The organism is Jeongeupia naejangsanensis (assembly GCF_016865585.1).
In the GTDB taxonomy this organism is placed as follows: domain Bacteria; phylum Pseudomonadota; class Gammaproteobacteria; order Burkholderiales; family Chitinibacteraceae; genus Jeongeupia; species Jeongeupia naejangsanensis.
Window position 1 is genome coordinate 109,296 of sequence record NZ_JAESND010000009.1, and the last position, 55,338, is coordinate 164,633.

The following is a 55,338-nucleotide window of genomic DNA, read 5'->3' on the forward strand; positions in this document are numbered from 1 at the left end:
CGTCCTGCATGTCGGCGGCGAGGTCGTCGTCGGGGACTGCGGGCGGGTAGCGGTGGAACAGCGTGTTCGGCTCCAGCGTCAGATGGTAGGCGCTGACGTGGGTCGAGCCGGCGGCGATGGCCGTGTCGATGTCGGCCAGCGCCTCGGCCAGCGTCTGCTGCGGCAGCGCGTACATCAGGTCGAGGTTGAAGTTGTCGAAGTGGCGGTGGGCGATTTCGATCGCGCGATGCGCCGCGTCGCGGTCGTGGATGCGGCCGAGCGCCTTGAGCTTGGCGTCGTCGAAGCTCTGGATGCCGATCGACAGCCGGTTGATGCCGGCGTCGGCGAAGCCGGCGAACTTGTCGGCCTCGAACGTCCCCGGGTTGGCTTCGAGCGTGATTTCAGCGTCGGGCAACAGCTTGACCCGCGCGCGGATCGCCGCGAGCAGCCGGTCCATCGATTCGGCCGAGAACAGGCTCGGCGTGCCGCCGCCCATGAAGATCGACGTCACCGGCCGGCCCCAGACCAGCGGCAGACAGGATTCGAGATCGGCGATCAGCGCGTCGATGTACTGCGATTCGAGCGTTGCATCGAGCCGGCCGTCGTCGCCGCTGCCGCCACTTCCGCCAAACTTGAGGGCATGCGAATTGAAGTCGCAGTACGGGCACTTCTTCACGCACCACGGGAAATGGATGTACAGCGCCAGCGGCGGCAGCGCGGTCAGGCCCCAGTTGCTGCGGGTGGTCGGTAAAGCGATTTTCGTCATCGGGATGTCATTCGCGCCCGGCGTACGGGTTGCGCAGCGCATCGACCAGCTTGTGCAGCACGTCCTTCATCTGCGCTTCGGAGACTTCCATCAGGATGCCGTCCTCGAGCGCGTCCTGCAGCAGCTGGGCGATTTCGTCGAGATTCTCGTTCATAACCTTGACCTTTTCGGTGCACGATACGACAGAGCCGTCGTCGCGGTGCCAGATCGCGTAGCGGGCTTCGTTGCTGCACGCGCTCATAGCTGCGTTTCCCTGAGCTTGTCGACGAGCTGACGCAGTGCGCGGCCGCGGTGCGAGATCGCGGCCTTCTCGTCGGCGCTGATTTCGGCGACGGTGCGGTCGTATTGCGGCAGCAGGAACAGCGGGTCATAGCCGAAACCGCCGTCGCCGCGCGGCGCCTCGATGATCGTGCCGGCACAGGTGCCGTCGGCGATCAGCGGTTGCGGGTCGGCTTCGGAGCGCACCAGCACCAGCGCTGCGTAGTAATAGGCACTGCGATCGGTGTGGTTGGCGATTTCGGCCAGCAGTTTTTCATTGTTGCGCGCATCCGATTTCGGCTCGCCGGCGAAGCGCGCCGAGTACACGCCCGGTGCACCACCGAGTGCGTGGACGCAGATGCCCGAGTCGTCGGCCAGCGCCGGCAGGCCGGTGATGCGGCTGGCGTGGCGGGCTTTCCGTAGCGCGTTTTCGATGAAGGTGCCGAAGGGCTCATCGCATTCGGGGACGTTCAACTCGCCCTGCGGAATGATCTCGAGCCCGAGCGGGGCGAGCAGATGGCGGAATTCGCGGATCTTGCCGGCATTGTTGCTGGCGAGGACGATTTTTTGCATGGTCATGGCCGAATTCAATAGGTTTTCTTGGTCAGCGTGAGCAGGTCGTTGTCACGCTTCATCTGGAAGCGGTTCAGTGCGCTGTTGCCGAGCAGGGCGATATCGAGGGTGTCGCCGTTCTGTACCGATACATCGACGTCGTAGAGCATCACGTTGCCAATCTGTACCTGTGGCACCTTGGTGATCCAGACGCTGATCTTGCCGTTGGCGGTGCTGGCCATGCCTTCGCGGCCCTTGCGGTAGTCGATCTTCATTTTGTCGGCGACGCTGCTGCTCAGCGAGATGAAGCTCGCACCCGTGTCGACGACGGCTTTCTGCGCGATACCGTTGATGCGCAGGTCGGTATAGAAATGGCCCCCGCGATCGGCAGTCAACGTCAGGCTGCCGCCGCTGGTGTCGCGTCCGCCGCTGACCGTGTAGCCCTCGCCCAGGACGAGGCGCTTCTGTGCGCCGCCGGCGTCGATCGTCGCGGCATCGCTGTTCAGGGCCAGCAGTTTGATGCTGCCGATGCTCTGGCCGACCGAGACGGTGCGTTGTGCGCCGTCGATATTCAGGATGGCCTTGTTGCCGAGGACGGCCATCAGCGTGATGTTGGTCGCGAATGCGGCCGGGGCGAGCAGGGTAACGGCGAGGGCGGCGGCAAGCTTCATGCGGGCGAGGACTCCGGGGTTTGCATTTGCGCCAGTGCGGCTTCGATCAGTGGCCAGCTGGCATCTTTGAGCAGTTTGGCGTCAGAAAGCGTTCTGCGCCAGCCGCGCGCGCCGCGCTCGCCCTGGTACAGGCCGAGTACATGGCGGGTGACGAAGCGCAACGGCGTGCCGGCCTTGAGTTCGGCTTCGACGAAGGGGCGCAGCGCGTGCATCACCGCCTCGCGGCTTTGCGGCCGCCAGTCGCCGCCGTAGTAGCGTGCGTCGACGTCGGCAAGCATCCACGGGTTGTGATACGCCTCGCGGCCAACCATCACGCCGTCAACGTGCGCAAGGTGCGTGGCGATGTCGTCGTGGGTCGTGATGCCGCCGTTGATGAGGATTTCCAGTTGCGGGAAGTCGCGTTTCAGCCGGTAGACATAGTCGTACTTCAGCGGCGGAATGTCGCGGTTTTCCTTCGGGCTCAGGCCCTTGAGAATGGCGTTGCGGGCGTGGACGATGAAGGTGTTCACACCGGCGGCGGCGTGGACGTGGCCGACGAAGTCGCGAAGGAACTCGTAATCCTCGAGCGCATCGATGCCGATCCGGTGCTTGACGGTCACGTCGATCCCGCAGGCATCGCGCATTGCTTTCAGGCAGTCGGACACCAGCCGCGGTTCGAGCATCAGGCAGGCGCCGAAGCTGCCGGACTGCACCCGCTCGGACGGGCAGCCGACGTTGAGGTTGACCTCGTCATAGCCCCAGTCTTCGGCGATTTTCGCACATTTGGCCAGATCGGCCGGGTCCGAGCCGCCGAGCTGCAGCGCCAGCGGATTCTCGACGTCGTCGAAGCGCAGATGGCGCATCTTGTCGCCGTGCAGGATCGCGCCGGTATTGACCATCTCGGTGTACAGCCAGGCGTCGCGGCTCAGTTCGCGGGCGAAGCGGCGGTAGAAGCGGTCGGTCCAGTCGAGCATCGGTGCGATGGAAAAGCGCCGTGACGGCCGTTTCACTGCATCGTTCATGCTGCCAGCGCCGCCTTCTGGGCCGCGATCAGTTCGCGGATGCCGGCGTCGGCCAGATCGAGCAACGCATTCATTTCGTCGCGCGAGAACGGTACGCCTTCGGCGGTGCCCTGGACTTCGATGAACTGGCCGCTGTCGGTCATCACCACGTTCATGTCGGTTTCGCAGTCCGAATCTTCCGGATAGTCGAGGTCGAGCACCGGCGTGTCCTGATAGACGCCGACCGAGATGGCGGCAACGTGCTGGCGGATCGGGCTGATTTCGAGCTTGCCGGCCCTGATCAGGCCGTTGATGGCGTCGGTCAGCGCGACGAAGGCGCCGGTGATGCTGGCGGTGCGGGTGCCGCCGTCGGCCTGGATCACGTCACAGTCGATGACGATCTGGCGCTCGCCCAGCGCTGCCATGTCGACGACGGCGCGCAAGGACCGGCCGATCAGACGCTGGATTTCCTGGGTGCGTCCCGACTGTTTGCCGGCAGCGGCTTCGCGTTTCATCCGGCTGTTGGTCGAGCGCGGAAGCATGCCGTATTCGGCCGTCACCCAGCCCTGACCCTTGCCGCGCAGGAAGGGCGGCACGTTTTCTTCGACGCTGGCGGTGCAGAGCACCTTGGTATCGCCGAATTCGACCAGCACGCTGCCTTCGGCATGGCGGGTGTAGTTGCGGGTGAGACGGACAGGGCGCAGCTGCGCGGGGGTACGGCCGGACGGGCGCATGATCATCCTTGGTTCAATCGAATCAAGGGATTATACCGCCGGGGTGGCGGCCGGCCGCGCGAATATTGCCCGGCCGTTTTACTTCGAATACTTGGCGATGGCCGCCTGGATTTCGGCGATGGCGTTTTCGATGTCGTCGTCGGTGAAATCGCCGCCATCCTTGGCGGTCATCGGATCGACGTGGGTCGCGATCGTGTGCAGGTCGAGCTTTTGCGTCGAGACGAAGGCGTCGCCGCTGATTTCCTTCTCGTCGGCATCGTGCCAGTTGATCGCCAGCGCCGAGAGGTTGTCGCCGAACTTGCCGCCGCGCAGCTCGGCACGGTCCATCAGTTGCGGCACCGCGAACAGCACCGGGAAGGCGCCGAGGAAGTGGGCGAGTTCGTCGTCTTCAAGCGAGCCCCACAGCCCGTCCGAACACAGGAGCAGCGTGTCGCCGTCCGACAGCGCGATCTTGCCGCCTAGGTCGATCTCGGGCGGGTAGACGCCGCCGAGACAGGAGTAGATCTTGTTCTTTTCCGGATGGACGCGGGCTTCTTCTTCGGTGATCTTGCGCTCGTCGAGCAGGCGCCGCACCTTGGAGTGGTCGCGCGTTTGCGCCAGCACCTTGCTGCCGCGCAGCAGGTAGAGCCGCGAGTCGCCGACGTGCGCCCAGTAGGCGATGCCGTCCTGGACGATGCAGGCCACACAGGTGGTGCGCGGAATTTCGAGCATCTCCTTGCGTGCGGCGTAGTCGTAAATCGCTTCGTGGCAGCGCTGGAAACTGTCGGCAAGGAACTGCAGCGGATTGGCCAGCGCAGGCTGCGCCTTCTGCTCGAACTGGTCGGTGAGCAGCTCGACCGCCAGTTGCGCGGCGACCTCGCCGTGCAGGTGGCCGCCCATGCCGTCGGCGACGACCAGCAGCAGCGCATCGCGGCTGTACGAGTAGCCGACGCGGTCCTGGTTGTTCTTTCGCGCGCCGCAGCGCGAATCCTGGAATACGGTGAATTTCATTCGATCCCCCGGTCAGGCTTGATGGTCAGCTTGCGCCACGCGAGCTGGACGGTCCGGATCAGGCCGGGCTTGCGTGCCGGCGGTGATGCGGCTTCGATCAGCGCCTTCTGCAGCTGCGGCACGCTTTGCGGGCGTGCGGTCGGATCGAGCAGCAGGCACTGGTGAATCAGGTCGAGCAGTTCGGGCGAGTAGCGGTCGCCGTAGGCGGCGCGCAGGTCGACCAGCTTGTCGGCGCGCGACCGGGCGTCGGCCGGTTGCGGCGCGGTGCCGGCGAGGCAGGCGAACATCGATGCGCCGACGCCGTAGATGTCGGTCCACGGGCCGAGTTCGTTCTTCTTGTTGTACTGCTCCGGCGCGGCAAAGCCCGGCGTGTACATCGGCGTGAGCTTGGCGTGTTCCTGCGTCAGCGTCTGCCGTGCCGAGCCGAAGTCGAGCAGCACCGGCGATCCGTCCTTGCGGACGTAGATGTTCGCCGGCTTGATGTCGAGGTGCAGCAGCTTGTTCAGGTGGACTTCGCGCAGGCCGTTGAGCAGGTGGAAGAACACGTGGCGGATCAGCTTCTCGTCGACGCCTTCGCGTTCGTGCTTGAGCTGGATTTCCTTTTGCAAGGTGCGGCCGCGCTCGTACTCCATCACCATGTAGACGGTGTCGTTGGCGCGGAAGAAATTCAGCACCCGGACGATGTTCGGATGCTGGATGCGCGCCAGCGTCTTGCCTTCCTCGAAGAAGCACTTGAGGCCGTGACGGAACATCGCCAGATTCTCGTCGCTGGTGGCTTCGACGCGTTCACCCTCGCAGCGGAGCGCGAGTGAATTTGGCAGATACTCCTTGATCGCGACCGGATAATCGTTTTCGTCGTGCGCGAGGTAGACGATACTGAAGCCGCCAGCTGACAAGAGCTTGGCGATCGTATAGTTCTGCAGCTGGTAGCCGCGCGAGAGCGGCTGATTACTCGGTGTCGCCATCCGTGTTTTTATACTGGCATTGCCTGATCGGTCTGCGCCGATTCTGAGTGCCGCCCCGGTGAAAGTAAAGTTGCGTGGCTCACGCTGTTTCACCGGTGCACCCGCTTGACCACAAGGAGTTCCAATGATTTTCAGCATGACCGGTTATGCCAACGCCCAGCGAGAGCTGTTGCTGGGCACGCTCAGCGTCGAAGTACGCGCGGTCAACCACCGTTTTCTCGATCTGTCGCTGCGGCTCGGTGAAGACCTGCGCGCGTTCGAGGGCACGATTCGCGAACGCATCGGCGCCGCGCTGACCCGCGGCAAGGTCGAATGCCGTGCCTATTTCAATGCCCAGGCCGCCGGCTCGGCCAAGCTGCAGCTCAACCGGGCGTTGCTCGAAGAGTTGCTGCGCGTCAGCGCCGAAGCGGGCGAGGTGATCGGCAGCGGTGAAAAACTCAAGCTGGGCGAGCTGTTGCGCTGGCCCGGCGTGCTGGCGCAGGAGGCACCGCAGGACGATGCACTCGGCGAAACGCTGGCTGCGCTGCTCGACGCTGCGCTGGTCGATTTCAAGGCCAGCCGCGCGCGCGAAGGAGAAAAGCTCAAGGACCACCTGCTCGAGCGCATTACCGGTATGGAAGCGATCGTCGCCGACGTCAAACCGCGCATTCCGGCACTGGTCGCCGATTACGAGGCCCGGCTGACCGCGCGTTTCGTCGAGGCGATCGGTTCGGCCGACGATGACCGGATCCGCCAGGAAATCGTCGTGTTTGCGCAGAAGATCGACGTCGACGAAGAGCTGTCGCGCCTGACCGCGCACTTTTCGGAAATCCGCCGCATCCTGCAAAAAGGCGGGGCGGTCGGCAAGCGGCTCGACTTCCTGATGCAGGAACTGAACCGCGAAGCCAACACGCTGGGTTCGAAGTCGGTATCGGCCGAGACCAGCCGGGCGTCGATCGAGCTCAAGGTGCTGATCGAGCAGATGCGCGAGCAGATCCAGAACATCGAGTAAACCTGCCGCTTGCACAGTGTCGGCCGGCTGCGTGGTGGAGGCCGGCCCACGGCGGCGTTTTCGATGCCGCCCGCCTATGCTACGCTGCCTGTAATTTTCTTACGGAATTGATCCGCGATGACCCAAGGCAACATTCTCGTCGTCACCGCGCCGTCGGGCGCCGGCAAAACCACGCTGGTTGCCGCGCTGCTCGCCGCCGACGCCAATGTCCAGCTGTCGATCTCGTTCACCTCGCGCGCACCGCGCGCCGGCGAGGTCGATGGCAAGGACTACCGTTTTGTCGATCGTGCAACGTTCGAAGCCATGATCGCCGCAGGCGAGCTGCTCGAATACGCCGAGGTCTACGGCAACTACTACGGCACGTCGAAAGCGTGGATCAACGAAGCACGCCAGTCCGGTCGCGACATCCTGCTCGAGATCGACACACAGGGCGCCGCGCAGGTGCGCGAACTGTTTCCCGATGCGATCGGCCTCTTCGTGCTGCCGCCGTCGCTCGATGTGCTCGAACAGCGGCTGAAGAACCGCGGCAAGGACGCCGATGACGTGATCGCCCGCCGCATGGCCGAGGCGCGTGCCGAAATCGGCCACGCCGGCGAGTTCGATTACCTGATCGTCAACGAGTACATCGACGAGGCCGTGCGCGACATCGTCAGCATCGTGCGCGCCGAGCGTCTGCGCGAACCGCTGCAGACCGAACGTCACGCGCAACTGCTCGCCAGCCTCAAGGGCTGATCGTCACCCGGGGGCTCTGGTAGAATGGCCCCATCTATCGCCTGATCCGGCGATTTCACTGATTTGGAGTAAATGACATGGCCCGTGTGACCGTTGACGATTGCCTGCCGAACATCGAAAACCGCTTCGACCTGACACTGGCTGCCGCTTACCGTGCCCGCCAGATTGCCAATGGCTCGACCCCGCAGGTCGACAATCCGGGCAAGGACAAGCCGACCGTGCTGGCACTGCGCGAAGTCGCGTCCGGCCTCGTCGGTCGCGACATCCTCAACCGCAACCGCATCTGACCGGTTGTGGAGCCGGCCCGGCGTGTCCGGGCCGCGAACAACGATGAAACGACGGTGTCGCCACGCTGACGACCCGGCCTGCCCGCACCGGCAGGCAAAGGCGGGCACATGCCCGCGATAAGCCCGCACGAACTCCCCGAGCTGGCTACCCAGGCGCCGCATGTCCTCGATGCGGCCAACAGCTTCCTGTCCGACGACACCGGCTACCTGAAGCCGGAAGACCGCGAGTTCCTCGCCCGCGCGTTCAAGTTCTCCGAAATCGCCCACCGCGGCCAGTCGCGCCAGTCTGGCGAGCCGTACATCTCGCATCCGCTCGCCGTTGCAACGATCCTGACCGCGTGGCATCTCGATGCGCAGGCGCTCGCCGCCGCGCTGATGCACGACGTGGTCGAAGACACCGGCGTCTCCAAGCTCGAGATCACCGAGAAGTTCGGCCGACATGTCGCCGATCTGGTCGATGGCATGAGCAAGATCGAGAAGCTCGAGTTCCAGAGCAAGGAAGAGGCGCAGGCCGAAAACTTCCGCAAGATGCTGCTGGCGATGGCGCGCGACTTGCGGGTGATCCTGATCAAGCTTGCCGACCGGCTGCACAACATGCGCACGATGGATGCGATGCGGCCGGACAAGCAGAAGCGCATCGCCCGTGAAACGATGGAGATCTATGCGCCGATCGCCAACCGCATCGGCCTGAACGCGGTCTATCAGGAACTGGACGACCTGTCGTTCAAGTACATGCACCCGCGGCGTTACGCGGTGCTGAGCAAGGCGCTGAAGGCCGCCCGCGGCAACCGCCGCGAGGTGGTCGGCAAGATTCTCGACGCGGTGCGGGCGCAACTGATGGGCGCCGGGCTCGACGCGACGGTGTCGGGTCGAGAGAAAAACCTCTTCAGCATCTACCGCAAGATGCAGGAGAAATCGCTGTCGTTCTCCGAAGTCCTCGACATCTACGCCTTCCGCGTCATCGTCAAGGACGTGCCGACCTGCTATCTGGCACTCGGCGCGCTGCACGGGCTGTTCAAGCCCATCGCCGGCAAGTTCAAGGACTACATCGCGATCCCGAAGTCCAACGGTTACCAGAGCCTGCACACGACGCTGTTCGGGCCGTACGGGACGCCGATCGAGATCCAGATCCGCACTGCCGAAATGCACCGGATCGCCGATGCCGGCGTCGCCAGTCACTGGATGTACAAGAGCGGCGACGAGACGTTCTCGGACGTGCAGCAGAAGACCCACCAGTGGCTGCAGAGCCTGCTGGAGCTGCAGTCCGAATCCGGCGATGCGGTCGAATTCCTCGAACACATCAAGGTCGACCTGTTCCCGGATCAGGTCTACGTGTTCACGCCGAAGGGCAAGATACTGTCGATGCCGGCCGGTGCGACCTGTGTCGACTTCGCCTACGCGGTGCATTCGGACATCGGCGACCGCTGCATCGCGGCCAAGATCAACCACGAGCTGGTGCCGCTGCGCGCCAAGCTCAAGAATGGCGATCAGGTCGAAATCGTCACTGCCGCGCATGCCAAGCCGAATCCGAGCTGGCTGACCTTCGTCACTACCGGCAAGGCGCGCAGCCACATTCGCCACTTCCTCAAGAGCATGCGTTTCGAGGAGTCGGTGACGCTGGGTGAACGCCTGCTCGAACAGGGGTTCTCGACCCTGCACCACGCGGCCGTCGAACTCGACGACGACGTCTGGGACCGCTACGTCAAGGAAAATGGCGCGCGTGACAAGGCCGAGATACTGGCGGACATCGGTCTGGGCAAGCGATTGGCCGTGGTGGTGGTCAAGCGGCTGCTGCAGCTCGCCGGATTGTGGCGTGACGAAAGCGGTGGCGGACGCCGGACGGCGGCGATGACGATCCGCGGCACCGAGGGCATGGCGGTGCAGTTCGGCCGCTGTTGCAACCCGATTCCGGGTGATCCGATTCTCGGCATCGTCAAGAAGGATCAGGGCCTCGTCATTCATACCCACGACTGTCCGCTGCTCGCCAAGGGACATGTCGACGCCGAGAAACTGATCGACGTCGAATGGGATCCGCTGGTCGAGCGTTACTTCGACGTGCCGGTGCGGGTGCTGGCCGACAACCAGCGCGGCGTGCTGGGGCAGATCGCCACGGCAATCGGTGACGCCGAGGCCAATATCGGCGCGGTCACCACGCAGGAGGCCGAGGGCGAGCGTTACGTTCAGGTCCAGTTCACGCTGCAGGTGCACGATCGCGTGCATCTGGCCAAGGTGATGCGCCGCTTGCGTCAGCTGCCGGTGATCTACCGCTTGCAGCGGGTTCGCGCCTGAGCGGCATCAAAGTCTGACGCTTCGCGCGTGCTAAAATCGGCGCCATTCGCAATCCTGCCAAGGCCGCGTCGTGATCCAGCTGTCCATCAATGGCGAAGCCAAGGCTTTCGCCGCCCCGCTGACCGTTTCCGAACTGATCCAGGTGCTTGAGCTGACCGGCAAGCGCGTCGCGATCGAGCGCAACGGCGAGATCGTGCCGCGCAGCACGCACGCGGCAACGCAGCTCGTCGACGGCGATGTGCTCGAGATGGTGGTTGCTGTCGGTGGTGGCTGAGCAATGATCGCGCGCAGCTGGCATGGTGTCGTTCCGGCGCGGCACGGTGATGCGTTTGCCGCCTACCTGCAGCAGACCGGGGTCGCCGAGAGCACGACTTTGAACGGCAACCTGGGCGCCTTCGTGCAGCGGGTCGAGCAGGACGGCTACACGCATTTCTTCCTGCTGACCTACTGGGCCGACTGGGCCGCCATCCATGATTTCGCTGGCCCGCAGCCGCACATTGCCGTCACGTATCCCGAGGACGCACGTTTCGGCCTGATTTCCGATCCCATCGTTGTCCACCAGCAGGTGGACGCGGTGACGCCGTGGCTGACTGCCGCCGCGGCCTCCTGAATCGCTACTTCGCTTCAAAAGGGAACAGCATGTCTGACGTTTTCCAGATCGCCGGCAAAACCTACAACTCGCGCCTGCTGGTCGGTACCGGCAAGTACAAGGATTTCGACGAAACCCGACGTGCGATCGACGCATCGGGGGCCGAGATCGTCACCGTGGCGATACGTCGGGTCAACATCGGCCAGAACGCAAACGAGCCGAGCCTGCTCGACTACCTGCCGCCAAGCGAGTTCACCTATCTGCCGAATACGGCTGGCTGCTATTCGGCCGATGATGCGATCCGCACCTTGCGGCTGGCGCGCGAGCTGCTCGACGACCACAAGCTGGTGAAGCTCGAAGTGCTCGGCGACCCGAACACGCTTTACCCGAACGTGCGCGAAACGCTCAAGGCCGCCGAAGTGCTGGTCAAGGAAGGTTTCGACGTGATGGTCTACACCTCCGATGATCCGATTGTTGCGCGTGAACTCGAGCAGATCGGCTGCTGCGCGATCATGCCGCTGGCCTCGTTGATCGGCTCGGGCATGGGGATTCTGAATCCGTGGAACCTGCGGCTGATCATCGAGCAATCGAAAGTGCCGGTACTGGTCGACGCTGGCGTCGGTACCGCGTCCGATGCGACCGTCGGCATGGAGCTGGGCTGCGACGGCGTGCTGATGAACACCGCGATCGCTGCTGCCAAGGACCCGGTCCGGATGGCGTACGCGATGAAGCTGGCGGTCGAAGCCGGCCGCGAGGCTTTCCTCGCAGGGCGGATGCCGAAGAAGCTCTACAGCGCCGATCCGTCGAGCCCGCTTTTCGGTATGATCAGCAGCAAGTAAGCAAGCTTGCCAATTCAAAAGGCGGTCGACGACCGCCTTTTTTCATATCCAGGAGTCACGCATGACCACGGTCCGCTATGCCAGCCTCGATGATCTCGATCTGCTGGTGCCCTTGTTCGATGCCTATCGGCAGTTCTACAAGCAGGCGAGCGACGTCGACGGCGTGCGCGCCTATCTGGGTGAGCGGCTGGCCTTGCGCGAATCGGTGTTGCTGCTCGCCGAAGCCGGCGGTCATCCGGTCGGTTTCGTCCAGCTGTTTCCGTTGTTCAGCTCGGTCGGCATGCGGCGGGTCTGGCTGCTCAACGACCTGTTCGTCCTTGAGGCGGCACGCGGGCAGGGGGCGGCGCGGGCGCTGATGGGCAAGGCGCGCGACCATGCACAGGCGACCGGCGCGGCCAGCCTGCGGTTGTCGACGGCGCATGCCAATCACGCGGCGCAGGCGCTGTACGAATCGCTCGGTTACCAGCGCGATTCCGAGTTCCAGGGCTATGCGCTGAAGCTGTAGCAACGCACTGACTTTGGCCTTACACTCTGGCGCTTTTTTGAGCCGGAGTACGCGATGTCTACTGCTGCAGACAAGGATGGAGGGGCGCACGACGTGGTCGTGCGTTACGCCAGTCTCGATGATCTCGACCGGCTTGCGCCGCTGTTCGACGCGTATCGCGTGTTCTACGAACAAGCGAGCGATCCTGCCCTTGCCCGGGCTTTTCTGGCCGAGCGCCTGAATCTGGGCGAGTCGGTGCTGCTGCTGGCCGAAACCGGTGGTGTGGCGTGCGGTTTCATCCAGCTCTATCCCTACTTCAGCTCGATTGCTGCGACGCGGGCGTGGAGCCTGATGGATCTCTACGTGGCCGAATCCGCGCGCGGCGCCGGCGTGGCGCGGCTGCTGATGAACAAGGCCGCCGCGCACGCGCGGGCCACCGGTGCCTCGCACCTCGAGCTGTCGACCGCGCACACCAATACGCGCGCGCAGGCGCTGTACGAATCGCTCGGCTACGAGCTGGATACCGTCTACCGCTACTACAGCCTGCTGCTCTGAGGTACTGCGGACGGCGGGGAACGCCGGTTATAATCGCGCCATCGTTGAAAAGCGCCGCTTTGCGGCGCTTTTGCTTGGAAGCTTGATTGGAAAGGTCATGGAAAATCCGAACTATATGCGCCGCATCCGCAGCTTCGTGCTGCGTCAGGGCCACCTGTCGGCCGGGCAGGAACGCGCGCTGGCCGATTTCGGTCCGCGTTTCTGCATCCCGTACGCTGCCGAAGCGCTCGATCTGACTGCGGCATTCGGCCGTGAAGCACCGCGCGTGCTGGAAATCGGCTTCGGCATGGGCCAGGCCACCGCCGAGATTGCCGCCGGCCGTCCCGATACCGATTTCCTTGGTGTCGAAGTGCACACGCCCGGCGTCGGTAGCCTGCTGAAGCTGATCGGCGAGCAGGGCATCGGCAACATCCGCATCGTCCAGCATGACGCGGTCGAAGTGATCGAGCACATGCTGACGCCGGATAGCCTCGACGGCGTGCACATCTACTTCCCGGACCCGTGGCACAAGAAACGCCACAACAAGCGCCGGCTGGTGCAGCCTGATTTCATCAAGCAGCTGCTGTCGCGGGTCAAGGTTGGCGGTTACCTGCATCTGGCGACCGACTGGGAAGACTATGCGGTGCAGATGCTCGAGGTCCTGTCCGCCGAGCCGCTGCTCGAAAATACCGCCGACGGCTACGCGCCGCGCCCGGACTATCGGCCGCTGACCAAGTTCGAGAACCGCGGCATCAAGCTGGGCCATGGCGTGTGGGATCTGGTATTCCGCCGCAAGGCCGGCTGATCTAGACTCGCAGCATCTCCCGCCGGAAGTCCGCGCATGTCCCTCTCCCGATTCGCCGCCATGCTCGCCCTAATGTCCGGCGCCGCACAGGCGGCCGACGACGTCACCGTCACGCCGCTGGACAGCGCGCAGCTGGGCCGGCAGACGGTCGACGTCGACCGGGCGCTGGCGGTAACGATGACGCCCCGGACCGAACCGCTTCCGGCTCGGTTCGACGCGCCGGTCCCGGCCGCCGAAGCGGTGATGCAGACCACCGCGCAGCCCGTCGCACCGCAGCCGGTGGCTGCCGAAGCGCCGGCACCCAAGGCGCCGCCGCAGCGCCTGTTCAAGCGCTCGGTCGTCGTGCTGCCGTTCGTGGTCCGTCAGCCCGGGCAGATCGCCGATCTGCCGCAATTTCTCGAGGGCACGCAGGACATCCTGCGGCGCAGTCTCGACACCGGCGGCAAGCTCAATGCGCGGATCGCAGCCGGAGAGGGGGCGTTCATGCTGCAACCGGGCAGCGTCGACGTGCAGTGGAAGCCCGAGCGCGTGCGCGAGCTGGCGCGCCGCTACGGCAGCCAGTTTGTCGTTGCCGGCGTGGTCGACGACGCGTCGACCGAGGGAACGCGTTTCATGCCGGCGATCGGCACGCAGGTCAAACCCGGCGAGAGCAAGCTGTCGCTGAGCCTGCCGATCGTGGATTTCTTCGGGTTCGGCCTCAAGCGAACGCCGGCATCACGCAATTTCGACGCCACGCTTTACCTGTTCGACGGTGTGTCGGGCGCCATGCTTGGCCGCTATCCGCTGCAGGCGAACGCCGGTGGCGACGTGCTCGGCGATCCCCGTCAGGCCGTGGCCGGTGTCGGCTTCGTCAGTGGCGATTATGGCCAGGTGGTTGCCGCACAGCTGGGCAGCGCCGCCAATGTGATTGCCGAAGCCATCCGCTGCCAGCCGTTCTCGGCCCGGGTCGTCGGTCTGTCGCAGGGCCAAGTCGTGCTCGACGCCGGGACGGCGGCAGGGCTGCGCCCGGGTGACACGCTGCAGCTTTACCGGCTGCGCAGCTTCCAGTTGCCGGTCGACAGCCTCAATGGCGACCCGGCGCAACGGCTCGGCATGATCGAGGATCGCGGCAGCGTGCTGACCATCGAACAGATCCAGCCACTGATGTCGCTGGCGAAGATCGCCGGTCCGCAGCCCGAAGTGGGCGACTATGCACGCTGGGATGGTGCCGGCCACTGAGCACCGGACGATGAACGATGATGCCGCAGCACGACATGCCGGCTCACGTTGACACGGATTACTTGCAGGCGGCTTCCTGAAGTTGCGCCCCGCGCAGCTGGCTGCTGGCCTTCAGCAGTTTCTGTTGCTGATCCGGCGTGACCCTGGCGGTGACAAAGCTCGTCGGCTTCAGGCCGTCGTCGCGCTCACGGACCACCGCCGAGCGCACGCCCTTGGCCTGAAGCTGGGCCAAGCGACGATCGCCCGCCTCCCGGCTTGAAAAGACACCGAGCGAGATGGCGTTCTGCCAGCGTTTGCCGTCGTTGACGACCAGATAGTCGTCGACGCCGAGTTCTGCCAGCTGTGCGGCTTTCTGCTTGGCCGTTTCGAGGTCGGCCATCGGCGGGATGTAGACCCAGACCCGGGCGTTGTCACCGCTGCCGTGCTCCTGTGCGGCAATGCCGAGCGCCTTGAGTTTGCCGCGCGCGGTATCGACGTCGGGACCGCTCAGGCCGGCCCAGCGCAGGCAGACGCCTGCGGTATCGGCTTGTGCCTGCGCCGGTGGCGTCGGCTTGGGGCCAGGCTTCGGAGTCGGAGTCGGAGTCGGAGTCGGAGTCGGAGTCGGAGTCGGAGTCGGAGTCGGAGTCGGAGTCGGAGTCGGAGCGGGCTGGCTGGCCGCAGTCGACGCAGGTGAAACCGGCGTGTTGTCGATCTGGGCAAGGTTGACTGTCCTGACCTGGCTCGCAGCGACTTCGGGGGCACGCACCTCACCGCCCGGCCGGTTGGGGGCAAGGCGGGTGTAGCCGAAGTACAGCAGGTTGAGCGCGACGAGCGCGGCCAGAAACCATTTCATCGTGCGGCTATCCGTGGTCGGGTCAGGGGGCGGGGCGGGTGGCGGGTTGGGCGAAGGCCAGCGCGGCCAGCCCGTGAAGCACGAGATTATCGACCAGCGTCGCCGGTGTGTTAAGCAAGGCGGCCAGTTGTGATGCATCGCCGCCCGCCAGCAGCAATCGCGGTGTCTCGCCACGAGCCTGCAGACGCCCGACCATCGCGTCGATGCTGGCTGCCAGCGCGGTGCGGATGCCGGTTTCGATCGCGTCTTCGGTCGACGTCGGATAGTCGTGCACGCGACCTTCGGCATCGGGCAGTCGGGCGGTGCCGGTGGCAAGCGCGCGTTTCATCAGACGGTAGCCGGGCAGGATCATGCCGCCGAGAAAGACGCCGTCGGCGGTCAGTGCGTCGACGGTCAGCGCGGTGCCGGCGCTGGCGATGACCAGTGCTTCACCGGGAAAGCGGGCGCGTGCGCCGAGCACCGCCGCCCAGCGGTCGGGACCTTGCTGTTCGAGCCGGCGATAGCGGTTCTCGACGCCAAGCGCCTGACGTGACGGCGCCAGCCAGTCTATCTTGCAACCCCAGTGCGCCGTGGCAAAGGTATCGAGTTGCTCGCGCAAGGCCGGTGCGGCCACGCAGGCGCCGTGAACGGTACCCGGCGCGGGCATTGCCCGCCATGCCGCAAACGCGGTATCGAGCTGGTCGTGCGCGGCGTCACCCTGCGCGAGCCAGTCGCCGCAGGTGTCTGCCGTGGCCCATTTGAGGCGGGTATTGCCGAGGTCGAGGAACAGCGTGCTCATCGTGCTGGCTCCGTACGCCGCAGGCTTAGATCACCGGTATGGACGACCAGTTCGCCCGCATCGGTCGCCAGACGCAAGGAGCCGTCGTCGGCCAGTCCGGCCAGCGTGCCGGCGCGCCGGCTGCCGTCGGGGGCGATCAGTTCGACCTGCTGGCCGTGCCACGCGCTGAAGGCTTCCCAGCGCGGTTTGAACGGGGCAAAGCCGTGGACGGTGAATTCGTTCAGGCCACGCTCGAGCGCGGCCAGCAGCCGGGCCAGCAGGACGTTGCGTTCGGGGATGGCGCCGTGGTCGGCCAGACCGGCACAGGCCTGATCGGTCACCGCCGCCGGGGCGATAAGGTTGAGGCCGATGCCGATGACCGCGTCGGTCGGGCCCATTGCATCGCCGGCGATTTCGATCAGGATGCCGCCGACCTTGGCGCCGTCCAGCAGCAGATCGTTGGGCCACTTGAGCTGCACGCCGGTGTCGCGCAAGGCGTCGGCAACGATGGCACCGACCGCCAGCGACAGGCCGGACAGGCTGGCGGTGCCGCCTTCGAAGCGCCATGCGAGCGAAAACATCATGCTGCCACCGAGCTGGGCCAGCCAGCGGCGCCCCAGCCGGCCGCGACCGCCGTCCTGCCATTCGGCGACCAGCGCCCTGGCGTGGACCGGTGCGGCCAGCAGACGTCGATTGGTCGAGTCGGTGCGCTGGACGATATCGACGTCGATCCGGCTGCCTTCGGGCAGCGCGGCCAGCACCTGCGCACGGTCTAGCCAGTCGATCGGCGCACTCAGCCTGTAGCCGGCGCCGGTACGGCGGGTCAGCGTGATGCCGTAGTCTTCGGCGCTGGCAAGCGCGGTCGAGACGCTGGCGCGGGAGACGCCGAGCGACGCGGCGATGTCGGCACCGGAGGTGAAGTGTTCGGCGCTGAGGAAATGCAGACAGGTAAGGGTATCGGCCATGGCGGCGATTTTAGAGCAGCTGGCGAAAACCTGCAGGCCGGTCCCGGTTTTCGACGGGGCTGACAGCCGGGACGGCTCGCCGGTTTTTTTGCCAGCGAAAGCGTCGGCATGGGCCGGGCAAAGAAAAACGCCCCGCTACGGTCAGCGGGGCGTCGGGACCGGGGACCGCGTTTACAGCGTTTCGATCGTGTGGTTCTGGTTCGTATAGATGCACAGGTCGCCGGCGATCTCGAGCGACTTCTTCACGACAACGTCGGCCGGCAGATCGGTGTTGAGGAACAGCGCGCGCGCGGCCGATTCGGCGTAGGCGCCGCCCGATCCGATCGCAGCGATGCCTTCCTCTGGTTCGAGCACGTCGCCATTGCCGGTGATCACCAGCGTCTGGGTCTTGTCGGCGACGATCAGCATCGCTTCGAGCCGGCGCAGCATCCGGTCGGTGCGCCAGTCCTTGGCGAGTTCGACCGCAGCGCGGGTCAACTGGCCCTGGTGTTTTTCCAGCTTGGCCTCGAAGCGCTCCATCAGCGTGAAGGCGTCTGCGGTGCCGCCGGCGAAGCCGACGATGACGCGATCGTTGTAGAGCTTGCGCACCTTGCGCGCCGTGCCCTTGATGACGATGTTGCCGAGCGTGACCTGGCCGTCACCGCCGACCGCGACGTGTTCGCCGCGCCGGACCGATACGATCGTGGTGCCGTCAAATTGCTGCATGCTGTGTTCCGCCGGAATGAATGATTCAAAACAAATGGGGCCCCAAGGGCCCCGGTTCAAGTGCGTGTACCGACGTTACGATTGCCGGCCGACGCTGACGAGATCGGCAATGCCCATCAGCCGCATCAGGCCGAGCACCAGCTCGTTGACGCGCGAATACGTCACCGTCTGGCCGCGCGCGAGCGTTTCCATGGTCAGATTGAGCAACTGACCGCCGGTTTCGAAATCGACGCGGGTGACGGCGGAAAAATCGAGGACCGGTTTGCCGTGCTGACGGATGAAGTCGCGCATCTGCGCCATCGCCTGCGGTGCGCCGTCGACCAGTACGCCGCTGATGATCAGACGGTCCGGCGAGGTGGGCGACGGGGTAGGTGCTTGCGCGGCCGGTACGGCCGGTGCCTTGGCGACAGGCTGTTTCGGTACCAGCTTGTCGTCCCATGACGGCGGCGAGACTTCGAAGGTGATCGCGTAGTCGATGGCAACCTCGTCGAAACGCTCGGCGTCCCCGGTGGCCTGCATCAGTTCGATCAACAGCAGCCAGAACGGCGCCTCGGCCGGCAGCCGCCGGCCGGTTTCGATCTTGCCGCTCAGCAGGGCGACGATTTCACTGGCGCCCAGCACCTGCAGGATGGCGCCCTGCTTGCGGGTGCGCGGCCACAGCGACAGGAGTTCGGCGGCGGCAAACGGATCGATTTCGGTCACCTTGGAGAAATCGAGGCGCACAGTATTGCCGGGTTTGCACGCGTCGATCAGCCGGTCGAGTTCGCGCTCGAAGCTGTTGGCGTTCAGTTGCGCCGGCAGCGCGACATAGCTGCCGCCTTGCGCCGGCGCGCTTTCCTGCACGGGGACGCCGCGCCACAGCGGCGGCGAGATTTCGAATTCGAGTACGTAGGCGAGTGCCAGATCGTCGAAGGCCTTGCGGTCGCCCGCCTGCTGGTACAGCTCGAACAGCATCAGCCAGCTTTCGGTACGGCGCTGGCCGGAAATCGTCGGCAGATGGCTGGTCAGTGCCTTGGTGGCGAGCGCGATCTGGCCGTTGGCGTGCAATACGACGGCTTCTTCCTCGGCAGCACTCAGGTGCGATGCGGCTTCTTCGACCTCGATCGACAGTTCGCTGAGGTTGTAGCTTTCGGCCGCCGGACCTTCGACGGGCTTCGGCGTCGCCGGCGTCGGCGAGGGGTCGAGCTGCCGGGCGATCGTGGTCGTCGGTTGTTGCTGCTGCGTGGCTGGCCCGGTGCTGGCAGGGCTGCCGTCTTTCTTGCGGAATAGGGAGAACACCACGGCGCGAATTCTTTTAACGGCTGGATTCCCGATTTTAAGCGCTTGCTTGCCCGAATCAAAGCACGGGATCAAGTGGACGAAGCCTAATCCGCTCGAAGGCGGTGGCGAGCTAAAATGCCAGGTAAGAATATTGATGGCGAGGTCAGGCTCATGAAACCGGTAGCACTGCGACAGCGGATCGAGCGGCTGTTCGATGGCAAGCGACTGCGCAAGCTCGGTCTGATCATGCTGATTGCCGTCGTGCTGATCGGCGTGCTGGGGGCCGGCCTGCTGCCGTGGCTGGCGCGGCCACGGCTGGAAACGGCGCTGTCACAGGCGCTGGGCGGCCGGCAGGTCGAAATCGGCAAGCTGGCGGTCAATCCGTTCACGCTGACCGCACGCATCGAGGATTTCCGCGTACTCGAAGCGGGCAAGCCGGTGCTGGCGTTCAAGCGGGTCGAGGCCAACGCCACGCTCAAGTCGCTGTGGCGGCTGGCGCCGGTGCTCGAATCGCTGCAGATCGACCAGCCGTATTTCCGCCTCGTCCGTCTGGGGCAGAACCGCTACAACATCTCCGACCTGATCGACAAGGCACGCGCCGCGCCGCCGTCGGAAGGCGAGCCGCAGCGTTTTGCCGTCTACAACATCCGTGTCAGCGGCGGCCGCATCGACTTCGACGACCGGCTGTTGCGTCAGCAGCACAAGGTCGACGCGATCGACCTCGGCGTACCCTTCGTGTCCAATCTGCCGGTCTTCGTCGACACCGATGTCGAGCCGAAACTGTCGCTCAAGCTCGACGGCGCACCCTTTACGCTCAGCGGCACGACCAAGCCGTTCGAAGACCGCCGTGAAACGCGGTTCGCGCTGGACTGGAAGGGACTCGATCTGGCCCGTTTCTGGGCATACGTGCCTGCCAAGCTCAATGGCGCGCTGACGTCGGGCAAGCTCGACAGCGATCTGCAACTGGTGTTCAGCCAGGGCAAGACGCAAACGCTGCGGCTGGACGGCAAGCTGGCGCTCAACGCACTGCGTTTTGACGGCGACGAGGGCGCGCCACTGCTGTCGGTGGCGTCGATCAAGGCCGAGGCGCAGCAGATCGAGCCGCTGGCCGGCATCTACCGGCTGAAGTCGCTCAGCATCGCTGCGCCGCAGCTGGCGGTCAGCCGCGATGCGGCCGGCGTGCTCAACTGGCAGCAACTGATGCCGCCGGCCGAACCGGCCGTCAAGCCGGCACCAAGCGCTTCGGCGGTTGCCGCGAAGCAGCGGGGGACCGGCGATGCGCTGCGCTACAGCATCGGCCGTTTCACGCTCGACGATGGCCGCATCGACTGGCGCGACGCGGCGGTCAGCCCGGCGGTCTCGATGGCACTGACCGGCGTGAAACTGCATGCCGACGGTCTGGGCAGCGATGCCAAGGCGCCGGCCAGACTCGAATTCGCCGCCGACGGCAGCCATGGCGAAAAGCTCGCCGCCAGTTCGCAGCTGACGCTGAGCCCGCTGGCCGCCAACGGCACGTTCTCGATCGAAGCGCTGCCTTTTGTCGATTACCTGCCGTACTACCGCGACCTGACGCATGCGCAGCCCGAGACCGGTACGCTGGCTGCCGGCGGCAAGTACCACTTCGCGACCGGCGAAGCGGGGCCGCGTTTCGGGCTCGAGGACGGGATGCTGCGGATCGACGGCGCCAAGTCGCTGCTCGACAAGCAGCGGGTCATCGACATCACCACGCTCGACGTCGGCGGGATCCGCTACGCCAACGACGACAATACCGTGAACATCGCCACCGTCGGTCTCGACGGCGGCGCGATCAAGCTGGTGCGTCAGGCCGACGGCACGCTCAATCTGCAGAATCTGGCCAAGACCGCCAAGGTGGCGACCGACAAGGGAGCGTCGCGCAAGGCGGCGACGGCCGACAAGCCGATCCATGTCCTGGTCGACAAGATCGCGCTGAACCAGCTCAAGCTCAGTTTCGAAGACCGGACGCTGCCGAAACCGGTGCCGTTGGTGTTCGACCGGATCGCGCTCGACGCCGGGCCGTTCGCCTGGCCCGACGTGGTGACGACCCGGTTGAAACTGTCGGCACGCAACGGCACCGGCAGTCTGGCGACGCAGGGCGCGCTGAAGCTGCTGCCGCTGTCGGGCAAGCTGAGCATCGACGCGCGCGGCCTCGATGCGGCGCCGACCCAGCCCTACTTTGCCCATTACCTGAACATCGACCTCGTCAGCGGCCGCATTTCGGCCAAGGGCGACCTCGATTTCGATACCGCATCGGGGTTCAAGGGCCGCTATCGCGGCAATGCCGGCGTTGCCAGACTGCATGCGATCGACCGCAACAGCGGCGAGGACCTGCTGCGCTGGAGCAATCTGGCACTGTCCGGCATCGATACGCGTTTCGACCCGCTGAACATCGCGGTGCGCGACGTCAGTTTGAGCGACTACTACGCGCGGCTGGTGCTGACCGAAAAGGGCCAGCTCAACCTCAAGGACATCGCCGCCGGCGATAGCAGCGGCCCGGTGCCGGAGGAAGTGGCTGCTGCGGCGAAGGCGAACGACAAGGCCAGCGAAACCAAGACCGTTGCCGGTGCGCGGGTGCGTGAAGCATCGCTGCCGGCCGCGGCACCAAAGCCGGTCACGCCGGTCCGCGTCGACAGGGTGACGCTGAGCAAAGGCCGGATCAACTACACCGACCTGTTCATCAAGCCGAACTACACGGCCAACCTGACCGACATGGGCGGCACGATCACCGGTCTCTCGTCGGTTGACGACACCCGCGCCAAGCTGGACCTCAAGGGCAGCGTCGACCGGATTGCACCGGTGACGATTTCGGGCGAGCTGAACCCGCTGGCGCAGAAGCGCTACATCGACATCAAGGCCGGCGTGAAGGGCTACGAGCTGGCGTCGGCGTCGACGTACTCGGCCAAGTACGCCGGTTACGGGATCGAGAAGGGCAAGCTGTCGATGGACGTGCATTACAAGATCGACGACAACAAGCTCAAGGCCGAGAACAAGCTGCTGCTCGACCAGCTCACGCTGGGCGACAAGGTCGACAGCCCGCAGGCGACCAAGCTGCCGGTGAAGTTCGCGCTCTCGCTGCTGACCGACCGGCGCGGCCAGATCAACGTCAACCTCCCGATCGCTGGCTCGCTCGACGATCCGGACTTCAGCGTCGGCGGGCTGATCGTCCAGGTCATCGTCAATCTGCTGGAAAAGGCTGTGACCGCGCCGTTCGACCTGATCGCCTCGGCGTTCGGCGGCGGGCCGAGCCTGTCCTACGTCGGTTTCGAGCCAGGTTCGGCCCGGATCGATCCGGCGGCGACCGAGGGCATCAAGCAGCTGGCGCAGGCGCTGCAGGACCGGCCGGCGCTCAAGCTGGAAATCACCGGCTGGGTCGATCGCGACAAGGACACCCCGGGGCTGCGCGAGCGGATGATCCGGCAGAAGATGCGGGCGCTGAAAGCCAAGGACGCCTCGCAGGGCGGCGAATCGGTCGACGACATCAAGATCAGCGATGCCGAGAAGCCCGATTTGCTCAAGCGTGTCTACAAGGCGGCCGACATCAAGAAGCCGACCAATGCGATCGGGCTGAACAAATCGCTGCCGACCGAGGAAATGGAAAAGATCCTGCTGGCCGAGCTGCCGGTGACCGATACCGACCTCGCCCAGCTCGCCGACCGGCGCGCCCGTGGCGTCAAGGATGCACTGCTCGCAGCCGGGGTGCCCGAAGACCGGCTGTTCCTGACCAAGGCCAGGCGCGACGCCAGTGCCAAGGACGGCGACAAGGACAAGGGGCCGAGTACGCGGGCGCAGTTCAAGCTGCAATAGTGACGGGGCCGGATCTTGATCGCGGACCGGTGCGTAATGCGCCGGTTCGTGGCAGGGTAGCGGCTTCGCAATCCGGAGCCGGACCATGACGCTACGCGACCGACTCTCCAGGCTGTCGATCTCGCAGGAAGGACGCTTCGTCAAACTGCTGATCGCGCTGCTGCTGGGCTACGGCCTGCCGACGCTGTTCAACGCCAAACCCTATATCGCCGAGACGATGGCTTCGTCGGCGTGGCTGGCATTGGGGCTCGGGCCGTCGATCGAAACGTCGAAGAAGTATTTCATCCAGCGATCGATGGCCAATCTGGTGCCGATTCCGATCGGTCTGGCGCTGTATCCGCTGGTGCCCGAGCCGATGGCCATCATCGTGCTGGTCGCCATCGTCATGTTCGTACTCGTCAAGCGCTTTCCGGATGCGTTCCGGCTGACCAGCATGGGGATCGCCATCTGCCTCGTCGCCGGCTTCGGCCGGGATCTGGCGGCGGCCGAAGGGCGGATGTTCGCCGTTGCGGTCGGCATGGCGATCGGCTTTCTGGTCGAGCTGCTGGTGCTGCCGCCCGATCAGGGCTACCGCTTCCACCAGCTCGCGCATCGCGGCAGCACCCAGCTGGCCGCGCTGTTCGAGGCTGTGGTGGCAACACGCTCGCTGGCCAGCCTGACACCGGCCTGCCTCGATCCGCTGACGCAGTCGCAACTGGAAACCCGCGCGCAGCTGGCGAACTTCAAGGCCGACTACGGCCCGCGCGGCCGTCGTCATTTGCGGCGTTACGGTGGTGAGCGGGGGCTGTTCGAACACCGGCTGGCCTTGATCGACAGCGGCACCGGGCTGCTGCGCAAACTCGGCGACAGCAGGGGTCTGTTCGAGCTGCTCGAGCCGTCGTTCCGCGACCACGTGTTCGCGCATCTGGCGCAGATCCACGAAGTGCACCGGCAGCTGGCGGCGTATTTCGAGCACCGCCGGACCGAACCGCCGGCGCACCCCTACCTCGACACCCCTTACACGCCGGCAGACAGCGCCAACCCGTACAACATGGTGCTGCAGGGCGCGCTGATGGAGCACCAGCGCCTGCTGGTGAAAAGTGTCGACGCGATCCGCGCCCTGGCTACAGCGCCAGCTGGATCCCCGGCAGCTCCGCAGCACTGACCTCGCGGACGATGTCGACGAAGTCGCGCAGATAGGCGGCGCCGGCGCGTTCCTGCGGCATTGCCGCGTACAGCCTTGCCGTCAGCCCGTTTTCGGTGACCGGCTTGGCGACGACATAGCCGCGGTCGAGGTAGTGCTGCACGCTCCAGCGCGGCAGCGCGGCAATGCCGCGGCGGCTGGCGACCAGCTGCAGCATCGCCACCGTCAGCTCGGTCGTGCGTCGCTTCGGGTTCACGCCGGCCGGCTTCAGCACTTGCCGGACCAGATCGAGCATTTCGTCCGGCACCGGATAGGTGATCAGCGTTTCGTCCCGGAAATCCTCGGCCGACAGCCAGGCCTTGCCCGCGAGCGGGTGGTCGTTGGCGAGCAGCGCGACCATGTCATACGCGAACAGCGGCGCGAAGTGGATGCGGGCCTCGGCGTCGATGTCCGAAACGATGGCCAGATCGGCGCGGTCGTCGAACAGCAGGCCGACCGGGTCGGCGTGAAAGCCGGAAACGATGTCGAGTTCGACCTCGGGCCAACGGCCGCGGAAGGTGTCCATCGCCGGCATCAGCCAGTCGAAGCAGGTGTGGCACTCGACCGCGATGCGCAGGCTGCCGGCTTCGCCTTCACGCAGCTTGGCGATGTCGCGCTCGGTGCCGGCGATCTGCGGCAGCACCCCGTCGGCCAGCGCCACCAGCCGCTCGCCGGCCGGCGTGAGCTTGAGTGGCGCCGACTTGCGCGCGAACAGCGGCATCGCGTAGTGCTCCTCGAGCTGGCGCAGCTGGTGCGAAAGTGCCGATTGCGTCAGGTGCAGACGCTCGGCGGCACGCGTCAGGCTGCCGGTATCGCGGATCGCCGCCAGGGTTTTCAGATGGCGCAGTTCGAGGATCGATTGCATGAGCTTTGTTCACATTAATTCTGAAAATAATGAGTTTGAATCATAGATGCTGCAACGCGCATCATGCAAGTGACTCATATAAATGGATGAATGAAATGACTGTTGCTCATGTTCTGGGTTTTCCGCGCATCGGCGGCCAGCGCGAACTGAAGTTCGCCGTCGAAGCGTTCTGGCGCGGTGAATCGTCCGAGGCCGAACTCGCCGCCGTGGGCAGCACGCTGCGCCGTCGCCACTGGGACTGGCAGAAGGATGCCGGTCTCGATTTTGTTGCCGTCGGCGATTTCGCCTGGTACGACCAGATGCTCAACACCGCTGCGCTGCTCGGCGCGCTGCCGGCCCGCTTCGGCTTCGATGCCAGGGCGCTCAACCTGAAGCAGTACTTCGAGCTGGCGCGCGGCAATGCCGAACAGCCGGCGATGGAAATGACCAAGTGGTTCGATACCAATTACCACTACATCGTGCCGGAGCTCGATGCGGCAACGGCGTTTGAGGGCGGTGTCGACTGGCTGTTCTACGACATCGACGAAGCGCGCTCGCAGGGCCACAAGGTCAAGCCGGCGCTGGTCGGTCCGCTGACCTTCCTTTATCTGTCCAAAACCAAGACGGCCGGGTTCGACAAGCTCGAACTGCTGAAAAAAATCATTCCGGCTTACCGGCGCATTCTGGAAAAGCTCGCTGCACGTGGCATCGAATGGGTGCAGATCGACGAACCGGTGCTGGCGCTCGAACTCGACACCGTATGGCAGGCCGCCTTCGTGCCGGCCTACCGCGAGCTCGGCAATGCCGGCGTCAAGCTGCTGCTGGCGACCTACTTCGACAGCGTTACCGGACACGCTGCGCTGATCAACGCGCTGCCGGTGGCCGGCGTACACCTTGACCTCGTGCGCGCACCGGCCCAACTCGATGCCTTGCTGCCGGCATGGCCTGCCGAGCGCATCCTCAGTGCCGGCGTGATCGACGGCCGCAACATCTGGGCCGCCGACCTGACGACGAAGCTGGCGCAGCTGGAAACGGCCAGGGCGCAGCTCGGCGAGCGTCTGTGGGTATCGGCCAGCTCCTCGCTGCTGCACAGCCCGGTCGATCTGGATTCGGAAGACCGGCTTGATGGCGAACTGAAGTCCTGGCTGGCGTTTGCCAGGCAGAAACTGGACGAAGTCGCGATTCTCAAGCGCGGCATCGACGGTGGCCGTGACGCGGTTGCCGTCGAACTGGCCGCCAGCGACGCCGTCGCACGCAGCCGCGCCACGTCGACACGCATCCACAACCGTGCCGTCGGTGCCCGTCTGGTCGCGCTGGTGGCCAGCGACGCCGAGCGCCACAGCCCGTATGCGCAACGTGCGGTCGCGCAACGCGAATGGCTGAAGCTGCCGCTGCTGCCGACGACGACGATCGGCTCCTTCCCGCAGACGCAGGACATCCGTTCCGCGCGGGCCGCGTTCAAGCGCGGTGCGCTGGCCGAGGCCGACTACGTGGCCGCGATGCAGGCCGAGATCCGCCTCGCGGTCGCCAAGCAGGAAGCGCTGGGCCTCGACGTGCCGGTGCACGGCGAAGCCGAACGCAACGACATGGTCGAATACTTCGGCGAACAGCTGGCCGGTTTCGCCTTCACCCGCTTCGGCTGGGTGCAGAGCTACGGCAGCCGCTGCGTGAAGCCGCCGGTGATCTTCGGCGACGTCTCGCGCCCCAAGCCGATGACGGTCGAATGGAGCCGCTATGCGCAAAGCCTGACCGCCAAACCGATGAAGGGCATGCTCACCGGCCCGGTGACGATCCTGCAGTGGTCGTTCGTCCGTGACGACCAACCGCGCCGCGACACCGCGCTGCAGATCGCGCTGGCGATCCGCGACGAGGTCGTCGATCTCGAAGCCGCCGGCATCAAGGTGATCCAGATCGACGAACCGGCGTTCCGCGAAGGCCTGCCGCTCAAGCGCTCGGACTGGGATGCGTATCTGGAATGGGCCGGCCGCGCGTTCCGGATCTCGGCATCGGGCGTCGTCGACAGCACGCAGATCCACACCCACATGTGCTACTCGGAGTTCAACGACATCCTGCCGGCGATCGCCGCAATGGATGCCGACGTGATCACGATCGAAACCAGCCGCTCGGACATGGAGCTGCTCGAAGCCTTCGGCGAATTCGCCTACCCGAACGAGATCGGCCCGGGCGTCTACGACATCCACAGCCCGCGCGTCCCGCCGGTGGCCGACATGCTGCGGCTGATCGCCAAGGCGCTCGACGTCGTTCCGGCCGAACGGCTGTGGATCAACCCGGACTGCGGCCTGAAGACCCGCGGCTGGCCCGAAACCGAAGCCGCGCTGGCGAACATGCTCGAAGCGACGATCGAAGCCCGCAAGGCGATTGCCGAAGGCCGCAAGCTGGCGGTGGACGCGGTCAATGCCTACAAGGTGCACGAGCACGGTGGCAGCTGCGGTTGCAACGCATAAACCAAACGCCCCGAAAGGGGCGTTTTTTTTGGGGGAGGGATGCCAGTGCATGCACAGGTCGTGCGCTTCCGGTTCAGGGATGCCGATAGCCGGCCCGCGCTCATCGAACTGATGCATGTCTGGCTTTAGCAGCCGGGCTTTACGGGTTACGAGCGAAACACGAGTGATCTGGACTGGCTGGACCGGATCGCCTGGCGAGACCGCGATGCATGTATAGCGGGGTTGGATGCGTTCATGCTCACCGAGGCCACGCGCCAGATGCTCGATCTGGTCGACAGTGGCGTTGACGTGTTTTTCGGCGAAGCAGTCGAGCTGGGTTGGCAACCCTGAGCTGTTGCCGGAGAAAGAGCCGCCCTCGGACGGCTCTTTCCGGGCTGAAGCCTTAGGTGGCGGGTTGTGCGATAGTACTGAAGTCGAGGTTGCTGGGGGCTTCGAGCACCTGCATCGCGCGGGCACCTGTTTCCACCTGCTCAGAGCCGACCGTCTCGAGCGTGAAACCGCTGGCCCACGCGGTACCGGTACCGGTGACGAAAAAACCGAAACTGATGTGTTCAGCCTCCTCGGGCACCGACAGGACGATTTCGGCCGGCGTCCAGTCCCGCGTGCCCCGCAGCGGCCGGTTGTCCATATTGTCGAAGCGGATGGCGCGGGTGAACTTGCTGTCGATGCGCAACCACATCTGCGCCGATGTCGCATCTTCACAGCGTAGTTGTGCCCGCAACCTCAAGTGCTTGCCACGATAAGCCTCGGCTTTTGCCATCTGCATCAGCGTGCCAAAGCCGGGGTCCTTGTCGTAGATCCTGCCGGCTTCACCACTCAGAATGCAGCGAACCACGGCGGGGTGTTGTCCCTGATGTCTGGCGGCCTGATCGACCCCCATCAGATAGAGCTCGGGGCGGGATCCTGCCTTGAGCCAACCTTCGGGCAACAGCAGCTTGTTTGGCAGGGCCGGCGGTTGATCGACTTCGATTCTGGCCGACAGCACATTCCAGTTGTCATGTTCGAACAGCCGGGCGATCACGTCGAGGCATTCGCCGTGACCCAGTTCGATGTTTCTTTCGGCAAGCGCATGGCGGAGCGATTTCGCCATCAGTTTGGCGTCGCGATAGGTACGCATGGGGAGACATCCTTTGCATGGGGCGAGCGTTGCACGGTCGGTGCTTGCATTGCCGAAACGCTCGCGGATGCAAGGGATCGGAAGTAAGGAGTGCGTGCATTCACCATCCCGAAAGGGCGCAAGCGGCAGGCTGCACGAGCCTTCTGCAATTTTGTAATTCCGCAGTCAGGATGTCAATGAAGACGCATGACCACTTACCGGGTCATTCCTGCGCAGGCCGGACGTTCGTCGGTTGCCATGCCCTTGGCCGGCCGGTTGTCCGAAAACAGGCGCGGTGGTCGGGGCTTGCTGCCATAGCGAAAACAGGCGGTTCTGGTGCGGCGGCGGGCATGGATACAGACAGCGAAAAGGGTTCGTGGTGGAAAACGCTTCCCGGCGTGCTTTCCGGCGTGGCCGCCGTGATCGCAGCCGTGGGCGGGCTGGTTGCGGTGCTGTCGCAATCGGGTTTTTTCGCCGAAAAGAAGGCGGCGCCGGCCGTACCGGCGCAGGCCGGTGCGCAGCAGCCGTCAGCCGGCCCGTCGGCGGTAGTGACGGAGCGCGCCGACCGGACTCCCGACGCCGGCGCCGACCAGCTGCTGCGCCGGCTAGCACAGGCCAACATCCGCAACAGCGTGGGCGAGGCCACGATGCGGACGTGGCTGGCCGATTCGGACTGGTACCGCCTGCTGGCCCGGGAAAGCCTTGCCGTGGTCGGCGACCGGCGTTTGCGCCGGGACGGTGCCGATCTGGACAAGATCAGTTTCTTCTACGTCGCCTCGCTGGGTTTCAAGAGCGAGAACGAGCTGCCGGCCGGGCACGCGATCAACCGTGGCAAGCTGACGCAGGCCATCATCGGCGCGTACAACGACAGCAACGGTGCCGGCGCGAAGGTACTTCAGGATCTGCTCGAGTAGTCGTGGTGCAGGTCAGGGCAACCCGATTTCCATCCGGTACTGCACCGCACACTCGATGCTGATCCCGGCGGGCGTGCGGCAATCGCCGGCCCGCCGTTCGGATCAGCTCAGAACCCGCGCAGGTCATCGACCGGCAAGGTCAGCACATCGTTGCCGGTCACCAGTTTCAGTGTCTGGTCGATCACTTCGATGTTGTTGTCGAAGCTGCCGTGGGATGCGGAGATCATCGTGTCCGGGCCGGACCTGACCCGGGCGTCCCGCCAGACGTGCAGCCGCCTGGCGCCGCCCGCATCGGCCCACGCGCGGCGCCAGTCGTTGACGGTGTCGAAGGTCGTCGACGCGCCGTCCCAGTCCCGCGCATCGGGGGTGGTGAACACCTTTTCCAGCCCGAGGAGGGGCGTGCGCCTGTCCGTTTCGAGCGCGTTGCTGACGAGGTAAAGCAGCGACTTGCGGTAGATTTCCGCGACGGTGTCGTTATGCTCGTTGTCGTCGCTGAGCACGTGCAGATGCAGGCGTTTCATCAGTGCCTGATGCGGTGTGTAGTGCGTGTTGGCGAACGCCATCGTGCAGGCCGGCGCGTACAGGTGGACCGAGGCCAGACGCTCGCCGAGGTCGAGCTGGGCGAAGCGGTCGAGCAGCTGGCCGAGCAGGATCGAGCCGGCCGAGTGGCCGATCAGGTGGATTTCCAGCTTGTCGCCCCAGAGGTGCGCCAGTGCCTGCAGCGCCAGCGCCAGCAGGTCGCCGCCACGTCCGCGTTCGGTCGAGCACCCGGCGTTGTCCTTCATTTCGCTCCAGATGGGGCGCGCGAGCGGGCGGCCGATGACGGTTTCGACCAGCGCATCCTGCTGGTCGGCGAAAAAGTCCGTGATGCCGCGATCGGCGCCGAACAGGCCCGAACGCAGCTGGTCGATGTGGTCGCCGAAGATCTGGCCGACCGATTCGAGCAGGCCGGTTTTCCAGACCAGAAACAGCGGGTAGCAGCCGTTGCCGGTGAAGTAGGGGCCCATCACGCGGGCGCGCTTGAGCGCTGCGTCCTTGCTGTTGAGGCCACCGTGGGCGTAGATGACCAGCCGTTTGACCTCGCCCGGCTGGGTGCGGAACCACAGGTCGGGTAGCGTACAGGCCTGCGCACGCAGCGAGCGCTGGAGCTCGTCCTCGGCGATGAAACTGTCGATGCGCCCGTCGTTACCGCTGATGATGCTGTGCCTTGTCGTTGTTTCGTCATCCCAGTTCGACGCCGCGACGCCGCTGGGCGCATTGCGGTGCGAACGCGGCACGCGCTGGCCGGACAGGTTGCCGGGCACGCCGAGCGCGGCGACCCAAGCGTCCATCGCGTTGGCGAGCCAGTCGGCGTAGCCGAGCACGGCAAAGCCGCCGGCGCCCCATGCCTCGCCCCACGAGTTCTGCACGACGAAGCCGGTCCGGTTGAAGCCGACCAGCGCGAAGGCATGCCCGCCCGACAGCGAAGGCCGGTCGTCGAACGCGATCAGCGGCAGGTCCGCGTGCGATTTCGGTGCCTTGGTCCGCGCGACGCCGGCCCAGCCCGGATGCGTGTAGGCCGAAACATAGATCGCGCCGACTTCGGCGATGGCCGCCTGCAGGTCGACCAGCGCCTTGGGGTCGATCCGGTAATAGACGCCGAGCGTGGTTTCCAGCGCCGCGTCGATCCAGCCCGGATTCGGCGTCGTGTCCTCGCCGGGGTGATAGGGCCAGTCGTGCGCCGGACAGACGCCGTGGCGATGCCAGCCTTTCAGCGCGCCACGGCAGCTCGATCCTTCGTAGTCCTCGCCATCGTATTCGTCGTAGCGGCGGGCGAATGCATACAGCATGCGCGGGCTGACCGATTCGGTCTCCTTGCCGTCGTTGGCGCGCCAGCGCAGGTAGTTGATGACGCAGGCGAGGCCGAAGCCGGTGCAGGCGCCTTCGGTCCCCTGATTCAGCACCAGCCCGGCCCTGGTATAGGCGGGCAGCAGCATCGCAACGTCGGCATCGTTCGGATGCTGCGGTGCCAGCGACTGCACGCGCGGCATGAACAGCCGGTCGCGCAGGTCGACGCCGTCGCGGACGACGGTCAGCGTCTCGGGCACGGTAAAGCCCTTGGCCTTGCCGGTGGCGCGGGCCGCTTGCACCGGGCCGAGCACCGCCAGCCCGCGCCGGTAGGCGTCGGTGAAGCGGTCGAGCCCGTGACTGCCGCCGTTGACGAGCTTGCGCGCCTTTTTCAGGTCGTCGCCGTCGAGTGCCGCCTGGATCGGGTCCCGTTTGGCGACGAGAAAGGCCGCGAGCAGGCTGGCGGCGATTTCGGGGGCGTTGGCCAGTTCGGACCGGCCGACGAGGTCGATGTCCAGCCTGGCACCGAGGCGGGTGTAGTTGTCCCGGCCGGTCAGCTGCACGTAGCCGCGACCCTTGAAGCGCGCACCGTCACCGGGCTGGGTGTTGCCGAGGGTGTGGCCGATGTCGGTGCCGGGGTCGTAGGCGCTGAACGGCGGTTTGCCGGGGGCGGTGTTGAATTTCGACACGCCTTCGCTGATCGGTACGAAACCCTCGGTTTCGGCGCGGATCGTCGCCAGCGCCATGCAGATCAGCTCGCGTTCGATCAGGCCGGCGGCGCGCAGCGCGGCCACCACGTACGGCAGGTTGCGCTCGATGTTCGACGCCTTGGTCGCCGGGAACATCTTCTGCACCGACGCGACATTGACCTGGACCTGGGCCGGATCGCTCTGCAGCAGCCCGAGTTCGCCGAGCACGCGCGGGCCGGCGATGCCGTCGGCGACGAAGCCGGCGCTGCCCTGCCATTGCTGCAGCGCAGCCTCGGTATCGGCGTCGAATCCGTCACCACCGTCGATCAGTCCGGGAAAGGGGGCGGCGTTGATGCCGGCCTGTTCGAGTGCGGTCCGCAGCGCCTGTTTCAGCGCGGCGACGTCGGCGCCTTGGTGGCCGCGAATCAGGAGTGGACTGGCCATGATGCTTTCCTCGGCAAACGGGGATTCGGTTGAAGACGGGCGGGGTGTGCCGCGCGCACCTTCGGTTGTGCGGTTGTCGATGCGGGAGGCGAATGCGGGGGCTTGCGGGGAAGGTGGACAGGGCGGCGCGTGGCATGTGCCGGCCGCGTGCATCGTTCACGCTGCGGACGCAGTCGCGACGAAGGGCGACGGAGGAAGCTGGCCTGTTCATGATCCGCTCGGTGTCATCTGTCAAAGCAGGTGAGCGGATCTGCCAAGTCGTTGAGGGTCGACTGTCGGCGCGCATCCGGGCGGCCGCTGGCTATGTTGTGAACACTAGTTTCTTCGGCGGCTGCTTTGGACAAAACCGGACAGATGGGCGTGTCGAATGTGTTGCCGTGGGGCCGGACCGGACGCCGGGAGATGCCGGGCGACAAAAAGCCCCTGTGTTGCAGGGGCTTTGTCATGGATGGTTCGGTGGCGCGATTGGCGAAGCGCGCGACTCAGAAACTCGCCGCCGCCTGCAGGTAGACCGTGCGCGGTTCGCCGACGTACTTGCCGGCGTTGTTGTCGTCGAACGAGCGGGTGTAGTAACGGTGGTCGAACAGGTTCTTGATGCCGAAGCTCAGCTCGAGGTTGGCCAGCGCCGGGCCGAAGTCGTAGCCGCCGCCGATACCCCAGATCATGTAGCCCGGAATGCGGCCGTTGTTGCCGCGGGCGCTTTCCTGCTCGGTATTGGCGTTGTCGGCGTACATGCCCGACTGCACCTGACCGTTGAAGCCGATCCGCCAGCCGCCAGTCTGGTAGTCGACGCCGACCAGCCCCTTGTGTTTCGGCGAGAACGGCACCTGATTGCCGTAGTTGGCGCCGGCCTCACGGATCGTTGCGTCGACATAGGCATAGTTGGCGTAGCTGCTCAGGCCCTTCAGCCGCGCATCCAGTGCGGCCAGCTGGTAGCGCGCCGCCGTCTCGATGCCCTGATGCCGGGTCTTGCCGCGTGCGGTGACGCTGTCGGTGATCTGGTTGCTCTCGTACTGGTTGTCGAAATTGATCAGGAAGGCGCCGATTTCGGCCTGGACGATGCCGTCGTTGTAGCGCGTGCCGATTTCCCAGGTGCGGGCCTTTTCCGGCTCGACGCTGCCGCTGGCAACGGCCTTGCCCATCTGGCTGTACTGCACCGTGCCGAACGAGCCTTCGGTATTGGCGTAGACGTTCCACGCTTCGTTGACGTGGTACAGCACGTTCAGCGCCGGCAGCGGCACGTTGTAGTTGCCGGCGTCGCGCTTGCCGGTCCGGACGTTGTCCTGGTGAGAGCGGATCATTTCGTAGCGGATGCCCGGCGTGATCGTCCAGTTGCCGACGTCGATGCGGTCGTCGACATAGAAGGCGTTGGCGGTGGTCGCGCCGCGGGTGTCGCGGTCGACCGGGCTCGACGTTTCCGGCAACGCGCCGCTGCTGGCCGGGCGCCAGTAGCGCAGCTCGTGACTGGCTTCGCTGATGAAGCGGTAGCCGACGCCGATTTCGTGGCGGACCTCGCCAAGACTGAAGACCTGCGAGTAATGCGTTTCGACACCGCGAACCCAGTATTCGCGCGGCGACAGCGTCAGGTTCTTGCCCTGGTCGAGATAGCCGCTGCGCAATGTGGTGGTGTAGAAACCGGTGGCGGTGAACTCGCGCGTCGTGTCGGGCTTGTAGGCGTAGCTGACGCTGGCGAGCGTGCGCCGGCCCCAGAAGCTGTCGTACGGCCGCGTCGACTGGAACGGATCCTTGGCATAGTCGGCGGTGCTCAGCCCGCCCGGCATGTCGGCCCGGCCTTCGTAATACTGCAGCGTGCCCGATAGCGTCTGCACCGGGTCGATCCGGTAGCTGCCCTTGAGCATCACGTCGTCGATGGTCGTGTCGCTGTGTTCGCGCCAGTCGCTGCCGCGCACGCCCGAATACAGCAGCGCGCCGCCCAGTCCCTGTTCGTTGGTGCCCCCGACCATCAGCGAAGTCGTGGTTTTGGGGGAATCGACGCTCGACGCCGGGCTGATCTCGCTGTGAACCTCGATCTGGCTGCCGACGTGCTTCGGGATCGCGCGGGTGACGAAGTTGACGATGCCGCCGACGTTCTGCGGCCCGTAGCGCACGGCGCCGCCGCCGCGCACGACGTCGACCGCGTCCATATTGCCGAGCGACACCGGAGCGAACGACAGCTGCGGCTGGCCGTATGGTGCGAACGGCACCGGAATGCCGTCCATCAGCACCGTCGAGCGCGACGCCAGCCGCGGGTTGAGGCCGCGGATGCCGAAGTTCAGCGCCATGTCGTGGCTGCCGGTGCCGTTGTTTTCGGGGGCGACGACGCCGGGCATGCGGTTCAGCGCCTCGCGCATCGTCGTCGCGCCGAGCGCATCGAGTTCGTCGCGGCGGATCACGTCGCGTGCGCCGGCGTGCTCGAACACCGTCAGCGCATTGGCGTCGGCCAGCCAGTCGCCGACGACGCTGACCGTCGCCAGCGTGGTCTCCGCCGGCGCGGTGCTGTCGGCGCTGGCGCTCGCGGCTTTCGCCCGCAGCGTGTACACGCCCGGCGACGTCTGCGTGGCGACGAGGCCGCTGCCGGCCAGCAGTTGCGCGAGGCCGGCGTCGACGCCGAAGCTGCCTTTCAGCCCGGGCGAACTCATCCCCTTGGTCTGGGCCGCGTTGTACGACAGCGTGATGCCGGCCGCTGCAGCGAACTGGCCGAGCGCGGCGCCGAGCGTGCCTGCAGGCACTGCATACTGGCGCGCCGGTTCGGCAGGGGCCGCGATGACGGCGGTGCTGCCGAGCGCGAAGGCGAGCACGGCGCAGCGCACGGAAGTCAGCGCGCTGCGGGGGCGGGAAGGGGATGCAAACATCGAGAACTCCGGATCGATTTGGAAAGGCTTCATCCGGTAGGTCGAACGGGGACCGTCAAAAGGACAATGCGGCGTGAAAAAAAATCAGGCGGGGTCGACGCGTACCCACCAGCGGCTGCGGTAACCGAGGCGGACCGGGAAGGTCTGCGCCAGTGCCGCGAGCGCGGCGTCGGTATCGGCCAGATCGAAGGCGCCACTGACGCGCAACCCGGCCACGGCCGGATCGCACTGCAGCAGGCCGCGCCGGTAGCGGCCGATCTCGGCGAGCACCTCGGCCAGCGGCCGGTCGTCGACAATCAGCCGGCCGTTGATCCACGCCGCCGGTGCCGGGCCGGCGGCTTCCACCGGGCCGACGCCGCTGGCGGTAAAGCGCAGCGTCTGCCCGGCGCGCAGCGTTGCTGCCGGGCCGGATAGGGCCGCCGGGGTGATCTCGACCACGTCGGCCAGCACGGTGACGACGGTGGCGTCGTCGCCGGTCCGCACGGTGAATTCGGTGCCCAGCGCGCGGATCCGGCCGTGTCCGGTGTTGACGACGAAGGGGCGCTGTTGCGCGTCCTTCGCGGTGCGGATCAGGATTTCGCCATCGCGCAGCCGGACCCGCCGCAGCGCGGCATCGAAGCGGACGTCGGCGGCGCTGGCGGTATCGAGCCACAGCGTCGAACCGTCGGCCAGACGGATTTCGCGGCGCTCGCCGGCGGCGGTACGGTAATCGGCCTGGCCCCAGGGCAGCCAGTGCCGGCTGCCGAGCGCGATGACGCCACCGCCGAGGCCGAACACGACCAGCTTGAGTGCACGCCGGCGCTGCATCGCCGGATCATGCGGGGCACGCTGCAGCGCACCGGCCGCGATCGGTGCCGGCAGCTGTTGCAGTCTTGCCTGCAGGTGCTCGACCCGCTGCCATGCGGCCCGGTGTGCCGGCGCGGCGGCGAGCCAGGCCTGCCAGTCGGCGGTGTCGCTTGCGGTCGCCTCGCCCGAGCAGAACTGCGCATACCAGGCCGCAGCCTGCCGCAGCGCGGCGCGATCGGGCTCAGTGTTCATGCTGGAACAGCAGGCAGTGTTCGATGGCCTTGGCCATGTATTTCTTCACCGAGCTGACCGACACGTCGAGGCGAAGCGCGATGTCGGCGTAGCTCAGCCCTTCGAGCTGCGACAGCAGGAAGGCCTGTCGTGCCTTCGGGTTGAGCCGGTCGAGCATTGCGTCGATCTCGATCAGCGTTTCGAGCAGCAGCGCGCGTTCTTCCGGCGACGGCGCCAGCGCTTCGGGCTGCTGTGCCAGTACGTCGAGATAGGCGCGTTCGAGTGCCTGCCGGCGGAAATGGTCGACCATCACCCGCCGGGCGATCGTGGTCAGGAAGCTGCGCGGTTTGGCGATGTCGGCGCAGCGTTCCGGCGGTGCCATCAGCAGGCGCAGGAAGGTGTCGTGGGTCAGGTCGGCGGCTTCGAAGCTGCAGCCGAGCTTGCGGCGCAGCCAGCCGTGCAGGAAGCGGTGATGATCGCGGTAAAGCGGGCCCAGATGGGGGCTGATGTCGAGCGGGGACACGGCGGCGGGAGCAGGAGCAATGACGGCGGAATTATAATTGATAATGGTTATCAATTAAAACACCGCCCGTCATGCCCGTTTCAAGCCGGCGGCATGCGTTCCGGCGGGGACCGCCGCCCCGGCCGAAAGCGGCAGACCGGCCGCCATCAGTCGGGGGGAACGTGCTTACCGCAGCATCGCACCGGCCGGGATGATCGCTCCCGGATACTGGATCACCCGGCCGGCCAGCCAGTGGCCGTTGCGGGCGGCATCGGCAGGCGTCGCGCCGAGGATGCGCGCGGCGAGGTAGCCGGCGGCGAAGGAATCGCCCGCAGCGCAGGTGTCGACAACGTGCTCGACCGGCTGAGTCGCGATGGCGACCAGTTGCCCGTCGCTGGCGACGAGGGCCGGCATTGCGCCGCGCTTGACGACGATTTCGGGGCAGCCGGCCGCCTGGACGCGGGCGATCAGCGCACCGTCCTCGTCACCGAAGACGCGGACTTCGTCGTCCTCGGTGATCAGGGCGATATCGGCGATCGCGTACAAGTGCGCGTATGCGTCCCGTGCTTCGGCCACGGACCACAGCTGCGGCCGGTAGTTGTTGTCGAACCAGACCCGGCCGCCTTGCTGCCTGAACGCGGCAAGTGCCTCGATCAGCCGCTTGCGTTCCGGTGCAGCGAACAGCGCCAGCGTGATGCCGGACAGGTAGACCGCATCCAGACCGTCGAACAGCGGGGCGAAATCGAGGCCGCTGGCAAACCAGTGACGGGCCGCGCTGTCGCTGCGCCAGTAATGGAAGCGCCGCTCGCCGGCGTCGTCGGTTTCGACCAGATACAGCCCCGGCAGGCGGCCGGGCAGGCGGGCGATCCGTTCGATCGCGATGCCTTCGGCCTGCCAGTCGGCGAGCAGCCCGTCGGACAGGCTGTCATCGCCGAGTGCGCTCAGGTAATGCACCGGATGCGCGTCGCCAAGCTGGCGCGCCAGGTAGACGGCGGTGTTGAGCGTATCACCGCCCCAGCGGCGTTCGAGCGGCGTACCGGCCAGCTCGATCATCGCTTCGCCGATCAGACCGATCCGCATGGTCACTCCGGCTTCTTGTAGGCGATGCAGTCGACCTCGACCTTGCAGTCGACGACCATGCTCGACTGGACGCAGGCGCGGGCCGGCGGGTTGGCGCCGAAGTACTCCATGAACACGCGGTTGAACGACATGAAGTCGCGCGCGTCGTCGAGCCAGACACCGCAGCGGACGACATGCTCGGGGCCGTAGCCGGCTTCCTTGAGGATGGCCAGCACGTTCTGGATCGCCTGGTGCGACTGCTTGACGATGCCGCCGTCGATGACTTCGCCGGCGACCATCGGCACCTGGCCCGACACGTAGAGCCAGCCGTCAGCGCCGGCCGCGCGTGCGAACGGCAGATGCTGGCCGCCGGTGCCCTTGCCGCCTTCGACGCCGATGCGAATGATGTCAGTCATGATTTAGTGCTCCTGTTGCGGGTGGGACGATGAATTGAAGGTCGTGCGCACGTCGGTCTGACGCGGCAGGAAGCGGCCGGCGCGAACGCCGGTCGGGGTTTTTTCACGATAGGACAGCACGCCGTTGACCCAGACGCCGTGGATGCCGTCGGCGGCCTGCTGCGGCTCGCTGAAGCTGGCGACGTCGCGGATGCTGGCCGGATCGAACAGCACCAGATCGGCGCAGGCACCGGCGCGGATGCGGCCGCGGTCGGTCAGGCCGAAGCGGTCGGCGGACAGCCCGGTCATCTTGCGCACGGCCTCGGCGAGTGGGAACAGGCCGACGTCGCGGCTGTAGTGGCCGAGCACGCGCGGAAACGCGCCCCACAGCCGCGGGTGCGGCAGCGGATCGTTCGGCAGCCCGTCCGAGCCGACCATGGTCAGCGGGTTCGAGAGGATGTGCTGGACGTCGGATTCCTGCATGCCGTGGTAGACGGCACCGGCCGGTTGCAGGCGGCGCGCGGTGTCGAGCAGCGATACGCCCCAGCCGGCAGCGATGTCGGCAAGCTTGCGGCCGGCCTCTTCGGGATGCGGCGTGCTCCAGGTGATCAGGATGTCGAATTCGTCGGTGACCTGCTTCAGGTCGAGCGTCGACGAACTGGCCGAGTACGGATAGCAGTCGCAACCGACCGGGTGGCCCTGCGCCGCTTTTTCAAGGTGCGGAATGATCTCGCGGCTGCGGCCCCAGTTGCCGGCGCCGGCGCACTTGAGGTGCGAGACGACGACCGGCGAACGCGCATGGCGGCCGATCTCGAACGCTTCGTCGAGCGCACCGATGATGCCGTCGAACTCGGTGCGCAGGTGCGTGGTGTACACGCCGCCGTGCGCATCGAGCACCTCGGCGAGCTGTTTGACTTCATCGGTAGAGCAGGAAAACGCCGAGGCGTAGGCCAGTCCGGTCGACAGCCCGAGCGCGCCGTGGCGCAGTGCGTCGTCGAGTTCGGCACGCATCGCGGCGATTTCGTCGCTGCTCGCTTCGCGGTCGAGCCGGTCCATGTGGTTCTGCCGCAGCGCGGTATGGCCGACCAGCGCGGCGACATTGACCGCCGGTTGCGCCGCGTCGACGGCATTGCGGTAGTCGGCAAAGTGCGGGTAGGCGAAATGCGCCGCTTCGCCGAGCAGGTTCATCGGATCGGGCGGATCGCCCTTGAGCCGGACCGGGCTGGCGCTGATGCCGCAGTTGCCGACGACGACGGTGGTCACGCCCTGCGAGAGCTTGGGCAGCATCTCGGGCTGGCGGATCACGTTGGTGTCGTCGTGGGTATGGACATCGATGAAGCCGGGGGCCAGCGCAAGGCCGCCGGCGTCGATGTCGTCCTTCGCGCCGGCATCGAATTCGCCGCCCTGCGGAACCACGGCAACGATGCGGCCGTCACGGACGGCGACACCGCCGGCGAACTCGCCGCCATCGCCGTCGAGGATGCGGGCATTGCGGATGATCAGATCGTACATGGTGTCTCCTGATGGGCCGCGCAGCGCGGCCGGTGTCCGGGGTGTGCCGGGAGCGGATGCTGCGCCGCGCCGCTGGCCACGCTAGTCGCCGAGCGGCAGGCGCTGGTCGCCGCCGCCGCGGTAGTCGTCGAGCACGAACTTGAGCCGGCGCAGCATTTCCTTGCTGTGGCTCTTGTGCAGCAAGGCGAGTTCGGTGGCGAGCACGTCGATGACCAGCATCATTCCGTAGCGCGATGCCGACGGTTTGTAGATGAAATCGGTCTCCTCGACGTGGAAGGGCAGCAGCACGTCGGCGCGTTCGGCCAGCGGCGAGGCCGGCGCGGTGACGATCACCGTTTTCGCGCCGTACTGGCGGGCGATGTCGGCGATCTCGAGCAACTCGGGCGTGACGCCCGACACCGACAGCACCAGCAGCACGTCACGCTCGGACAGCGTCGCCGCCAGCATGCGCAGCAGCACCGGGTCGTGATAGGCCGCAACCGGGTGGCCAAGCCGCGCCAGCCGGAACTGCAGCTCGTCGCCGAGCATCGTCGAGGCGCCGCCGAAGCCGGCGACATAGATCATCCGGGCCTTGTCGAGCAGCGAGGCGGCGGCGCGGAACTGCGTTTCGGAGAAGTGCGCCAGACTCTGGTGCAGCGCATCCTCGATCTCGGCGCAGATCCGGTTGTAGAACACGTTTTCCTCGCCACCGGCGTGATCGGCGAGAAAGCGCGTACCGATCGCGCCGGCCTGCGCCAGCCGCAGTTTCAGGTCGCGCACGTCGTCGCAGCCGGCCACCTTGGCGAAGCGCGAAATCGTCGCAATGCTGACCCCGGCGCGCTCGGCCAGTTCGTTGATGCTGGCGCTGGCGGCAAAGCCGAGGTCGGCAAGGATGGCGTCCGCGACTTTCTGCTCGGTGACCGACAGCTGGTCGTAGCGGGCGCGGATCTGGAAAACGATGTCGGATGTAGTCATGGGGCCTCAGATCACCAGCGAGAGTGTCAGTACCAGCATCAGACCGATCACCGACACCATCGTTTCCAGCACCGTCCAGGTCTTGAAGGTCTGGGCGACGGTCATGTTGAAGTATTCCTTGATCAGCCAGAAACCGCCGTCGTTGACGTGCGAGAGGATCAGCGAACCGGCGCCGGTGGCGAGCACCAGCAGCTCGGGGTGCGGATAGCCCTGCGCCATCGCGATCGGCGCGACGATGCCCGCGCCGGTGCTCATCGCCACGGTGGCCGAGCCGGTGGCGATGCGCATCAGCGCCGCCATGATCCAGCCCAGCAGCAGCGGCGACAGGTGCAGCACGTTCGACAGCGAGACGATCTCGTGCGCGACGCCCGAATCGACGAGGATGCGGTTCAGGCCGCCGCCGGCGCCGACCAGCAGGGTGATGCCGGCGGTCGGCGCCAGACATTCCTGGGTGAATTTGAGGATGGTTTCGCGACTGAAGCTGCGGGCCAGACCCAGCGTGAAGAAGCTCACCAGCGTGGCGATCAGCAGCGCAACGACCGAGTTGCCGATGAAGTGCAGCAGGTCGTTCGCCAGCGTGCCCTTGGTCGCGAGCACGTCGGCCCAGCCACCGATCAGCATCAGGAACACCGGCAGCAGGATCGTCATCAGCGTGATGCCGAAGCCCGGCAGCTCGCGCGTTTCGTCCTGATGGATGAACTGCGCTTCGAGCGGATTGTGCGCCGGCAGCGTGATGCGCGGTGCGATGAACCTGGCGAACAGCGGGCCGGCGATGATCGCGGTCGGAATGCCGACGATCAGCGCGTAGAAGATCGTCCGGCCGACGTTGGCGTGGTATTCGCCGACGGCGATCATCGCCGCCGGGTGCGGCGGCACCAGACCGTGGACGACCGACAGGCCGGCGACCATCGGCAGGCCGACCAGCAGCAGCGAGGTCCCGGTACGGCGGGCGACGTTGAAGGCGATCGGAATCAGCAGTACGAAGCCGACTTCGAAAAAGATCGGCAGGCCGACGAGGAAGGCGATGCAGACCATCGCCCAGTGGACATTCTTTTCACCGAACCTGGCGATCAGCGTCCGGGCGATGCGTTCGGCGCCGCCCGATTCGGCCATCATCTTGCCGAGCATGGTCCCGAGCGCGACGATCAGCGCGATGTGGCCGAGCGTCTTGCCGACGCCGCCTTCGTACGACGAGACGATGCTGCTGACCGGCATGCCGGCGACGAGGCCGAGGCCGAGCGAAATGATGGTCAGCGTGATGAAGGGGTTGAGCTTGTAGCGCGCGATCAGGAGGATCAGCGCGATGATCGCGACGAGTGCGTACAGCAACAGCGGACTGCTTGTGAGCATGGTTAAACGACTCCTGGAGTGTGATTGCTGGCGCTGGGCGTTGCCGCGGGCGGCAAGCTCGGGCCTTTTCCCCGCCGATGCGGTGCCCTCTGTGTGGCTACTCGAACATCGGGGGTGGTCGCCGGCGTGGTGAGCCGGCGGAGTCGATCGCTAGAAGAAGGTCTCGACCAGTTCGGTCACCGTATAGCCCTCGTCGACGATGGCGAGCTGGCGCCACTTGTCGAAGGTCAGGCAGGGGTGGGAAATCTCGAAGGCGATCAGGTCGCCGACGGCGATGTCGTCGCCGTCCCGCAGTCCGTCGAGGTAGGCGTGCTGGTCCATCATGCCGCTCACTTCCCAGTGCGCCGGTACCGCGCGCGGTGCGGCTTCGCCGGGGCGGTGCTGCAGTGCGGGTTGCGGCAGGCCGGCGTCGAAGGCCGCGTCGCGCTTGCCCAGCGCGATGATGGCGCGGCCCGGCTCGGGCAGCGACTGCACGTAGGCCCACAGCTGCAGTGCCGGCAGCAGGCTGGCGTTCATCTCGCGCGCCACCGGATTGTCGGCGTCGATCCGGGCTTGCGAAGCCTTGTAGATGCCGACGTCGTGGGTCAGGTAGCAACCGGGGCGCAACACGATGTCGACCGGGCGGCTCAGCGACAGCCCCGACCATTCGGATGCAACCACGTCGTACCAGGCCGAACCGGCGCCGCTGAGGATGGCGGTCCCGGTTCCGATCGCGCCGCTGTCGCACAGCTGGCGCAGCCGGCTGGCGGCGCGCTGCAGGAAGGCGCGGATCTCGGCCTCGGTCTTGAGCACGCCTTCGTAGAGTTCGATGCCGGCGAGTTTCAGCGCCGGCTGGTGGGCGATCGCCGCGAGCACTTCGTCTTCGGCGGCGGCATCGCGGGCGCCGGTGCGGCCACCGGTGACGCCGAGTTCGAGCAGGACCTTGAGCGTCTGGCCGCGTTCGGCGAAGTAGGCGCCCAGCGCATCGGCGTTGGCAGCCGAGTCGACGCAGCAGTAGAAGTCGAAGTCCGCATCGGCCTGCAGCGCGGCGATGATCGCCATATTGCCGCGACCGACCAGCTGGTTGGCGAGCAGCACGCGGCGCACGCCGTGCCGGTAGGCCGCGCGGGTCTGCGACGCGGTGGCCAGCGTGATGCCCCATGCACCCTGATCGAGCTGGCGCTGGAACAGCGCGGGGCTCATCGTCGTCTTGCCGTGGGGCGCCAGCTTGACGCCGTAGCGGCCGATGAAATCGCGCATCCACACGAGGTTGTGGACGATGCGCTCGCCGCGCAATACGGCAACCGGCAGGCTCACGTCCTCGTTGAGGATGTTCCAGCCCAATCGGGCAACGTCGCCCAGCGTGTCTTCGGTGCCGAAGGCGCCCAGGCCTTTGCCACACGGGGCAATCGGATGTGTCGAGAATGGATGCGCGGCCATGCTGTTTCCCGGTATGTGTTGAAACTTTTTCGAGATTACATGGTTATTTTTTGGTTAATCAAGAAAATTGTTTTCATGGCTGACGAACGTCAAACCGGGCAGGGGAAATCGGCAGCCAACCGGCACGCTCGTGTATGCAAGTCTGCGGGTGCCGGCCGCTCTGGCGTATCCGGCCGTGTCTGCGCCCGGGCGAACTGGATTTGCATCCGGCCATGCAGTAGATTTTTTAATGTCGCCAATCATGGATGGACCGAATGCAAGTACCCCGATTTCCTGCTGATGAGGCGGTCCGCCTGGCGACGCTGCGGAGCCTGCTGATTCTGGATACGGCGCCCGAGGAACGGTTCGACAACCTGACGCGTGCCGCTGCGGGGTTTTTCCGCGTGGCCATTGCCGTGGTGAGCCTGATCGATACCGACCGGCAGTGGTTCAAGTCGGCATGCGGGCTGGACGTGACCGAAACGTCGAGGGAGGTCTCGTTCTGTGCGCACGCGATTCTCGAGGACGACGCCTTCGTCGTCGAAGACGCGCTGCTCGATCCGCGTTTTGCCGACAATCCGCTGGTGACCGGTGCGCCGAACATCCGCTTTTACGCCGGTGCGCCGGTCAAGGCGGGCAACGGTTGCAATCTGGGTACGCTGTGCCTGATCGACCGGCAGCCGCGCAAACTCGAACCATTCGAACGCGAAATGCTCGTCGACATGGCCAAGCTGGTCGAGATCGAACTGCTGCGCGACCCGCCGGCCTGACCGGCGTCCGCCGTGAATGAAAACAGGCCCGCAAGCGGGCCTTTTTTTTTCGGGGGCAAAGCGCGTTCAGCGTGCGCCGAAGACCATCTTGCGCGCAAAGCCGCGCCGCAGCGGGCCGATCTGGTCGAGCGCCAGCAGGCCGGCACTGCGGGCGTGCTTGAGCAGCGGATTCGGCGATTCGAACCAGCCGATCAGCCCGTCGGTAAAGCGCGTGACCCGGCCGGCGTCCTTGCGGCGCAGGTCGGCATAGCGGGCCAGCGTTGCGGGTTCGCCGAGCAGGGCCCGCGGGGTGATCGTCAGCAGGTCGGCCAGCGTCGTCGCGTCACGCAGGCCGAGGTTCAGCCCCTGGCCGGCGACCGGATGCAGCGTCTGCGCGGCGTTGCCGATCATCACCACGCGGCGGCCGACGACCGAATCGAGCGTTTTCAGTGCCAGCGGCCAGCTGGCGCGCGGACCGACTTTCGCAAAGCCGTCGATCCGGCCGGCAAATCGTTCGCCGACCTGCGCGATGAATTCGGCGTCGGACAGGGCGAGCTTGGCGTCGGCGCCTTCCGGTGTCTGCGTCCAGACCAGCGTGTAATCGTCGCCGTTGGGCAGCAGCGCCATCGGGCCGTCGTCGGCAAAGCGCTCGAACGCAACGCCGCGATGCGCCTCGTTCGGCGTGATCGTCGCCAGGATGGCGTGCTGGTCGTACGGCTTGACCGTCTGGGTCACGTCGTCGAACGTTTCCAGCAGCTTGCCGCCTTCGGCGAGCACGACGAGATTGGCTGTCAGCCGGTGAACGCCGTGTGGCGTTGCCACGTTCAATTGCGCATAGCGGGCCAGCCGGTCGACCCCGGTCACGGTGGCACCAAGTGCAACGGCCGCCTTGCCGGTCTTGAGCCGGTCCAGTGCCAGCGCGGCCAGCGCGCTGTACGGGACGACGTGGCCCAGTGCTGGCAGGCCGATTTCCGCCGCCGACAGTTCGGTGCGGCCCAGCGTGCCGGCCTGCGAGACATGCACGCGGGTGATCGCCGTTGCGCCGAGTGTGTCGTTCCACAGGCCGACGCGGCCCAGCGCCTCGGCACTGGCATGCGACAGCGCCAGCGCGCGCGGGTCGGCCGGCGTGGTGACACGCGCTTCGATCGCCAGGGCGTTGATGCCGGCATCGGCCAGCCGCAAGGCCAGCTGCGCGCCGACCGGGCCGCCGCCGACGATGGCGACGTCAACATGCTCGGGCAGGTGTCCGGCGATCATCGGCCGGCCATCCAGGCTTCGATGTCGGCAACGCTGCGCGGGCAGTCGTCGGTCAGCCATTCGAAACCGGTCCCGGTGATGACGACGTTGTCCTCGATGCGTACGCCGATGTTTTCGAACTCGGCTGGCACGTTGTCGGCCGGGCGGATGTAGAAGCCCGGCTCGATCGTGAACGCCATGCCCGGTTCGAGCGTGCGCCACGCGCCGTTCTTCATGTAGGCGCCGGCGTCGTGGACGTCGAGGCCCAGCCAGTGGCCGGTGCGGTGCATGTAGAACTGGCGGTAGCTGCCGGTTTCGAGCACTTCGTCGAGCGAGCCCTTCAGCAGTTTCAGGTCGAGCATGCCCTGCGCGAGTACCTTGGTCGCGGCATCGTGAACTGCACCCCAGCTGTTGCCCGGGCGGGATTCGGCCTGGGCGGCTTCGTGTGCAGCCAGGGTGATTTCGTACACGGCTTTTTGCGCCGGGCTGAAGCGGCCGTTGACCGGGAAGGTGCGGGTGATGTCGGACGCGTAGCCGCCGATTTCGCAACCCGCGTCGATCAGCACCAGCGCGCCGTCGGCGATGCAGGCGTTGTTCTCGATGTAGTGCAGCACGCAGGCATTGGCGCCACCGGCGACGATGCTGGTGTACGCCGGGAAGCGGCTGCCCTGACGGTAGTAGTCGTGCAGCAGTTCGGCCTCGAGTTCGTATTCGAACACGCCCGGCCGGGCGAAACGCATTGCACGCTTGTGCGCCTCGACGTTGATCCGGCCGGCGCGGCGCATGATGTCGAGCTCGTGTTCATCCTTGAACAGACGCATCTCGTTGATCGCGTCGCGGACTTCGACGATCTCGCCCGGGGCGGCGATGCCCGCGCGGGTGAAGGCGCGCACGCCGGCCAGCCAGCCCGACAGCCGCGCATCCCAGACCTTGTCCTGACCGAGCGGGAAATACACGCGTGGCTGGTTCTTCATTAGCTCGACGATGCGCTCGTCGAGTTCTTCGATCGGGTAGGCCGCGTCGAAGCCGAAGGTTTCGGCGGCGGCGGCCGGGCCGTAGCGGTAACCGTCCCAGATCTCGCGTTCGAGGTTCTTCTCGCGGCAGAACAGGATGGATTGCGGCGCGTCACCGGTGACGAGCACCAGCACCGATTCGGGTTCGGCAAAGCCGCTGAGGTAATAGAAGCTCGAATCGAAACGGTAGGGGAAGGCGGTGTCGGCGTTGCGGTTCAGTTCCGGCGACGTCGGCAGGATCACGAGGCCGGGGGCCAGCTGGCTGGCCAGCGCGGCGCGGCGTTGAGCGTAGGGCTGCATGGGGCGCGTCCTGTTGTGCGGGTGTTATCCGCCAATTATAAGGCCGGACGGGCCGGCAGGTGGCCGGGCAATGGCGCGCGCGGCATCACGCAGCCGGTCCGGTGGAGCTGACACGGCCGGGCGTTCGCAAACCGGAAGCCCGTTGTTGCCTGCGTCATTTTGTCAGAATGACAATTGGATAATGATTCAGAAATGCGACAGGCCGTTGAAACAAAGCGCAGTCGAATTCGTCGCCAATGTCAATTTCATTCATAATTGGTCATGTTTTTGTAAGTAAATATGTAAACATAGACAGAAAAATGAAAAAACAATTCTCTGCACTCTCTCTCGCTTTTTTCGGCGTGGCCATGGCTGCGCAAGCCGTCGAACGTGAAGGCGTATATCTCGATCTCAATGAAACCATCCAGACCCGGGATAGCGAGACGTACAACACGCAATTCGGCGTCGGCTACAAGGTCGTCGACGACAACGGCATTTTCGACATCCGCGGGAGCGGCCTGTACCGGAAGGGGTATGGCGACAACAGTGACGGCTACGACAACGGCAATGCTTTTGCGCTGGAAGGCCTGTACAAATCGCCGTTGCTGGCGAACACGGTGCGCGTGCTGGCCGGTGCCAGGTGGCAGATCGGCAAGGACGAATATACGGGCCGCAGCTTTGACGGTACCCGTCAGGACAGCAGCTATTCGGGCGACATCCGTTCCAGCGGCTACACGCTGTTTGGCGGCGCGCAGTTCGATCTGAACCCGTCGCTGCGCCTGCAGGCGCTGCTCAGCTGGGGCATGAGCAAGGCAACCTACGACAAGGCCCTGATCGCCGGTTCGGATGCGAACTTCGTGTTCAACGATGACCCGGAAGGCGACGTCAAGACGACCGGCCTGTCGTTCCGGGTCGAATACGACGTCACGACCAACTGGACGGTGACCGCCGCTGCGGGTTTCTATCGCACGAGCTTCGACAATATCGACGGCGACCTGACGCCGGCGGCAGCCGCGTGGGCATTCGGCGATCCGGGCGCGACCCGCGTCTGGATGGAAGGCGGCGAAGACATCAATTACAGCGAATACTCGATCGGCGCGCGTTACCAGTTCTGATCAGTTCTGATCGCTGTACGGCAGAAACAGAAAAACCGGCATTGCCGGTTTTTCTGTTTCTGCATCAGGCAAGAGGCGGATTGCCGCCCAGTCCCCGGCGCAGTATTAACGGCCCGTCGCGGCCCGGAAGCGCCCGGTGTTCTCCACGCCGCCGGCGTACTTCTCGAGCTTGCTGCCGACATTGCGGTCGATGTAGTCGAGTCGAGCCTGCGGGCTCGGGTGGGTGCTGAACATCAGCTGCACGCTGCTGTCGGACGGATTGATTTCGCCCAGCGTCTGCAGCACCGACACCAGCGCGTACGGGTTGTAGCCGGCGCGGGCGGCCAGCACCATGCCGGTGACGTCGGCCTCGAACTCGTCGTCCTTGTCGAGGCCGCGCACGTAGACCTCGGACACGCCCGACAGCACGTTGGCGCCGAGCTGGCGGCGCGCGTCGTCGGTCTTGTACTGGGCGACGCCCTGCAAGGCATTGGCGACGGCCTCGCGGCCCTTGCCCGACTGCGCGGCGCGGGTCACGTGGTGACGCAGCACGTGGGTGATCTCGTGGCCGAGCACGCCGGCGAGTTCGGACTCGTTGCGCAGCCGGTCCATCAGCCCGCGCGTGATCAGCACCACGCCGCCCGGCGTGGCGAAACTGTTGACGTTGGGGCTGTCGATGACGCCGAAACGCCAGTCGAGGTTCGGCGCCTCGCTCTGGCTGGCAACCCAGCGGCCGACCTGGTTCACGTAGCTCTGCAGCCCGGCGTTGTTCACCAGCGGTGCCGCGCCGAGCAGGTTGGCGGCCATGCCGTCGCCGAGGGTTTTTTCTTCCTTCGGGCCGATCGTGCGGTTGGCGTCGATGGTGTTCTGCACCGCGCCGACGACCGAGTTGACGAGGTCCGGGTTCTCCATCGCCTTGCCGAGGAAGTCGGACAGGCTGGACGCCTGCGCGGGCTGCACCAGCGGCAGCGCGAGCGCCAGTGCGGCGAGTGTGGTTCGGATGTGCATCACGGGCCCCTCCGGCGGTTTTGCGGATCGTTGCCGCTGGTGCTGTCGGACGTCGTCGCACGCGACACCACATAAGGCACGCTGCGTGCCTTCAGGCCGTTGGCGGCGGCGCTGTTCGCAGCGCTCTGGCGCGTTGCATCGTAGCCGTCGAGCTTTTTCAGCTCGTTGTAGTTGGGCCTGGCGTTGCGGATCTGTTCGCTCGACAGCCCCTTCACGCCGGTGGTCACCGTGGTGCCGGACGAACCGGTTGTCAGCACGCTGCCGATCTGGCCGATACCGCCGCCGTTGCCTCTACCGCTGCCGGTGCGCACGTTCAGCAGTTTGACCCAGCCGCTCTGGCTGCCGGCTTTCACCTGCATCCATGCGCCCTGGCGCGCAACGATGTCGACGCGCGCGCCGCTGCCGAGCTTGCCGGCGCTGGCGGCGTCGGTAAACGGCTTCTGTTTCAGGTCGCTGGCGCGAACCAGCGTGCCGCTCTCGGCCCAGGCGAAGCTCGCCAGACCCAGCAGCACGATTGCCAGAAACGATTTCATCGCTTCTCCTCAATGAGTCGGGGTTCGTACAAACGCGTGCCCTCGGCACGTCCCTTGACGTGGTGTTCGCCGCGATCGTCGAAATGATAGCGGTCGCCGCAGGCATCCCGTGTGGCCTGGGACACCAGTACGCGTGCGACTCCCTTGGTTTGACCCTCGATCCGGCTGGCCAGGTTCACCGTATCGCCGATCGCCGTGTAATCGAGCCGATCATCGGCACCGATGAAGCCGACGACGGCACGGCCGGTGTGGACGCCGATGCCGATGTCGAAATCGATGCCGTCCAGCGCCAGTTCGGCCCGGAACGCTTCGAGTTCGCGCCCCATGTCGAGCGCGGCGGCCACGGCGTGGCGGGCGTGATCGGCGTCGTCGACCGGTGCGCCCCAGAAGGCCATGATCGCGTCGCCGATGAATTTATCAAGCGTACCGCCGTGACGGAAGACAACGGCAACCTGCCGTGAAAAATAACGGTTCAGTAAAGCAACCACCTCTTCGGGCTGTCGCGTTTCGGACAGCGAGGTAAAGCCGCGGATGTCGGAAAACAGTACCGTCACTTCGCGGGCGGCCGGTGCGCTGTCGATCGCGCCGCCGGCGACCAACTGGCCGACGACACGCGGATCGAGGAAGCGGCCGAACAGCCGCACGGTGGCTTCGCGGCGGGCGCGCTCCTTCACGTAGGCGACCAGCGCGGCCAGCGCGTAATAGACCCAGCCCCATACCAGCGGCATCGCCAGCGGCAGGAACCACAGCCGGCCCTGCGCCAGCCACATCGCTCCTGCACCGATCACGGAGATGGCGGCCATCGAGACGCCCAGCCACAGGCTGTTGATGCCAAGCTGGAAGCCCACTGCAAGCAGGGCGGCGATGGTGATGGCCAGCGCGGCGAACCACGGTCTCGGTGCGTCGCGCAGCCAGTTGCCGTGTTCGAGGTTGTCGATCGCGGTGGCGAGGATCTCGATACCGGGCCAGGTCTTGGACAGCGGCGTCGGCCGCAGGTCCATCAGTCCCGGCGCGGCGGTGCCGATCAGCACGATCTTGCCGGTGAATTCGTTCTTTGGCCGCTGCGGCGTTTCGCGGCCGGCGTCGAGGTAGATGTCTGCGTAGCTCACCGTCGCATGGCGCGGCGTCCAGTTCAGCCGCATCCGCGTGCGGTCGGGATGCGGCCAGCCGAAGTCGCGTGCCAGCGTTGCCGGCATCGCCGGAATGCGCCAGCCGTCCCGTGTTGCATACAGTAGATAGTGGCGGCCGATGCCGTCGCGGTCATGGTCGAAGTTGATCAGCCCGCCGTGCCAGCTCGCCGGCGCAAGCACCAGCGGCAGCAGCAGCGGCGCCCGGGCGTCGGGCTGAGCCTGCGGCGTGCGGATCAGCCCGAGCGATGCCGGCAGGTCGGCCAGCTTCGCGCCCTGGCCGTCGCCGAGCAGCACCGTCGGCATGTAGACGCCCGGCGTCGCGGCAATCGTGTCGCGCAGCAATGCGTCACTGTCGGCACGGAAGGTGTCGGCCTCGTTGAACAGCAGATCGAAGACGATGGCTTTGGGCTGCTGCGCCGCGATGGCCGAGACCAGCTCGGCGTGGATCGCACGCGGCCACGGCCAGCTGCCGGCCTCGTCGTTGAGCTGCTCGAGGCTGGTCTGGTCGATGTTGACGATGACGATGTCGGGCGACGGCGCGCGCGCGTGTACCGTGGCCCGCGTCAGCACGTCGCCGGCCTGCGCATCGACGCGCTCGAACAGCCGCCAGCGGTAGTCGGCGCCGACGAGCAGCGCGACGACGGCCAGCAGGACGAGGTAGGCGTAGCGGTTGAGTGGTTTCATGGGCGTGACCGGATGACACGCTCACAGCATGGCGGCAGCGGGCGGGTGGCGACAAGGAAAACCTGTCCCGCCCGTTACCGGTCAGGTCGACAGGGCCGCCCCGATCAGCGCGCCCGATTGTGTGAACAGACTGGCGGCTGCGGGCGTCAGCCCGAGCATGTGGATGCAGCCGTGCACCATGCCGCCGAGCCGTTCGTCATGCGCCGGGACCGCCACGTCCCGCAGCCGCCTTGCATAGGCTTCGCCTTCGTCGCGCAGCGGATCGTACTCGCACACCAGGATGGTGGCCGGTGGCAGTCGCTCGAGTGTCGCGGCCCGCATCGGGGCAGCGCAGGCCGGCCGGCCGTCGCCGGTGTCGGTGTCGGGCAGATAGGTGTCCCAGCAGAACGCCATGACGTCCCGGGTCAGGTAGTAGCCATCGGCGTAGGTGGCGTACGAGTCCGTCGTCAAGGTGTCGTCCAGCGCCGGGTAGAGCAGCAGCTGGTGCGCAATCGCCGGGCCGTTGCGGTCGCGCGCCAGCAGGCACGCGGCGGCGGCGAGGTTGCCGCCGGCACTGTCCCCGCCCACGGCGATCCGGGCCGGATCGATGCCCAGCTGCGATGCGTGCGCGAACGCCCAGAGCACGGCGCTGTAGAAGTCTTCGAGCGGCACCGGGTAGGGGTGCTCGGGCGCGAGCCGGTAATCGACCGACAGCACGACGCACCGGCTGGCATTGGCCAGCGCGCGGCACGGGTTGTCGTAGAGCTCCAGCGAGCACAGGCACCAACCGCCGCCGTGGGCGAACACGATGGCGGGTTGCGGCGCCGCCGCGCGGGGCGTGTCTGCCGGCCAGTACGCCCGGACCCGGAGCGGATGCCCGTCGCCGGTCGTCACCGTGAAGGTTTCGACCCTGGCGACCGGCTGTACGGGGCCGTGCAGCATCGGCAGGTTCAGCTCGGTGGCACGGCGGATGTCGTCGAGTGAGGCATCGGCGGCCGCGGCAGGCTGGGCGGCGAGGAAGGCGGCGATGTGCGGATCGAGCGGCATGCTCAGGCCCTCCCTTCGAGGAAGGGCAGGAGGTGGGCGATGAAGGCCTCGGGTGCCTCTTCCATGATGAAGTGGCCGCAGTCCGGCACGACCACGCCCCGCAGGTCGGTGGCGTTGTCGCGCATCGTCACCAATGGCGCATCGTTGGTGGCGTGCTCGGCACCGATGGCCAGCACCGGCATCGCCAGCTTGCGCTTCGCGCGTTCGCGGTTCTGCCGGATCGTTTCGGGAATCGCCCGGTAATAGGCAAAGCCGCCTCGCAGGCCGCCGGGCGCCGCGTAGGCGGCGACGTAGACATCGACGGCCACGCTGTCGCGACGGTGGGACCAGCGGTCGAACATGAAGTCGAGGTAGGCCTTCTCGCGGCCGGCGATCAGCGTCTCGGGCAGGTCGGCCAGCTGGTTGAACATGAAGTGCCACAGGAAGATGTTCTGCTCCGGCGGCGCGAAGATGTCCGGTGCCGGAGCCAGCCCCGGGATCACCGCTTCGGTGATCGCCAGCCGACGGACCGCATCCGGCTGGTCGTTGGCGAGCGCATAGGCGACCCACATGCCGACATCGTGGCCGACGACGTCGTACCGGTCGTGGCCCAGTTGCGCCATCACGCTGTGGAGTCTGGCCGCCGCGGTGCCGGTGTCGTAACCGTCCAGCGGGCGGTCCGAATGGCCGGTGCCGGGCGGGTCGACGGCAATCGCCATGAAGCCCTTGTCGGCCAGCGCCCGCATCACGTGGCGCCATGCAAACCAGGTCTGCGGCCAGCCCGGGATCAGCAGCACCGGTTCGCCGCTGCCGGCGGTGACGCAATGGATGCGCTGACCGTCGGTGCGGACATAGCGGTGCGTGTAGTTGTCGTGATCGGGACGTTCGATGGATGGATTCATGATGTTCTCCGGAAGCTGGAAGCAGGGGGTTCAGGCGATGCCGAGCATGGCGTTGATCTGCGAGCGGTCGACCGCCGCGCCGGCGAAGTCGTCGAAGATCTTCGTGGTCACGTTGATGATGTGGCGGTTGATGAACTCGACGCCTTCGCGTGCACCGTCTTCCTGATCCTTCAGGCAGCACTCCCATTCCAGCGCGGCCCAGCCGGCGTAGTCGTTCTGGGCGAGCTTGGAGAAGATCGCCTTGAAGTCGACCTGGCCGTCGCCGAGCGAGCGGAAGCGGCCGGCGCGCTCGATCCACGAGGTGTAGCCGCCGTAGATGCCTTGCCGGCCGGTCGGGTTGAACTCGGCATCCTTGACGTGAAACATCCGGATCCGCTCCTTGTAGATGTCCAGGTAGTCGAGGTAATTCAGCTGCTGCAGTACGAAGTGGCTCGGGTCGAACAGGATGTTGCAGCGTGCGTGTTCGCCGACCAGTTCGTAGAAGCGCTCGAACGACGCGCCGTCGTGCAGGTCTTCGCTCGGATGGATCTCGTAGCAGAGGTTGACGCCCTGTTCGTCGCAGGCGTCGAGGATCGGCAGCCAGCGCCTGGCGAGCTCGTCGAAGGCCGCCTCGATCAGGCCATCCGGGCGCTGCGGAAACGGAAACAGGTAGGGCCAGGCGAACGAGCCGGAGAAGGTGCCCATCTCGGTCAGACCGAGCCGGCGCGACGCCCTGGCGGCCTGTTCGAGTTTCTCCAGCGCCCACGCGGTGCGTGCCTGCGGATTGCCGCGCAGCGCCGCCGGGGCGAAGTTGTCGCACATGCTGTCGTAGGCCGGGTGCACTGCAACCAGCTGGCCGAAGATGTGCGTGGTCAGTTCGCTGATGACGAGGCCGTGCTCGGCGAGTCCGCCCTTGATGTCGTCGCAATAAGTCTGGCTCTCCGCTGCGAGGCCGACATCGAACAGCCGCTCGTCCCACGCCGGGATCTGCAGTGCCTTGAAGCCGGTGCCCGCCGCCCATTTCGAAATGGCCGGCAGGCTGTTGAACGGGGTGGTGGCATCGCTGAATTGCGCGAGGTGAAGGCTCGGGCCCTTGATGGTTTGCATGCTTCGATTCCAATTGTTTGTCGAACGACAAAGAATAGGGATGAAGGTGGCTTGCGTCAACAGTCGGGTGCGATAGAATCCGCCGGAAGATAGCGAAAGGTGGGCAGACTATGGCCGGACGGCCGAGGGAGTTCGATCGGGACCAGGCGCTGGAAAAGGCGATGCTCGCCTTCTGGGCCCGGGGTTACGAAGGCACGTCGATGGCGAATCTGGTCGATGCGCTCGGTATCGCATCGGCGCGCATCTATGCCGCTTTCGGCAGCAAGGAGGCGCTGTTCCGCGAGGCGGTGGCCTTGTACGAGTCGGGGCAGGGCGGCTTCGCCGAACGCGCGATGCAGCAGGAGGGCACGGTCAGGGCGGCGATCGAGCGCGTGTTTCTCGACGCGATCGACACCTACACGCAACCCGATCACCCGCAAGGGTGTCTGGTGGTGTCCGCTGCCGCGAGCGGTGCGCTGGAAAGCGATCAGGTCATCGCATGGCTGGCATCACACCGGCGCCAGCGTACGCAATCGATCATCGACCTGCTGGCTGCCGCACGGCTGCGCGGCGAGTTGAAGCCGGAGACCGACGTGGCCGCGCTGGGCGACTTCTATGCCGCACTGCTGCACGGTGTGTCCGTTCAGGCGCGCGACGGCATCGGCGCTGAACGCCTGCGGGCCATGCTGGTGCCGGCCATGACGACGCTGGATGCAGCGCTGGCGACCAGTGATCCCGGCCGCGGGTAGCGCTTCAGCTTCGAAAGGGTAAGGCGCCAGCGCTTTACGCGCCGCCGTCCGATGCCGGCGCGAGCCGCTGTGTCAGCGTCTGTCGTACATGCGGCCAGTCCAGATCGGTGACGGCGAACAGCACGCTGTCGCGGACATGGCCGGTCCAGGTGATGCGATCCCGCCGCAGCACGCCTTCGCGTACCGCGCCCAGCCTGGTGATGGCGGCCTGGCTGCGCAGATTGCGCGCATCGGTCAGCAGTTCGACCCGGCGCACACCGGCGGCAAAGGCGTGTTCGAGCATCAGCTGCTTGGCTTCGGTGTTGACCAGTGTCGATCGCACCGACGGGTGCAGGAAGGTCCCGCCGATTTCGACGCCCTGCTGTGCGGGCTTCAGGTTGAGAAAGCTGCTGGTGCCGACGATGCGG

General features: G+C 66.0%; 52 protein-coding genes (2 of these 52 running past the window's edge). 18 read left to right on the forward strand and 34 right to left on the reverse strand.

Features of this window, described 5'->3' with window-relative positions; all coding sequences use genetic code 11:
- From hemW to JMJ54_RS15820, 8 genes are all read right to left on the reverse strand, one after another.
- Nucleotides 1-745 carry the 5' portion of a radical SAM family heme chaperone HemW gene (hemW, locus tag JMJ54_RS15785; protein ID WP_203539517.1) on the reverse strand. It extends 482 nt beyond the left edge of the window, so 745 of the gene's 1,227 nt are visible here — the first part of the coding sequence; its start codon is at nucleotides 743-745; the stop codon falls past the left edge of the window.
- Between the two features lie 7 nt (nucleotides 746-752).
- The gene (locus JMJ54_RS15790; RefSeq protein WP_203539518.1) at nucleotides 753-986 is read right to left on the reverse strand and encodes a hypothetical protein; all 234 of its coding nucleotides are present in this window, start codon (nucleotides 984-986) and stop codon (nucleotides 753-755) included.
- Nucleotides 983-1,576 (reverse strand): RdgB/HAM1 family non-canonical purine NTP pyrophosphatase, encoded by a 594-nt coding sequence (gene rdgB, locus JMJ54_RS15795; protein WP_373310156.1) that lies wholly within the window; start codon nucleotides 1,574-1,576, stop codon nucleotides 983-985. The genes JMJ54_RS15790 and rdgB overlap by 4 nt, the downstream gene beginning before the upstream one ends.
- A 14-nt stretch (nucleotides 1,577-1,590) precedes the next feature.
- Complete coding sequence (locus JMJ54_RS15800) at nucleotides 1,591-2,226, reverse strand: retropepsin-like aspartic protease family protein (protein ID WP_203539520.1); 636 nt, start codon at nucleotides 2,224-2,226, stop codon at nucleotides 1,591-1,593.
- Nucleotides 2,223-3,227, reverse strand: coding sequence for a tRNA dihydrouridine(20/20a) synthase DusA (gene dusA, locus JMJ54_RS15805; RefSeq protein WP_203539521.1), 1,005 nt, complete (start codon nucleotides 3,225-3,227; stop codon nucleotides 2,223-2,225). Before dusA ends, JMJ54_RS15800 begins: the two co-directional genes overlap by 4 nt.
- Nucleotides 3,224-3,940 (reverse strand): ribonuclease PH, encoded by a 717-nt coding sequence (gene rph, locus JMJ54_RS15810; protein ID WP_203539522.1) that lies wholly within the window; start codon nucleotides 3,938-3,940, stop codon nucleotides 3,224-3,226. Before rph ends, dusA begins: the two co-directional genes overlap by 4 nt.
- Nucleotides 3,941-4,018: 78 nt before the next feature.
- Nucleotides 4,019-4,930 (reverse strand): PP2C family protein-serine/threonine phosphatase, encoded by a 912-nt coding sequence (locus JMJ54_RS15815; RefSeq protein WP_203539523.1) that lies wholly within the window; start codon nucleotides 4,928-4,930, stop codon nucleotides 4,019-4,021.
- On the reverse strand, nucleotides 4,927-5,895 hold the full coding sequence (locus JMJ54_RS15820) for a serine/threonine protein kinase (protein WP_203539524.1): 969 nt from the start codon (nucleotides 5,893-5,895) through the stop codon (nucleotides 4,927-4,929). The genes JMJ54_RS15815 and JMJ54_RS15820 overlap by 4 nt, the downstream gene beginning before the upstream one ends.
- 124 nt (nucleotides 5,896-6,019) lie before the next feature.
- Here JMJ54_RS15820 and JMJ54_RS15825 point away from each other — a divergent pair, with 124 nt between their 5' ends.
- From JMJ54_RS15825 to JMJ54_RS15875, 11 genes are all read left to right on the forward strand, one after another.
- Nucleotides 6,020-6,886, forward strand: a complete 867-nt coding sequence (locus JMJ54_RS15825; RefSeq protein WP_203539525.1) for a YicC/YloC family endoribonuclease — start codon at nucleotides 6,020-6,022, stop codon at nucleotides 6,884-6,886.
- 117 nt (nucleotides 6,887-7,003) lie between these two features.
- Entirely contained in the window at nucleotides 7,004-7,618 is a 615-nt protein-coding gene (gene gmk, locus JMJ54_RS15830) for a guanylate kinase (protein WP_203539526.1), read from the forward strand.
- 77 nt (nucleotides 7,619-7,695) lie between these two features.
- The gene (rpoZ, locus tag JMJ54_RS15835) at nucleotides 7,696-7,905 is read left to right on the forward strand and encodes a DNA-directed RNA polymerase subunit omega (RefSeq protein ID WP_070532495.1); all 210 of its coding nucleotides are present in this window, start codon (nucleotides 7,696-7,698) and stop codon (nucleotides 7,903-7,905) included.
- Nucleotides 7,906-8,013: 108 nt separating this feature from the next.
- Nucleotides 8,014-10,194: a RelA/SpoT family protein gene (locus JMJ54_RS15840; protein ID WP_203539527.1), complete on the forward strand. Its 2,181-nt coding sequence runs from the start codon at nucleotides 8,014-8,016 to the stop codon at nucleotides 10,192-10,194.
- A 70-nt stretch (nucleotides 10,195-10,264) separates the two neighbouring features.
- Nucleotides 10,265-10,468 carry a sulfur carrier protein ThiS gene (gene thiS / locus JMJ54_RS15845; protein ID WP_308438023.1) on the forward strand — a complete coding sequence of 68 codons (204 nt, stop codon included), beginning with the start codon at nucleotides 10,265-10,267 and terminating at the stop codon, nucleotides 10,466-10,468.
- Between the two features lie 3 nt (nucleotides 10,469-10,471).
- The gene (locus tag JMJ54_RS15850; protein WP_203539528.1) at nucleotides 10,472-10,804 is read left to right on the forward strand and encodes a hypothetical protein; all 333 of its coding nucleotides are present in this window, start codon (nucleotides 10,472-10,474) and stop codon (nucleotides 10,802-10,804) included.
- A gap of 29 nt (nucleotides 10,805-10,833) precedes the next feature.
- On the forward strand, nucleotides 10,834-11,622 hold the full coding sequence (locus JMJ54_RS15855) for a thiazole synthase (RefSeq protein WP_203539529.1): 789 nt from the start codon (nucleotides 10,834-10,836) through the stop codon (nucleotides 11,620-11,622).
- A gap of 61 nt (nucleotides 11,623-11,683) precedes the next feature.
- Nucleotides 11,684-12,127: a GNAT family N-acetyltransferase gene (locus JMJ54_RS15860; RefSeq protein WP_203539530.1), complete on the forward strand. Its 444-nt coding sequence runs from the start codon at nucleotides 11,684-11,686 to the stop codon at nucleotides 12,125-12,127.
- Nucleotides 12,128-12,181: 54 nt separating this feature from the next.
- On the forward strand, nucleotides 12,182-12,661 hold the full coding sequence (locus JMJ54_RS15865) for a GNAT family N-acetyltransferase (protein WP_203539531.1): 480 nt from the start codon (nucleotides 12,182-12,184) through the stop codon (nucleotides 12,659-12,661).
- A gap of 97 nt (nucleotides 12,662-12,758) precedes the next feature.
- Nucleotides 12,759-13,445, forward strand: a complete 687-nt coding sequence (gene trmB / locus JMJ54_RS15870) for a tRNA (guanosine(46)-N7)-methyltransferase TrmB (RefSeq protein ID WP_203539532.1) — start codon at nucleotides 12,759-12,761, stop codon at nucleotides 13,443-13,445.
- Between the two features lie 36 nt (nucleotides 13,446-13,481).
- The gene (locus JMJ54_RS15875) at nucleotides 13,482-14,663 is read left to right on the forward strand and encodes a flagella assembly protein FlgT middle domain-containing protein (protein WP_203539533.1); all 1,182 of its coding nucleotides are present in this window, start codon (nucleotides 13,482-13,484) and stop codon (nucleotides 14,661-14,663) included.
- Nucleotides 14,664-14,721: 58 nt separating this feature from the next.
- Here the strand turns inward: JMJ54_RS15875 and JMJ54_RS15880 are convergent, their stop codons facing one another.
- From JMJ54_RS15880 to JMJ54_RS19570, 5 genes are all read right to left on the reverse strand, one after another.
- Nucleotides 14,722-15,495, reverse strand: coding sequence for an SPOR domain-containing protein (locus tag JMJ54_RS15880; protein ID WP_203539534.1), 774 nt, complete (start codon nucleotides 15,493-15,495; stop codon nucleotides 14,722-14,724).
- A 22-nt stretch (nucleotides 15,496-15,517) separates the two neighbouring features.
- The gene (locus JMJ54_RS15885) at nucleotides 15,518-16,273 is read right to left on the reverse strand and encodes a type III pantothenate kinase (RefSeq protein ID WP_203539535.1); all 756 of its coding nucleotides are present in this window, start codon (nucleotides 16,271-16,273) and stop codon (nucleotides 15,518-15,520) included.
- Complete coding sequence (locus JMJ54_RS15890; protein ID WP_203539536.1) at nucleotides 16,270-17,217, reverse strand: biotin--[acetyl-CoA-carboxylase] ligase; 948 nt, start codon at nucleotides 17,215-17,217, stop codon at nucleotides 16,270-16,272. The genes JMJ54_RS15885 and JMJ54_RS15890 overlap by 4 nt, the downstream gene beginning before the upstream one ends.
- A gap of 171 nt (nucleotides 17,218-17,388) precedes the next feature.
- Nucleotides 17,389-17,922 (reverse strand): ATP-dependent protease subunit HslV, encoded by a 534-nt coding sequence (hslV, locus tag JMJ54_RS15895; RefSeq protein WP_189461757.1) that lies wholly within the window; start codon nucleotides 17,920-17,922, stop codon nucleotides 17,389-17,391.
- Nucleotides 17,923-17,997: 75 nt separating this feature from the next.
- Entirely contained in the window at nucleotides 17,998-19,203 is a 1,206-nt protein-coding gene (locus tag JMJ54_RS19570; protein WP_203539537.1) for an STAS domain-containing protein, read from the reverse strand.
- 150 nt (nucleotides 19,204-19,353) lie between these two features.
- Between JMJ54_RS19570 and JMJ54_RS15905 the strand changes: the two genes are divergently transcribed.
- Complete coding sequence (locus JMJ54_RS15905) at nucleotides 19,354-23,004, forward strand: DUF748 domain-containing protein (RefSeq protein WP_203539538.1); 3,651 nt, start codon at nucleotides 19,354-19,356, stop codon at nucleotides 23,002-23,004.
- Nucleotides 23,005-23,089: 85 nt separating this feature from the next.
- Nucleotides 23,090-24,148, forward strand: coding sequence for an FUSC family protein (locus JMJ54_RS15910; protein WP_203539539.1), 1,059 nt, complete (start codon nucleotides 23,090-23,092; stop codon nucleotides 24,146-24,148).
- On the opposite strand, the gene JMJ54_RS15915 is transcribed toward JMJ54_RS15910, so the two are convergent.
- A complete protein-coding gene (locus tag JMJ54_RS15915; RefSeq protein ID WP_203539540.1) occupies nucleotides 24,108-25,031 on the reverse strand; it encodes a LysR family transcriptional regulator in 924 nt (307 codons plus the stop codon). The two genes, JMJ54_RS15910 and JMJ54_RS15915, sit on opposite strands and share 41 nt — an antisense overlap.
- A gap of 95 nt (nucleotides 25,032-25,126) precedes the next feature.
- On the opposite strand from JMJ54_RS15915, the gene metE reads away from it, so the two are divergent.
- Nucleotides 25,127-27,475, forward strand: coding sequence for a 5-methyltetrahydropteroyltriglutamate--homocysteine S-methyltransferase (metE, locus tag JMJ54_RS15920; RefSeq protein WP_203539541.1), 2,349 nt, complete (start codon nucleotides 25,127-25,129; stop codon nucleotides 27,473-27,475).
- Between the two features lie 382 nt (nucleotides 27,476-27,857).
- Here the strand turns inward: metE and JMJ54_RS15925 are convergent, their stop codons facing one another.
- Nucleotides 27,858-28,592 carry a glyoxalase superfamily protein gene (locus JMJ54_RS15925; RefSeq protein WP_203539542.1) on the reverse strand — a complete coding sequence of 245 codons (735 nt, stop codon included), beginning with the start codon at nucleotides 28,590-28,592 and terminating at the stop codon, nucleotides 27,858-27,860.
- Between the two features lie 329 nt (nucleotides 28,593-28,921).
- Between JMJ54_RS15925 and JMJ54_RS15930 the strand changes: the two genes are divergently transcribed.
- The gene (locus JMJ54_RS15930) at nucleotides 28,922-29,485 is read left to right on the forward strand and encodes a hypothetical protein (RefSeq protein ID WP_203539543.1); all 564 of its coding nucleotides are present in this window, start codon (nucleotides 28,922-28,924) and stop codon (nucleotides 29,483-29,485) included.
- A 107-nt stretch (nucleotides 29,486-29,592) separates the two neighbouring features.
- Here the strand turns inward: JMJ54_RS15930 and JMJ54_RS15935 are convergent, their stop codons facing one another.
- From JMJ54_RS15935 to JMJ54_RS15980, 10 genes are all read right to left on the reverse strand, one after another.
- Nucleotides 29,593-32,445: a peptidoglycan-binding protein gene (locus JMJ54_RS15935; RefSeq protein WP_203539544.1), complete on the reverse strand. Its 2,853-nt coding sequence runs from the start codon at nucleotides 32,443-32,445 to the stop codon at nucleotides 29,593-29,595.
- 482 nt (nucleotides 32,446-32,927) lie between these two features.
- Entirely contained in the window at nucleotides 32,928-35,330 is a 2,403-nt protein-coding gene (gene fecA / locus JMJ54_RS15940; RefSeq protein ID WP_275411130.1) for a TonB-dependent Fe(3+) dicitrate receptor FecA, read from the reverse strand.
- Nucleotides 35,331-35,381: 51 nt separating this feature from the next.
- Nucleotides 35,382-36,335, reverse strand: coding sequence for a FecR domain-containing protein (locus JMJ54_RS15945; protein WP_203539545.1), 954 nt, complete (start codon nucleotides 36,333-36,335; stop codon nucleotides 35,382-35,384).
- Nucleotides 36,325-36,837 (reverse strand): sigma-70 family RNA polymerase sigma factor, encoded by a 513-nt coding sequence (locus tag JMJ54_RS15950; RefSeq protein ID WP_203539546.1) that lies wholly within the window; start codon nucleotides 36,835-36,837, stop codon nucleotides 36,325-36,327. The genes JMJ54_RS15945 and JMJ54_RS15950 overlap by 11 nt, the downstream gene beginning before the upstream one ends.
- A gap of 165 nt (nucleotides 36,838-37,002) precedes the next feature.
- Nucleotides 37,003-37,896 carry a sugar kinase gene (locus tag JMJ54_RS15955; protein WP_203539547.1) on the reverse strand — a complete coding sequence of 298 codons (894 nt, stop codon included), beginning with the start codon at nucleotides 37,894-37,896 and terminating at the stop codon, nucleotides 37,003-37,005.
- Between the two features lie 2 nt (nucleotides 37,897-37,898).
- Entirely contained in the window at nucleotides 37,899-38,291 is a 393-nt protein-coding gene (locus JMJ54_RS15960; RefSeq protein WP_203539548.1) for a RidA family protein, read from the reverse strand.
- 3 nt (nucleotides 38,292-38,294) lie between these two features.
- Nucleotides 38,295-39,782 (reverse strand): N-acyl-D-amino-acid deacylase family protein, encoded by a 1,488-nt coding sequence (locus tag JMJ54_RS15965; protein ID WP_203539549.1) that lies wholly within the window; start codon nucleotides 39,780-39,782, stop codon nucleotides 38,295-38,297.
- Between the two features lie 81 nt (nucleotides 39,783-39,863).
- Nucleotides 39,864-40,736 carry a MurR/RpiR family transcriptional regulator gene (locus tag JMJ54_RS15970; protein WP_203539550.1) on the reverse strand — a complete coding sequence of 291 codons (873 nt, stop codon included), beginning with the start codon at nucleotides 40,734-40,736 and terminating at the stop codon, nucleotides 39,864-39,866.
- A 6-nt stretch (nucleotides 40,737-40,742) separates the two neighbouring features.
- Nucleotides 40,743-42,086, reverse strand: coding sequence for a GntP family permease (locus JMJ54_RS15975; RefSeq protein WP_203539551.1), 1,344 nt, complete (start codon nucleotides 42,084-42,086; stop codon nucleotides 40,743-40,745).
- Nucleotides 42,087-42,236: 150 nt separating this feature from the next.
- Nucleotides 42,237-43,505 (reverse strand): amino acid deaminase, encoded by a 1,269-nt coding sequence (locus JMJ54_RS15980; protein ID WP_203539552.1) that lies wholly within the window; start codon nucleotides 43,503-43,505, stop codon nucleotides 42,237-42,239.
- A 254-nt stretch (nucleotides 43,506-43,759) separates the two neighbouring features.
- Between JMJ54_RS15980 and JMJ54_RS15985 the strand changes: the two genes are divergently transcribed.
- Nucleotides 43,760-44,254 (forward strand): GAF domain-containing protein, encoded by a 495-nt coding sequence (locus tag JMJ54_RS15985; protein ID WP_203539553.1) that lies wholly within the window; start codon nucleotides 43,760-43,762, stop codon nucleotides 44,252-44,254.
- Between the two features lie 66 nt (nucleotides 44,255-44,320).
- On the opposite strand, the gene JMJ54_RS15990 is transcribed toward JMJ54_RS15985, so the two are convergent.
- Both JMJ54_RS15990 and pepP read right to left on the reverse strand, forming a co-directional pair.
- A complete protein-coding gene (locus JMJ54_RS15990) occupies nucleotides 44,321-45,490 on the reverse strand; it encodes an FAD-dependent monooxygenase (RefSeq protein WP_203539554.1) in 1,170 nt (389 codons plus the stop codon).
- On the reverse strand, nucleotides 45,487-46,782 hold the full coding sequence (gene pepP / locus JMJ54_RS15995; RefSeq protein ID WP_203539555.1) for a Xaa-Pro aminopeptidase: 1,296 nt from the start codon (nucleotides 46,780-46,782) through the stop codon (nucleotides 45,487-45,489). Before pepP ends, JMJ54_RS15990 begins: the two co-directional genes overlap by 4 nt.
- A 347-nt stretch (nucleotides 46,783-47,129) precedes the next feature.
- Between pepP and JMJ54_RS16000 the strand changes: the two genes are divergently transcribed.
- Nucleotides 47,130-47,876 carry a hypothetical protein gene (locus tag JMJ54_RS16000; protein WP_203539556.1) on the forward strand — a complete coding sequence of 249 codons (747 nt, stop codon included), beginning with the start codon at nucleotides 47,130-47,132 and terminating at the stop codon, nucleotides 47,874-47,876.
- A 105-nt stretch (nucleotides 47,877-47,981) separates the two neighbouring features.
- Here JMJ54_RS16000 and JMJ54_RS16005 read toward each other — a convergent pair whose 3' ends face one another.
- The 6 genes from JMJ54_RS16005 to JMJ54_RS16030 form a co-directional block, all read right to left on the reverse strand.
- A complete protein-coding gene (locus tag JMJ54_RS16005) occupies nucleotides 47,982-48,863 on the reverse strand; it encodes a M48 family metalloprotease (RefSeq protein ID WP_239000145.1) in 882 nt (293 codons plus the stop codon).
- Nucleotides 48,863-49,396 carry an SH3 domain-containing protein gene (locus JMJ54_RS16010; protein WP_203539558.1) on the reverse strand — a complete coding sequence of 178 codons (534 nt, stop codon included), beginning with the start codon at nucleotides 49,394-49,396 and terminating at the stop codon, nucleotides 48,863-48,865. The genes JMJ54_RS16005 and JMJ54_RS16010 overlap by 1 nt, the downstream gene beginning before the upstream one ends.
- Nucleotides 49,393-51,210, reverse strand: coding sequence for an adenylate/guanylate cyclase domain-containing protein (locus JMJ54_RS16015; protein ID WP_203539559.1), 1,818 nt, complete (start codon nucleotides 51,208-51,210; stop codon nucleotides 49,393-49,395). Before JMJ54_RS16015 ends, JMJ54_RS16010 begins: the two co-directional genes overlap by 4 nt.
- An 81-nt stretch (nucleotides 51,211-51,291) precedes the next feature.
- On the reverse strand, nucleotides 51,292-52,236 hold the full coding sequence (locus JMJ54_RS16020) for an alpha/beta hydrolase (protein WP_203539560.1): 945 nt from the start codon (nucleotides 52,234-52,236) through the stop codon (nucleotides 51,292-51,294).
- 2 nt (nucleotides 52,237-52,238) lie between these two features.
- Complete coding sequence (locus JMJ54_RS16025) at nucleotides 52,239-53,117, reverse strand: alpha/beta fold hydrolase (protein WP_203539561.1); 879 nt, start codon at nucleotides 53,115-53,117, stop codon at nucleotides 52,239-52,241.
- 30 nt (nucleotides 53,118-53,147) lie between these two features.
- Nucleotides 53,148-54,203: a sugar phosphate isomerase/epimerase family protein gene (locus JMJ54_RS16030; RefSeq protein ID WP_203539562.1), complete on the reverse strand. Its 1,056-nt coding sequence runs from the start codon at nucleotides 54,201-54,203 to the stop codon at nucleotides 53,148-53,150.
- Between the two features lie 161 nt (nucleotides 54,204-54,364).
- On the opposite strand from JMJ54_RS16030, the gene JMJ54_RS16035 reads away from it, so the two are divergent.
- On the forward strand, nucleotides 54,365-54,931 hold the full coding sequence (locus JMJ54_RS16035; protein ID WP_203539563.1) for a TetR/AcrR family transcriptional regulator: 567 nt from the start codon (nucleotides 54,365-54,367) through the stop codon (nucleotides 54,929-54,931).
- A gap of 34 nt (nucleotides 54,932-54,965) precedes the next feature.
- On the opposite strand, the gene JMJ54_RS16040 is transcribed toward JMJ54_RS16035, so the two are convergent.
- A protein-coding gene (locus JMJ54_RS16040) for a GNAT family N-acetyltransferase (protein WP_203539564.1) crosses the window boundary here: on the reverse strand, nucleotides 54,966-55,338 show its 3' portion. 242 nt of this gene lie beyond the right edge of the window; the window shows 373 of its 615 coding nt (coding positions 243-615); its start codon lies off the right edge, out of view; the stop codon is at nucleotides 54,966-54,968.

What these genes read in the sequence shown, in the direction of transcription:
- JMJ54_RS15880 (WP_203539534.1), bottom strand. Translation starts at nt 15,495, where the DNA reads ATGAAATGGTTTCTGGCCGCGCTCGTCGCGCTCAACCTGCTGTACTTC.
- JMJ54_RS16020 (WP_203539560.1), bottom strand. Translation starts at nt 52,236, where the DNA reads ATGCCGCTCGATCCGCACATCGCCGCCTTCCTCGCCGCCCAGCCTGCC.
- JMJ54_RS15910 (WP_203539539.1), top strand. Translation starts at nt 23,090, where the DNA reads ATGACGCTACGCGACCGACTCTCCAGGCTGTCGATCTCGCAGGAAGGA.
- JMJ54_RS15885 (WP_203539535.1), bottom strand. Translation starts at nt 16,273, where the DNA reads ATGAGCACGCTGTTCCTCGACCTCGGCAATACCCGCCTCAAATGGGCC.
- fecA (WP_275411130.1), bottom strand. Translation starts at nt 35,330, where the DNA reads ATGAAGCCTTTCCAAATCGATCCGGAGTTCTCGATGTTTGCATCCCCT.
- rph (WP_203539522.1), bottom strand. Translation starts at nt 3,940, where the DNA reads ATGCGCCCGTCCGGCCGTACCCCCGCGCAGCTGCGCCCTGTCCGTCTC.
- JMJ54_RS16030 (WP_203539562.1), bottom strand. Translation starts at nt 54,203, where the DNA reads ATGCAAACCATCAAGGGCCCGAGCCTTCACCTCGCGCAATTCAGCGAT.
- JMJ54_RS15990 (WP_203539554.1), bottom strand. Translation starts at nt 45,490, where the DNA reads ATGATCGCCGGACACCTGCCCGAGCATGTTGACGTCGCCATCGTCGGC.
- JMJ54_RS15935 (WP_203539544.1), bottom strand. Translation starts at nt 32,445, where the DNA reads ATGGCCAGTCCACTCCTGATTCGCGGCCACCAAGGCGCCGACGTCGCC.
- JMJ54_RS15970 (WP_203539550.1), bottom strand. Translation starts at nt 40,736, where the DNA reads ATGACTACATCCGACATCGTTTTCCAGATCCGCGCCCGCTACGACCAG.
- pepP (WP_203539555.1), bottom strand. Translation starts at nt 46,782, where the DNA reads ATGCAGCCCTACGCTCAACGCCGCGCCGCGCTGGCCAGCCAGCTGGCC.
- JMJ54_RS15850 (WP_203539528.1), top strand. Translation starts at nt 10,472, where the DNA reads ATGATCGCGCGCAGCTGGCATGGTGTCGTTCCGGCGCGGCACGGTGAT.
- trmB (WP_203539532.1), top strand. Translation starts at nt 12,759, where the DNA reads ATGGAAAATCCGAACTATATGCGCCGCATCCGCAGCTTCGTGCTGCGT.
- JMJ54_RS15905 (WP_203539538.1), top strand. Translation starts at nt 19,354, where the DNA reads ATGAAACCGGTAGCACTGCGACAGCGGATCGAGCGGCTGTTCGATGGC.
- metE (WP_203539541.1), top strand. Translation starts at nt 25,127, where the DNA reads ATGACTGTTGCTCATGTTCTGGGTTTTCCGCGCATCGGCGGCCAGCGC.
- dusA (WP_203539521.1), bottom strand. Translation starts at nt 3,227, where the DNA reads ATGAACGATGCAGTGAAACGGCCGTCACGGCGCTTTTCCATCGCACCG.
- rpoZ (WP_070532495.1), top strand. Translation starts at nt 7,696, where the DNA reads ATGGCCCGTGTGACCGTTGACGATTGCCTGCCGAACATCGAAAACCGC.
- JMJ54_RS15800 (WP_203539520.1), bottom strand. Translation starts at nt 2,226, where the DNA reads ATGAAGCTTGCCGCCGCCCTCGCCGTTACCCTGCTCGCCCCGGCCGCA.
- JMJ54_RS15955 (WP_203539547.1), bottom strand. Translation starts at nt 37,896, where the DNA reads ATGCGGATCGGTCTGATCGGCGAAGCGATGATCGAGCTGGCCGGTACG.
- JMJ54_RS15915 (WP_203539540.1), bottom strand. Translation starts at nt 25,031, where the DNA reads ATGCAATCGATCCTCGAACTGCGCCATCTGAAAACCCTGGCGGCGATC.
- gmk (WP_203539526.1), top strand. Translation starts at nt 7,004, where the DNA reads ATGACCCAAGGCAACATTCTCGTCGTCACCGCGCCGTCGGGCGCCGGC.
- hslV (WP_189461757.1), bottom strand. Translation starts at nt 17,922, where the DNA reads ATGCAGCAATTTGACGGCACCACGATCGTATCGGTCCGGCGCGGCGAA.
- JMJ54_RS16035 (WP_203539563.1), top strand. Translation starts at nt 54,365, where the DNA reads ATGCTCGCCTTCTGGGCCCGGGGTTACGAAGGCACGTCGATGGCGAAT.
- JMJ54_RS15860 (WP_203539530.1), top strand. Translation starts at nt 11,684, where the DNA reads ATGACCACGGTCCGCTATGCCAGCCTCGATGATCTCGATCTGCTGGTG.
- JMJ54_RS15925 (WP_203539542.1), bottom strand. Translation starts at nt 28,592, where the DNA reads ATGCGTACCTATCGCGACGCCAAACTGATGGCGAAATCGCTCCGCCAT.
- JMJ54_RS15875 (WP_203539533.1), top strand. Translation starts at nt 13,482, where the DNA reads ATGTCCCTCTCCCGATTCGCCGCCATGCTCGCCCTAATGTCCGGCGCC.
- JMJ54_RS16025 (WP_203539561.1), bottom strand. Translation starts at nt 53,117, where the DNA reads ATGAATCCATCCATCGAACGTCCCGATCACGACAACTACACGCACCGC.
- JMJ54_RS15890 (WP_203539536.1), bottom strand. Translation starts at nt 17,217, where the DNA reads ATGGCCGATACCCTTACCTGTCTGCATTTCCTCAGCGCCGAACACTTC.
- JMJ54_RS15980 (WP_203539552.1), bottom strand. Translation starts at nt 43,505, where the DNA reads ATGGCCGCGCATCCATTCTCGACACATCCGATTGCCCCGTGTGGCAAA.
- JMJ54_RS15985 (WP_203539553.1), top strand. Translation starts at nt 43,760, where the DNA reads ATGCAAGTACCCCGATTTCCTGCTGATGAGGCGGTCCGCCTGGCGACG.
- JMJ54_RS15855 (WP_203539529.1), top strand. Translation starts at nt 10,834, where the DNA reads ATGTCTGACGTTTTCCAGATCGCCGGCAAAACCTACAACTCGCGCCTG.
- JMJ54_RS16010 (WP_203539558.1), bottom strand. Translation starts at nt 49,396, where the DNA reads ATGAAATCGTTTCTGGCAATCGTGCTGCTGGGTCTGGCGAGCTTCGCC.
- JMJ54_RS15960 (WP_203539548.1), bottom strand. Translation starts at nt 38,291, where the DNA reads ATGACTGACATCATTCGCATCGGCGTCGAAGGCGGCAAGGGCACCGGC.
- JMJ54_RS16005 (WP_239000145.1), bottom strand. Translation starts at nt 48,863, where the DNA reads ATGCACATCCGAACCACACTCGCCGCACTGGCGCTCGCGCTGCCGCTG.
- JMJ54_RS16000 (WP_203539556.1), top strand. Translation starts at nt 47,130, where the DNA reads ATGGCTGCGCAAGCCGTCGAACGTGAAGGCGTATATCTCGATCTCAAT.
- JMJ54_RS15820 (WP_203539524.1), bottom strand. Translation starts at nt 5,895, where the DNA reads ATGGCGACACCGAGTAATCAGCCGCTCTCGCGCGGCTACCAGCTGCAG.
- JMJ54_RS15815 (WP_203539523.1), bottom strand. Translation starts at nt 4,930, where the DNA reads ATGAAATTCACCGTATTCCAGGATTCGCGCTGCGGCGCGCGAAAGAAC.
- JMJ54_RS15865 (WP_203539531.1), top strand. Translation starts at nt 12,182, where the DNA reads ATGTCTACTGCTGCAGACAAGGATGGAGGGGCGCACGACGTGGTCGTG.
- JMJ54_RS16015 (WP_203539559.1), bottom strand. Translation starts at nt 51,210, where the DNA reads ATGAAACCACTCAACCGCTACGCCTACCTCGTCCTGCTGGCCGTCGTC.
- JMJ54_RS15790 (WP_203539518.1), bottom strand. Translation starts at nt 986, where the DNA reads ATGAGCGCGTGCAGCAACGAAGCCCGCTACGCGATCTGGCACCGCGAC.
- JMJ54_RS15975 (WP_203539551.1), bottom strand. Translation starts at nt 42,086, where the DNA reads ATGCTCACAAGCAGTCCGCTGTTGCTGTACGCACTCGTCGCGATCATC.
- JMJ54_RS15840 (WP_203539527.1), top strand. Translation starts at nt 8,014, where the DNA reads ATGCCCGCGATAAGCCCGCACGAACTCCCCGAGCTGGCTACCCAGGCG.
- rdgB (WP_373310156.1), bottom strand. Translation starts at nt 1,576, where the DNA reads ATGCAAAAAATCGTCCTCGCCAGCAACAATGCCGGCAAGATCCGCGAA.
- JMJ54_RS15965 (WP_203539549.1), bottom strand. Translation starts at nt 39,782, where the DNA reads ATGTACGATCTGATCATCCGCAATGCCCGCATCCTCGACGGCGATGGC.
- JMJ54_RS15930 (WP_203539543.1), top strand. Translation starts at nt 28,922, where the DNA reads ATGGATACAGACAGCGAAAAGGGTTCGTGGTGGAAAACGCTTCCCGGC.
- JMJ54_RS15945 (WP_203539545.1), bottom strand. Translation starts at nt 36,335, where the DNA reads ATGAACACTGAGCCCGATCGCGCCGCGCTGCGGCAGGCTGCGGCCTGG.
- JMJ54_RS15825 (WP_203539525.1), top strand. Translation starts at nt 6,020, where the DNA reads ATGATTTTCAGCATGACCGGTTATGCCAACGCCCAGCGAGAGCTGTTG.